Below are 57,671 nucleotides of genomic sequence, written 5' to 3' on the forward strand. Positions count from 1 at the left end.
TGGAGAACTGCATTTTTTGCTCCGCCGGATATGCCATCAGATTAGTTCGCTTTTACGCCTGAATTGCCGGTAACCAGCCCGCCGACATCGGCTTTAGAGGCATCCGCTTTCTGGCGGTCGGTTGGGGCTTGTTGTTTCTTCGGCTGATCCTTTGGCGGGAAGTAGAGCGGTCCTTTCAGACCACAACCTGCAAGGCTGATTACTGCCAGTGTCATGGCCAACAGGCTTATTACTTTCTTCATTCTTTATGCTCTTCATGTCCTTTACCTGGATGCTTATCATCGCAGTTGAAGGTGGAAAAGCAACAGGAAATGCCCGCAAATAGCGTGAAGCGGGTGACAAGCCGGGAAGATAGCGGCCACCTGCAGAGCGCAGGCAGCCCGTCAGCATCAGTGCACCTGATAGCGTGGCTGATAGTCGCTGTTGTCGTTGTCAGGCTGCGAGGTACACAGCTGCGTCAGCGTCTGGCTACGGAACGGAATCACCTGGAATCGCTCACCGGTGTTCACAATCTGGTAGAACTGCGGCAGGTTGAAGTTGATAAAGCTTGAACCATAGGTAAAGCGATCGTGCGATGAGGAGTAGAACCGGCTGACATCGCGCACCAGCTCCTCTTTACTGCCTTCACAGTGATGATAAACCTCAACCCGATTGGTCTCATCAAGGATGTAGATATTGAAGCCGCGCTCATCGGTGGTGTTTTCAAAGAAGAACTGAATAATGCCTTCGCTGGCATACCCATTGACCACCGGTGGCAGCGGCGTCTGATTCGTTTCGACTTTGATCGACAGTCCGTGCAGCTTGTTGTTGGAGATCGCGCCATAAAACTCAACCGCGTTTTCCAGCTTCTGCACCGAAACGCTCATGCGTTCAAAGAACAGGCCCCAGGTCTCGCCCGCCATACGCAGCGCTTTAAAGCGACCCGGCTCCTGACGTGTGCTGGAGAGGCGCAACTCAATGCATTCTGAGACCAGTTGCTGTACCCGCGTCCGAATCAGACCGCGCAGATGCTGGCTGTAGCAGAACACTTCCACCGTATCGGGCGGTGCAGCATCCTGATGCATCTTACCGAGGATGGTTTTCAGCCCTTCGATCATCGCCTGTTCGCCGCTGAAGTGCAGCGTACGCACCTCATTCCAGGAGTTGCGATAGAGCAGATCGATGCTGCCAATCAGGCACTGCTGCTGCTGACCAAAACTAAAGACATCCAGCTTACGGAAGTCGAAGTGCACCACCTGATTGCGGAAGGCCGCCGTCGGATCGTGTTCAAGGTTAACAATAATCGCAAGGTGCCGGATTTCGCATGGACTATAGAGCGCTTTTGGCGTCGGCGAGGGCAGACGCAGCGGGAAGTGGCTGGAAACATCGTTAACCAGCTCCTGCAGACGCGCCAGATCGCAAACCTCATTGCCTTTAATATGCAGCCGGGTTTTACGGGTCAGCAGTCCATTGAACCACGCCCACGCCACCAGCTTGTTCAGGTAACGGTTATATTCCAGCGGCTGATGGCTGATAATCGAATCCATGTCCGGCGCCTGGTTATAGAGATACCAGCCGGAACGGTTGGCGCGGCCAGGCGGCACATGAATAAAGGTCAGATTGGGTTCGGAGAGATCGGGCGAAATCTGCGGATTCACCAGCGTCACTTTGCCCGGCAGCGCTTCAAACGCAGCATACAGTTTACGGGTCAACACACCGATATCCTGCGGGCTGGCGCTGACGCTTAAGTTATTGCGACGGGCAAAGCGGATCAGATTGCGATAACTCTGCATCATCGCATCCAGCAATTCATTATGGGCTTCGCGCACCCGCTCGATTTTCCACTCAGCGCGATTATCCAGAATGGCAATCTTCTCTTCGTTCCAGCCCCACTCTTTGACCAGCTGCGATAAAATTTCGCGACGCCAGCCGGTGCGGTGCTGATGATCTTCGGTGCTGAGCTTTTCACACACTTTGAGGTAGAAACAGCGACGCACCAGGTCAAGACGCGGCTGATCGTCAACGCTGGTCAGATAGTGCGTAACGCGCTCCAGCATCATGCAGTAAGGATCAAGCCCGAAGCAGATGATTTCACCGTCATGCAGGCGCTGTTTGATATCCATCGCCAGTAGCTGCGTATTCGGGTATTCCCAGCTGTAGGCTTCCAGCAGCAGCGTTTTCAGTACGGCTTTATACGGGGAGTCGATGCTTTTATAAAGCTGCCACAGGCTGGCGCCGAAATACTCTTCCGCCGACAGCGTGCCGAGGCCGCCAAGATCGAGCCACTCATTAGGGGTCAGCACGCCTTTGGCGTAGAGCGACATTACGTAGTCGTCGTAATTGTGCTCTTCTTCGCCCGGCACCATATTCCACAGGATGCGTTTACCCGCCATACGAACCGCGGTACGGTAAAACTCATCCAGCAGTAAAATGTGTTGTGTTGAACCGCAATCTTCACCGCCCAGACTGCCGCTTTCGTTGTGGCGGAAGCGGTTCTCATCAATCAGAAAGAAACTCACCTCTACGCCCATTGAAACGCACCACTTCTGCAGCAGCGTACATTTGCGCTGCAGATTCAGACGCTCTTCATTATCAAGCCAGGATTGATGGCAGACCCAGATATCGAGATCCGAGACGCTGTTCTGGCCGACAGATGAGGTGCTGCCCATAGAATAGATCGCCGTGATCGGCATTTCGCCTTTCGGCGCATCGGCATGACGCAGATCGCTGTCGCCGGTGAGATCGGCCAGCAGCTGACGCTGATTTTCATCAGGCGTGAAGAAGCTGATGCCATGTGGAACGCTACCTTCAAGGTAACCTGGCATCTGCGGATGTTGATAATGTAATAAGGTTGGCAGCAGACTGTAGACGCGCTGAAAAGCGGGTCCCATAGCAGCCAGCGCACGATCAACGCGCAGCTGGTTGATTGCATCCAGTCTCTGTTTCAGTGTCTCAATGTAGAGGTACAAGACGTTTCGCCTGATTGTCCCAGTGTTTAAGCACCCTGTTTCCACACTCTGCCGCTTATAAAGTAAAAAAGTGGGCAGATAATTGCTGGAAACGTGATCAATCTAACACCCTGCAGATTGACCGTAAAGAAAGTTGCGCTACCTGACAGTTTAGCACGTTCTTACCAGCTTCCCGCCTTTTCAGCTCTGGTTCCCACGTTATGGCTTAATAAACCGGCCTGAAACCGCACGCAGGCCGTTTTCAATCCGTTGAAACTGACAGTCTTCACCCAGAGATGATAGGATATTCAGTGAACGATAAAAATGGTTAACAGCATGTTAGACAAAATTTTCAGAATTGCTACAAGACAAAGCCCGCTCGCATTATGGCAGGCACATTATGTACAGCAACGACTCATGAGTGCCCATCCGGGACTGCGCGTTGAGCTGGTGCCTATGGTCACGAAAGGTGACATCATCCTTGATACGCCGCTGGCAAAAGTGGGTGGCAAAGGGCTATTTGTCAAAGAGCTTGAGCTGGCGATGCAGGATGGCCGTGCCGATATGGCGGTGCACTCGATGAAGGATGTGCCGGTCAATTTCCCGGAAGGTCTGGGCCTGGTAACCATCTGCGAGCGCGACGATCCGCGCGATGCGTTCGTTTCTCATCATTATGACTCCATCGACGCGCTGCCACAGGGTGCCATTGTCGGCACGTCCAGCCTGCGCCGTCAGTGCCAGATTAGTGCGCGCCGTCCGGACCTGGTGATCCGCTCGCTGCGAGGCAATGTCGGCACCCGCCTCGGCAAGCTTGATGCCGGAGAGTATGACGCGATTATTCTTGCTGTCGCCGGGCTGAAACGCCTGGGACTGGAAGATCGCATTCGTCAGGCGATGCCTGCCGAAGTTTCCCTGCCCGCCGTGGGTCAGGGTGCGGTCGGCATTGAATGCCGTCTGGACGACACCACCTTAATCAGCCTGTTGCAGGCGCTGAATCACGATGATACCGAAGTCTGTGTCCGAGCGGAGCGCGCCATGAATACCCGTTTAGAGGGTGGCTGCCAGGTGCCAATCGGCAGTTTCGCGGTGCTGGAAGGCGATGACCTCTGGCTGCGCGGCATGGTCGGCGCACCGGATGGCCGGGTCATGGTCAGCGGCGAACGCCGGGGTCCCCGCGCTCAGGCTGAACAGATGGGCATTTCACTGGCCGATGAACTGCTCAATGGCGGCGCGCGTGAAATCCTGCAGGAAGTTTACCAGGGGCAGCCGCCGGCATGACCATTCTGGTGACGCGCCCGGAACCCGCAGCGGCAGAGCTGGTGTCACGCCTGCATGCCCTTGGCAAACAGGCGTGGAGCCTGCCGCTGATCGAATTTGCGCCGGGCGCTGATCTCACCTCTCTGCCACAAAAGCTCGCCGCACTTCGCCCTGGCGACCTGGTTTTTATCCTTTCTCAGCAGGTTATACATTACGCACAACACACCGTCACAGCATGGCCCGCTGAGCTGGACTATTATGCAATTGGTCGCAGCACCGCCCTGGCGTTTCATACCGCCAGCGGACAGCAGGTGACCTGGCCTCATGCGCATGAAACCAGTGAAGAATTGATCCAGCTGAATACTCTTCAGCAGGTTGCCGGTAAACGTGCGCTGATCCTGCGTGGCGATCCCGGACGCGAGTTGCTGGCTCAGACGTTAACCCGGCGAGGTGCTGAGGTGTCGTTTGCAGCCTGTTATCAGCGCTGCCAGAAGTATTATGATGGACCCGTTGAAGGACGCCGCTGGCGCGATCGCGGTGTCTCCGTGCTGGTGGTGACCAGCGGTGAAATGTTACAACAGCTTTTTTCGCTGTTCCCCGCAGTTGATCGCGAGGAATGGCTGCTCAACTGCCGACTGGTTGTCGTCAGTGAACGTTTGGCTACCCTGGCCGCAGGATTGGGTTGGCAGGATATTCAGGTAGCCGATGGTGCCGATAACGATGCGCTGCTGCGCGCGTTACGCTGAACTTTAACAATGGGATGTGCCACATATGACGGAACAAAAAAGACTCCTCCGCCATGGTTGAAGAAACCACCCCAGCGGTCGACCGCTCTCCTTCCAGCAACAGCACACCACCGCGTAATGCGAAAAATGGTGGCATGGTGCTGGGTGCAGTTGCGATTGTCATTGCGCTGGCGATTGGTGCGGGTTTATACCTTAACGGGAAACATCAGGCTGATTTACAGGCACAAACCAATCAGAAGCTGAGCGAACAATTAAGCGCGTTGCAACAGCAGGCCAGCAGCGACAAACAGCAGCTGACTCAGCAACTGAGCGGCGCCGAAACCGCGTTGCAGACAGCCCAGACACAGCAGAACGCGTCAGCAAAAGAGCTGGAAACCCTGCGTGAAAAAGTGGCCGTGATTTCTGGCAACGACGTGCGCAGCTGGTTGCTGGCACAGGCGGACTATCTGGTGAAACTGGCTGGCCGCAAACTCTGGAGCGACCAGGATGTCACCACCGCCGCTGCACTGCTGAAAAGCGCCGATGCCAGCCTGGCCGACATGAACGATCCCAGCGTCATGAATGTGCGTCGTGCGCTGACCCAGGATATCAGTAACCTCTCTTCGGTTACGCAGGTCGATTATGACGGCGTGATCCTCAAACTGAACCAGTTGTCGAACAACGTTGATAATCTGCGTCTGGCCGATAATGACAGCGATGATGCGCCGATGGACAGCGATGGCGGTGAACTGTCAGGTTCCGTGCGCGAATGGCGTCAGAATCTGGTGAAAAGCTGGCATAACTTTATGGATGATTTTATTACCATCCGCCGCCGCGATAACACCGCCCAGCCGCTGCTGGCACCTAATCAGGATGTTTACCTGCGTGAGAATATCCGCTCGCGTCTGCTGATTGCTGCTCAGGCGGTACCGCGTCATCAGGATGAGATTTATAAACAATCTATCGACACCGTGTCCGCGTGGGTTCGCGCCTGGTACGACACCAATGATGCCGCTACCAAAGCCTTCCTTGCCCAGCTGGATGAGCTGAGCCAGCAGAACATCAATATGGACCTGCCGGATAACCTGGAAAGTCAGCCGTTGCTGGAACAGCTGATGCAGACCCGCGTCCGGAACCTGTTAGCGCAACCTTCTGCCGCTGCTAATCAGCAGGGAGGCTAAGCATGCTTAAGGTATTTATCCTCTTTATCCTGCTGATTGCTGGCGTGGTGCTGGGACCGATGATTGCCGGTCATCAGGGTTACGTGCTGATTCAGACCGATAACTGGAACATCGAAACCAGCGTCACCGGCCTGGTCATTATCCTCATCCTCAGCCTGCTGGTGATTCTGGCCGTGGAATGGCTGCTGCGCCGCGTGCTGCACACCGGCGCGCGTACCCGTGGCTGGTTTACCGGACGTAAACGCCGTCGCGCCCAGCGTCATACTCAGTCGGCGCTGATGAAGCTGGCAGAAGGCGATCACCGTCAGGTAGAAAAACTGCTTTCTAAAGATGCCGATCACGCTGATGTGCCGGTGGCGAACTACCTGCTGGCAGCAGAAGCTGCGCAACAGCGTGGTGATGAAATCCGTGCCAATCAGCATCTTGAACGTGCTGCAGAGCTGTCGCAGAGCAACACCATTCCGGTAGAAATTGCCCGCGCACGTATTCAGCTGGCACGTAATGAAGATCATGCTGCGCGTCATAGCATTGACCGTCTGCTGGAAGTGGCACCGCGTCATCCTGAAGTGCTGCGCCTGGCCGAACAGGCGTATGTCCGTACTGGTGCCTGGAGTGCATTGCTGGATATTCTGCCCGCCATGCAGAAGGCGCAGGTTGGCGATGAGCTGCATCGCGATGCGTTACAGCAGCAGGCCTGGCTGGGTCTGATGAATCAGGCGATGGCCGACCAGGGCAGCGATGGGCTGAAGCGCTGGTGGAACAATCTGAGCCGCAAAACCCGTCAGGAAACGACGCTGCAGGTGGCCATGGCGGATCATTTGATTGAATGCAACGATCACGACACCGCGCAATCGATCGTGCTGGAGGGCCTCAAGCGTCATTATGACGATCGTCTGGTGCTGCTGATGCCTCGCATCAAAAGTGGTAATCCGGAAGCGCTGGAGAAAGTATTGCGCCAGCAAATCAAACAACACGGCGCAACACCGCTGCTGCACAGTACGCTGGGGCAGTTGCTGATGCGTCATGGGGAATGGCAGCAGGCTGCTGAGGCACTGCAGCAGGCGCTGGCACAGCGTCCTGACGCGTTTGATTATGCATGGCTGGCGGATGCTTATGATCGTCTGCGTCGCCCGGAAGAAGCGGCGAAGATGCGTCGTGAAGGGTTGTTGCTCACACTGAAGAACAATCCCAACGCCTGATCCTCTTTTCATACCTGATAAAGCCGGGCTTGCCCGGCTTTTTTTGTGCCCGCAATCTGCCAGCACGCTTTCGCAGGCAAAAAAAACACCTGCCAGTGGCAGGTGTAAGATCAGGTCGGTAAGACAACCGGGAGGTACCTGACTCAACGTGGTGTCTGTTAACCCTGTAAGGCTTTCGCGATACAGGCAGGCAGACAACAGGTACCTAAAATTGGCTCTGCATCATTCCCAGGTTTATGTAGCATCAGCAGACATAAGAGGTGGAATGAGCATCTACAGCAGAAGTATTGCACAAGCCGTGCCAGGTTTATGATTATTTTTAAAATCACTATAAATCAGCATGTTAAAGAATTAGCTCAAAGCTTCATTCAACAGGCCTGTCGGGAAATGTCGGTATCCAGCGACAGCTGGCATTTTCTCTGTCTCTGAATGGAGACAGCAAGGTCAATCTCTCTGTGAACTCAACAATAACAATGACTTATTTGTCGGCAATTCACGACGCTGTTGCTCCTGCTTATATTGCGAACGGAATCAAAGCATAGTAACTCTGGTTGCAACGGATAAGCTCACACGCTGCCCGCTCTCACCGCTGTGCGGGCTTCAGGGAGCATACGCCTTTCGCAAAGACGCAAAAGACGCCATCCCTGGCGGGCTCAGCGCGGGCGATTACGCACCTCATCCCTGAGGTGCGCCCGTAGCCGGGCCAACGCTTTGCGTTGTTCATAAACGCTCCCGGCGTTTTTATCCGGGCGGCGCGATGCTCTGACCACAGGCGTATGCTCCCTTCGCTTCACGTCTGGCACACGCATCAGGTACTTACATTAGCGCTTAAGACGGCTGATAGCCCAAGCCAGAGTCAATCTGGCCGCAATGCATAAGCTCAACGCGCAGGGAATACGGTCAGAGGAGGAAAGCGTCCCGCGCCAGGGACGGCGCGGGCCGAGCGGCCATGGATGGCATTAGCGCCTTTCCGATCTGACCGTATTTCCTTCGCAGGCTCGGATTTACAGCTACGCTGCCCCTCTGCACCCTACCCAAATCTCCCGCAGAAATTCTCATCCTCTTTTCTGCAGACGAAAAAAAAACCTGTCTTTTCAGACAGGTTTCTAAAATGGTCGGCGAGAGAGGATTCGAACCTCCGACCCACTGGTCCCAAACCAGTTGCGCTACCAAGCTGCGCTACTCGCCGATTTTTTTAACTGTTTTGCCTGGTGCGAAGAGAGGGACTTGAACCCTCACGTCCGTTAAGACACTAACACCTGAAGCTAGCGCGTCTACCAATTCCGCCACCTTCGCGTTTCCCAGCAAAATCTGGGGTGGCTAATGGGACTCGAACCCACGACAACTGGAATCACAATCCAGGGCTCTACCAACTGAGCTATAGCCACCACAATACTTAATGTCACAAGTTAAAAACCTGCAGCATTTAAATCTCTACTGCCAACCGCGGTAAATCAACCACCGAAGCTCATGCGCACAAACGATATGGCGCGCCCGACAGGATTCGAACCTGAGACCTCTGCCTCCGGAGGGCAGCGCTCTATCCAGCTGAGCTACGGGCGCGTAGCGCCGTTGCGGATGTGCATACTAGAGATAAGCGCCCATCGTGTCTAGTGCTTTTTAAATAAAAAGACGTGTTTGATTACGCTTTGTGCATTTTGTCGACAAATAGTGCATTTCCTCTCTCACAACGCGTAAAAATGCGGCATTTATCAGCAATATCAGAGATCGCCACGCCAGTGATAGCGCAAATATTTAAGCAGTTTTAATTGCCGGCGCAGGCGGCCAGGCTGCCGAATCAGACGATAGAGCCACTCCAGCCCCAGCCGCTGCCAGATCTCAGGCGCTCGCTTCACATGGCCGGTGAAAACATCGTACGTTCCACCCACGCCCATATAGAGCGCATCAGGCCAGTGCGCACGGCACGCCAGCATCAATAGCTCCTGACGGGGCGACCCCAGCGCTACAGTCACCAGCTTCGCGCCGCTGGCCGCAATCCGGGCAAACAGCGCATCCTGATCGGCTGGCGCAAAATAGCCATCCTGCGCCCCGACAATATTCACATTCCACTGACGACGTAGCTTATCGCAGGTTTCATCCAGCACCTGCTGACGACCGCCGATAAGAAATACAGGTGTCCCTTCCCGCCCGGCGCGTTCCATCAGCGCTTCCCATAAATCAGCACCCGCAATGCGCTGCACCGACGCGTGTGGATACTTTTTTACGAATCGAGCGCACAATGCTGATGCCATCGGCGTATGCATATTCCGCCTGCGCTAACAGCGTACGTAATCCCTCATCCCGCTCAGCGGTCAGGATCTTCTCCGCATTAATCGCCACTAAAATACCGCTGCGTACGCTGTGCGGCGGCATCAGAAAATTCACCGCCGACGGCATGTTTTCGAAGCCATACAACTCAACGCCGCGAATCCGGTACTGCGGCGTCTCAGTTAACTTTGTCATATCTTCCGTCAATCCCAGAGGCTACTCAGAGCGGGCTGTGCAACACCCGCCTGCTGCGGTCGCGAATCAAACCTGCGCGATCCAGTAACCAGAAAAGTAATTTAGCCATGCCCAGACAGGCAGCAAAAATGATGCAGAAAAACACCACGCGTGAACCGAACGCATCAAGGCCTTCGCGTGCCAGCACGATCATGTTAAAGACCGCGCCAAAACAGAAGCTTTGCAGGATGGCGCCGGTGTAACGGTTGGTCTCAAGACAGCCACGCTGATAGATTGCATCAAAGGCTTTTATAATCATCCCTACCGCGACCGCACCGATCGGAATCGCCCAGACGCCGCCCATCACCACCAGCGACCCTATCAGCGTGGGTGAAATCGCCAGGCCAGAATGGTTGTTCAGCACTTCCCAGGTGAAGTAGTTAGCACTGTTTAACACTGCCAGCGGCCGATCCGGCCAGAGCCAGGTCGGAATGAAAACGTAGAAATCACGCCACAGCGGTGCCAGCCCCTGAAACTCAATTCTGGCGTAGTTATCCAGCAGCAAGGCGAGATTCTCCCACGGCGAGAAGGTATCACGCGTCAGATAGAGGAAAGTATAAAACGCTTCATCGCCCATAACGTCGAGGTTATAGCGGCGCAGTGCCAGCCAGAACATTCCTGCAATCGCCAGCACGCCCGCCGTTGCCAGCATCCACAAAGTGATCCAGCCACGGGTAATCCCGATAAACAGGAACAGGGCAAACGCAATAATGATATTGGCTCGGGTACCGCCCACCAGCGCGTAGGTCAGTAAACCAAAGGCAACGGTCACCACCAGGAACAGCAGCCAGTTGCGGCGCGTCGGGCTCAAAAAAGTAGGGGATCAGCATCGCCGGAATAAAGAAATAGAAGAAGCGCTTAAGCGCTACACCCGACACTTCACTGGAGAAAATCTGGTTATAGGCGGTCAGGCGGAACAGCAGAAAACCGTTATGAATGAAGAACACCGTCACGGTACCCAGCGCCACCAGCGCCAGTATCACGCAGGTCAGATGGGTTTCGACGCGATTCATCTGCAGCCAGGGCTTCGCCGGAGACGCGCTGGCGGGTTTCAGTCGCACTTTATAGCTGACGTAATAAATGGCGTAAAACGCCGTGGCCGACAGCAGCGCCTCCAGCAGGTTCTCAACCGGCACCACTTCGACATTAAAGCGAAACACCAGCACGGAGGTCAGCGGGAAGCCGAAGTAAAAGGTCAGTAAGAACAGCAGCGTGAAGAACAGATGAAAGTTAAAACGGACGCGCTTAAACTCCCGCCAGGTCAGGGTCAGAATAAAAACCAGCGACAGCAAATAGACCACCAGCAGGCCGCCAAACTGCATAAGACTCATGACAACTCCCCCTTCGCTGAGCTGTAACGCGGCCCGCCAGCCCGCCAGATAACCCGGCGCAAAAAAGGCGATAGCCTGTTTATCACAGCTCATCAGCTGACGACGTGCCTCGGCGATCACCGCAGGCGACAGCGTATCTTCGCTGAACAATACCGGAAGCTGCTGCTCTGCCACATCACGCCAGAATGGATTTTTGCGGGTCAGGACAAACGGCACATTGGCCTGAATCAGCAGGCAGAGTGTTCCCACCCCTTGCTGACGTTCAAACATAAAATAGCCGACATGGCAGCGCGCCAGCAGGGCTAAGTAATCATCAAACGCCAGGTTTTCACGCATCAGATTCACCTGACCGTTTGGGAACAGCGGATCGGCAGCGGCCTGAATCTGGCTGATATAAGCCTCATTACCTGGCGGATAGCCCAAAGGGACCTCGATACGCACCTGCTCGCCAAACTGCGCGTGAATCGCTTTTAAACCTTCGATATGCCGGTTACTCGGATCGCCCGAGTTGCCCAGCAACAGCGTAAAAGGCTCCGACGGGACAGATTCAACGGCTGCGGCGGGCATTCTGGTGGGAAAATAGAGCAGTGAACCGGGTACGCGCCGATGGCGCTGCTGATAGTGATGCAGGTCGCCCCGGGTGGCAAAAACCTGTGCAACCCGCCCCTGCGCTATCCGGCGGACCAGATAGAACAGACGGAACTTCAGGCTGCGCGAATCTTCATAAAGATCGGCGCCCCAGATGTGCCAGAACAGCTGTGAACGACGCAGCTTACCGCTGAGTAACGCCAGCCAGATCCACGGGTTAAACTGTCCGTGGCAGAAAAAACGCTGCTGACGATTTCTGGCGCGCTGCAGTACCGCCTGCGCCAGCGCTTTCTTGCTGGTAAAGCACTCGATCTGCAACGCACTGAACGGCGCCAGGCTCTCGGGCTGCTGCGTCACCACCATAAAATGGCGTGGCGCAGCCGCAGGCTGCTCAACGCTGAGTACGTCGTTGAAAAAGCGCAGCACCGTAAGATTGTGGTGGGGAATGTCCGATCCCAAAACGTGAATTAAAGTCATTTTTTCCGGCAGTAAACAATAAAAGCGCCACAACACAGGGCAAAGTAAGCCATATAGGTAAACATATAGGCCTGCGCCGCACCCGTCGCGCCATGTAACGGGATCAACCAGCGTGAAAACAGGGTCAGCAACAGGAACTGGCTGATCTCAGTCAGAACATAAAAGCGCAGCGAGGCTTTGGCGATAACCAGATATCCGAAAACATAGGCGCCGACCTTAAAAACATCGCCGCACAGCTGCCAGACAAAGAGATCGCGCATCCCGCGAAACGCTTCAGAGAACAGCAGGCTGATGGCGAAATCGCGCAGTACCCAGACACCCAGGCTGGCAACCGCCACGGCGGGCAGGACAAAGCGCAGTGCACGGCCAATCTCGCGCGCGATGTCGCGTTTGTTATCCAGCCGCGCCAGCGTCGGCAGCAGCCAGACGCTAAACGTCGCGGTAATAAATTGCAGATAGGCATCGGAAATGCTGGTGACGCCCTGCCATAATCCGACCTGTGCCCAGCCCTGCTGCTCCGCCAGCAGATTACGCATCAACACCCAGGCGACCGGCAGGGTCACGGCGGTGATCAGCGCCATCAGCGTATATTTTGCCAGATTACGGGCCAGCTCAGGATGCCATTGCGGTCGCAGCCAGCTAAGCGGCAGCGGCGCACGGCGTTTCAGCATCAGGAGTGCAGGCAGCAGCAGCAAAGCCGGCACCAGCGCCAGCCCCGTCAGCGCGCCCTGATAGCCGCCCAGCCACCAGCAGAGCAGATAGCCCGCTACACCAATCAGGCTGCCGAGAATCAGCGCCAGCGCATTACCGAGCGCGTCGCGATAGCCCTTCAGCAGCGCCAGGGTAAAGTTGGCCCAGGCGATGCCGAGCTGAAGAAAGGCCACCACGCGGATGACGCCCTGATAGCGGTCGTGACCAAACAGCGCGATACTGATGGGTGCCGCCGCCAGCAGAAACAGCAGCGCCAGCACACCGGAAAAGCCCAGCACCATGGTTGATGCCGTGCCCACCATCGCCCGCAACTGTTCGGGCTGCTGCTGATACTGCGCCACATAGGTGGTAACGCCATTAAAGATGCCTGCGCCCGCCAGCACGCCCAGCACGGTGATCAACTGACGGAAGTTCCCCGCCTGGCCGACACCCTCGGGTCCGAAGCTGACCGCCAGCAGTTTGACGACCAGCAGGCCGGCCACAATTTTTACCAGCGTGGACGATGCGGTCCACACTGAGGCTCTGGCTAATGACATCAGGAAAAGAAGCTCAGCAGTGAGCTGATAACCGTGCTCTGATTATTATCCGACAGGTTATAAAACAGCGGCAGACGCAGCAAGCGTTCACTTTCCCGCGTGGTAAAGCGATCGTCGCCGACAAACTGCGAGAACCGCTCACCGGCGGGCGAACTGTGCAGCGGAATATAGTGAAACACCGTCAGTATCTCGGCTTCTTTCATCCAGTTTATCAGCGCCTGACGATCGTCCTGATCGCGCAGTTTGATGTAGAACATGTGCGCATTGTGTTCACAGCTGGCGGGCATCACCGGCAGACTGATGCGTCCCTGAGCCGCCAGCGGCTGCAGCGCATCGTAATAACGCTGCCAGATGCGTAACCGCTGCTGGTTGATACCTTCAGCGGCTTCCAGCTGCGCCCAGAGATAGGCTGCCTGCAGATCGGCCATCAGATAGCTCGATCCCATATCGCGCCACGTGTATTTATCGACCTGACCCCGGAAGAACTGGCTGCGGTTGGTGCCTTTTTCCCGCACGATCTCGGCGCGCTCGACCAGGCTGGCGTCGTTAATGAGCGTCGCGCCACCTTCGCCGCCGGCGGTGTAGTTCTTGGTTTCGTGGAAACTGAAGCAGCCAATATGACCGATGGTGCCGAGCGCACGACCTTTGTAGCGTGACATCACGCCCTGCGCCGCATCTTCAATCACAAACAGCTTATGCTTTGCCGCCAGCGCCATAATGGTGTCCATTTCACAGGCCACGCCTGCGTAATGGACCGGCACAATGGCGCGGGTTTTTTCAGTGATGGCCGCTTCGATCAGCGTTTCATCAATGTTCATGGTGTCCGGGCGCACATCGACAAACACAATGCGGGCGCCGCGCAGCACAAAGGCGTTGGCGGTAGAGACAAAGGTGTAGCTCGGCATAATCACTTCATCGCCGGGCTGCAGATCGATTAACAGCGCCGCCATCTCCAGCGAAGCGGTACAGGAGGGGGTCAGCAGCACTTTTTTGCTGCCAAACCGCTGCTCCATCCACTGCTGACAGCGACGGGTAAATCCACCATCGCCGCACAGCTTGCCGCTGTTCATCGCCGACTGCATATACTCAATTTCTGTGCCCACAATCGGGGGGCGCATTAAATGGAATCATGACCTTTCCTGTAAAACCAGTACGCGGTGCTGTCGAGCCGGGCACCGCTGCGTAAATAGAGGCGCATCGCCGTGAGATTGCTGAGCTGGGTAGCAACCCGAAGCTGAGCCAGCTGTCGTACCCGCGCCCAGTCTGCCGCCGCCAGCATCAGTCGTTGACCCAGCCCCTGGCCCTGCGCGTCGGGCAGTACGCCCAGCAGGCCAATGCGGGCATAGCCATCCACCGCGCGCAGCGAAACAAATCCCTGCAGCTGACCCGCGGCATCGCTTGCCACCAGACACTGATCGTCAAACGCCCCGCGTACCGCATTTTCAATCCACTGCGCATAGAAGCGTCCGCTGGCGTCCGGCGCATACCAGGGCGCGCGAAAACGACTCTGGCTGAAGAGCTGTGAGGCAGCATCGCGCAGTAGCGGAATCTGGGCTTCGCGCGCGATGCGAATTCCCGCCTGCCGTTCAGTCTGTTTCACCGCCAGCGTCAGATCTGCCTCGCCTTCTGCCAGCCGGAACTGGTGCTGCTGCAGCGTATCAATCAGCGCCGTCTCGCTGGCAGCGACTTTTATCTGCATCAGCGCACAGGGATGACGCAGCGCCTGTTCCAGCGGAATGTCACCTTGCGGCTCCAGCCGCACGGTATCAACACCGAAGAATGCGCTCTCCCAGCTAAGGGGATTAATATTGACGTGGACGGGCATGTAATAAATCCAGCAGGTATTGGCCGTAGCCGGTTTTTGTCAGCGCTTCACCCGCGGCCCGCAGCTGGTCATCACTCAGCCAGCTGTTGCGCCAGGCACCCACACATGTAAGCCGTTTATACGGTAAAGCGCACCAGTGCAGAACCGATAAACCCGGCACCGCCCGTGATCAGAAAACGCCTCATCGCCACACACCTTTGGTGTCGACAATCCAGTTCTGCTGAACGCTGGCACCATCAATGGCGCGGAAGGCGCGGTGATCGACCAGCATCACCAGAATATCGGCCTGTTCCAGCGCCTGCCCGGCAGAGACCAGCACGGCTTTGTCGGCCAGTGCGTCAGCAAGCTGCTCAATATGAGGTTCAACCACCCAGGTGGTGCCGCTGTGCCACTCTGCAATTTTCTGTGCCACGCCCACCGCCGGGCTTTCGCGCAGGTCGTCAATATTGGGTTTAAAGGCCAGGCCAAAGCAGGCGATGGTGATATCGCTGGCGCGCTTGCCGGTCTGTGTCAGGCAGTCCGCCAGCGCGGTTTTCACCTGGTCCAGCACCCACTGCGGCTTGGCGTCATTGACCTCGCGCGCGGTGCGGATCAGCCGGGCTAATTCAGGATTCTGCGCCACGATGAACCAGGGATCGACGGCGATACAGTGACCGCCGACGCCTGGACCCGGCTGCAGAATGTTGACGCGCGGATGGCGATTCGCCAGCGCAATCAGCTCCCAGACGTTAATCCCCTGATCGGCACAAATCAGCGACAGCTCATTGGCAAAGGCGATATTCACGTCACGGAAGCTGTTTTCTGTCAGCTTACACATCTCGGCGGTTCGGGCGTTGGTTTCAACGCATTCGCCTTTTAAAAACAGCCGATAAAGCTCGCTGGCGCGGGCGGAACAGGCTGGCGTCATGCCGCCAATCACCCGGTCGTTGTTAATCAGCTCAACCATCACCTGACCAGGCAGCACGCGCTCCGGACAGTAGGCAACAAAAATATCGGGCGTATCGCCGTGCTGAGGAAAGCGCAGGTCGGGACGCGCCGCCGCCAGCCAGTCGGCCATCTGTTCGGTGCTGCCCACCGGTGAGGTCGACTCCAGAATCACCAGGTCGCCCTTTTTCAGTACCGGCGCAATCGACTCCGCCGCGGCTTTCACAAAGCGCAGATCGGGCTGATGCTCATCTTTAAAAGGGGTCGGTACGGCGATAAGAAAAGCGTCGGCGGCTTCCGGCTGCGTGGTGGCGCGCAGATCGCCACGCGTAACAGCCGCATGCACCACCTGATCTAAATCGGGTTCCACGATATGGATCGCGCCACGATTGATGGTTTCAACGGCGCGCGCATTGATATCCACGCCCACCACTTTTTTCCCTTTGAGGCAAAAACGGCTGCCGTCGGCAGCCCAATGTATCCCAGTCCAATCACGGAGATGGTTTCAAAACTCATAATTCGGCTCGGTTATCTTTTAAGGCTTGTAAAATACGACCACAGGCTTTGCCATCGCCATACGGATTATGGGCGTGGCTCATCGCCTGCCAGGCAGCGTCGTCAGTCAGCAAGGTACTGACCTCCGCCACGATTCGGGCGATATCGGTCCCCACCAGTTTGACGGTGCCGGCGTCGACCGCTTCAGGCCGCTCGGTGGTGTCACGCATCACCAGCACCGGTTTACCCAGCGAAGGCGCTTCCTCCTGAATGCCACCGGAGTCAGTGAGGATGAGCCAGGCGCGGTTCATCAGCCAGACAAAAGGCAGATACTCCTGTGGTTCAATCAGAATGATATTCTCAATGCCGCTGAGAATCCGGTTTACCGGCTCGCTGACATTGGGATTAAGGTGCACCGGATAGACAATCTGCGCCTCGGGATGCTGGCGGGCAATCTGCGCCAGCGCGCTGCAGATACGTTCAAAGCCGCCACCAAAGCTTTCGCGACGATGTCCGGTGACCAGCACCAGTTTCTTATCCGGGTCGAGAAACGGATAGCGCGCCGCCAGTTGTGCATTCAGATTGCTGTCATCCAGCACCCTGTCGCGAACCCACAGCAGCGCATCAATGACCGTATTGCCGGTCACGATAATGCGCGCATCGGGCAGATTTTCCTGCAACAGATTCTGACGCGATCGGGAGGTGGGGGTGAAATGCAGATGGGCAAGATGACCGGTAAGTTTACGGTTACCCTCTTCCGGCCATGGCGAGGCGAGATCGCCGGTACGCAGACCGGCCTCCACATGCCCGACCGGAATCTGATGATAAAATGCCGCCAGGCTCGCCGCCAGTGTGGTGGTGGTGTCACCATGCACCAGCACGATGTCCGGTTTGAAGTCGAGCAGGACGGTTTTCATGCCCTCTAAAATGCGGCAGGTGATCTCGGTCAGCCCCTGCTCGGGACGCATAATATTGAGATCATAGTCCGGCTGCAGCTTGAACAGGCGCAGCACCTGATCGAGCATTTCGCGATGCTGTGCGGTGACGCACAGTCGCGATTCGAAAGCGGGATCCTGCGCCAGCGCCTGAACCAGCGGTGCCATTTTGATCGCTTCGGGACGAGTACCAAATACCGTCAGAACTTTCACACTGTTTCTCTCACTCATGCGTGTCTGACATCAGACGCGGACGACGTGCCAGCGCCACTCCCGCGCCTGTTAATGCCCCAATGGCACCCCACATAATCATCATGAACAGACGTCGCGGACTGTCACGTGATACCGGCTCTTCCGGCGTACGCAGATAACGGTAGGTCTGGAACTGGCTGTTCAGTTTTGGCCCGGTCTGCAGCGTGGTCAGCATTGCTCTGTTCTGATCATAGCTGATATCAAACTCCGGACCGGTAGCGCGCAGCGTATCCAGCTGTCCCTGTAAAACGGGCTGGCCCAGCAGGAACAGGTCGCTGTCTGCCAGATTTTCACCCGCTTCACGCGTCTGTTTCTCATTGATGCCCTGCTGGCTGGCGATCTTCAGCGCCTGCTCCAGTCGATGCTGCTGGCGCTGAAACACCGCATTAGCCACATCTTCCTGACGTTTCACCTGCGCCTGCAACTGGTCGGTACGCGCCCGCCAGGCACCTTTTAGCTCATCATTCAGATGACGCGCGGCGCGCTCACTGGCATAAGCGATGTACTGACGCAGCAGATTATTGGCGTCGCCAGCGGTTTCCGCTTTCAGTTTGACGTTATCGGGCAGGTTATGTGCCGCGTCAGCGGGCGTGAACAGGATATTGCCGATCATATCGTCGAGCAGCGCGGCATCATTATGCGCATTGCCGGTTTTACGACTCTTGTAATAATCCGTTTGCTGCCAGAACTCACGACGCGTATCCCAGGAGGCAAGTTGCATGGTGAACTCCTGATAAACCTGATCCATCACCGTAGGTGAAGGTGCGGCCAGGGTTAAGGCGTTGTTGCGCACATCCAGATTGGTCAGGAATTGCTGCTGCGCATAGTAAGAACCCAGCATGTTCACCGTCGGACGATCGGTGATCGCCGTGGTGCTCCAGACCTGTTTCAGCAGCAGCGTGGCCAGCCAGGCGACCAGAGCAAACAGCAGCGCCAGCCCGATAATCCAGCGCTTGCCACGCCATAAACGGCAGCAAAAGCTGCGAATATCCAGTTCGTTGTCCACAACGTCAGAAGGCATGGCAGAGGTATCCTTTATCAGCTCTTTTCAGGGTAATTTGTTTTTTGCTTCGCGATGATGGCTCAGACGGCGCTTAATGCGGCGGACACGTCGCGCCACGCGCCATGCATGTTTGAGGCAGTAGCCGTAAACCATAAACGCGCCCAGGAACAGCAGCAGCATCACCCACTCCGGGATAAATGCCAGATATTCACCCAGCACACCGATACCGGCGAGAATGGCCGCCGCAACGGTAATCAGTACAAAGGCCTGACGGGAGGTAAAGCCGGCACGCATAATCAGATGGTGGATGTGCTGACGGTCAGCCGAGAACGGACTCATGCCTTTACGCAGGCGACGATACATAATCGCCACCATATCCATCAGAGGAATGGCAATAAGCCACAGTGCGGTAACGGGCGTGATGGGATGGCTCAGACCCTGCGTCGTTTCCAGCAGAATCCAGATAATGGTGAACCCGATCATGGTGCTGCCGGCATCGCCCATAAAGACTTTGAAGCGACGGCCAAGGAAGCCGAGGTTAAGCAGGATATAGGGCAGCGTGGCGGCAATCATCGCAAAACACCACATCGCGAGGCTGGTCTGGCCGTCGAAGTAGAGGATGATCCCCATGGCGGCAAAAGTGACCGAGGAGAGCCCACCCAGCAGACCGTCGATCCCATCCACCATATTAAAGGCGTTGATCGCGGCCCAGACGGCAAACAGCGTCAGCACATAGCCGAAGGGCCCCACGATAAGCTCGAACGGGCCGACGATAAAGCCCAGGCTAAGCAGATAGAGTTTTGCGCCAAACATCATCACCAGCGCGACAATCGCCTGCACCACCGCGCGGATCTTGACGCTGATATCGAAACGGTCATCCAGTGCGCCAACCAGCACCAGAACACCGGCGCAGCCCAGATAGAGCAGCGCGTGAGGCAGATAGTAGTTGGTAATGGCAAACGTAAAGCAGATACCTGCGAACACAGAAATGCCGCCCACCAACGGAATCGCGCCATGATGGCGTTTACGTGAGTTAGGCTTATCAACTAAACCAATTTTTTTAGCTGCTTTTCGAGCAAAAAAAGAGGAAAGCCAGGGAAAAGAGAAAAATTAAACCAAGCTCAGTACTCATAGTGAGTAAATTCACGTTAAACGCTCTCAGCTAACATCCCGCACAACAATACGCGAAAAAACGCGCCTATCGCTGTGTCGGATTCCGAATTCTGCATAAAGAGACAGACGAACGGTCAAAAGTTCGCCATCGCTACCACAGTCATTATAAATGCTCCTGCCAGTGTTCAATCCTATAGCTCACAAATGAAAAACGCCACGTTGAGACGTGGCGTGAGGTCGATTTTCTGCGCATCTGGACTAAAAAAGCCGAATCTGTGGTTCGGCCAGGCAGTATCGGATTAAGAACGCTTCATCATATCGAAGAATTCATCATTAGTTTTGGTCATCGCCAGCTTGTTGATGAGGAATTCCATTGCGTCGATTTCGCCCATCGGGTGAATAATCTTACGCAGGATCCACATCTTCTGCAGCTCTTCCTGAGAGGTGAGCAGCTCTTCTTTACGCGTACCAGAGCGGTTGTAATCAATCGCCGGGAAGACGCGTTTTTCAGCGATTTTACGGGCGAGATGCAGTTCCATGTTACCGGTACCTTTAAACTCTTCGTAAATCACTTCATCCATCTTCGAACCGGTATCAACCAGCGCAGTCGCGATGATGGTCAGGCTGCCGCCCTCTTCCACGTTACGTGCAGCACCAAAGAAACGCTTTGGACGATGCAGGGCGTTGGCATCCACACCACCGGTCAGGACTTTACCTGAAGCAGGAACCACGGTGTTGTAAGCACGTGCCAGACGTGTAATGGAGTCGAGCAGGATGATGACATCTTTCTTGTGTTCAACCAGACGCTTGGCCTTCTCGATCACCATTTCAGCAACCTGAACGTGGCGTGAAGTTGGCTCATCGAAGGTTGAGGCGATAACTTCGCCTTTCACCAGACGCTGCATCTCGGTGACTTCTTCCGGGCGCTCATCGATCAGCAGTACCATCAGGGTACAGTCCGGATAGTTGTGCGCCAGGCTCTGCGCGATGTTCTGCAGCAGCATGGTTTTACCGGCTTTCGGTGGTGCAACAATCAGACCACGCTGGCCACGACCAATTGGCGATGCCAGATCCAGTACGCGAGCGGTTAAATCTTCCGTTGAGCCATTACCCCGCTCCATACGCAGACGTTTATTTGCGTGCAGCGGCGTGAGGTTTTCGAACAGAATCTTATTACGCGCATTTTCCGGCTTGTCGTAGTTAACTTCGTTAACTTTCAGCAGCGCAAAATAACGTTCACCCTCTTTCGGTGGACGGATTTTGCCAGAGATGGTGTCACCAGTGCGGAGGTTGAAGCGGCGGATTTGACTAGGGGAAACGTAGATATCATCAGGGCCGGCGAGGTAGGAGCTGTCTCCGGAACGGAGGAATCCAAATCCATCCTGAAGGATCTCCAGCACGCCATCACCGAAGATGTCTTCGCCGCTTTTCGCGTGCTGCTTCAGGATTGAAAAGATAATGTCCTGCTTGCGCATACGAGCCTGGTTTTCCAGTCCCATATTTTCGCCGAGAGTAACCAGCTCAGCAACCGGCGTATTCTTTAATTCGGTAAGATTCATAGTGATGGGTTCTTAAACTCGGGGTAATACTCGGAATGTTTGTCGTGAATGGTATGGCAACTAATCCATGCCGTTAATGGCTCTTTTCGGCTCTTCCTGACGATCATCGTATGGAATGGCGATCGGTATGCAGGGAGATGTCCGAATGTGATGCCAGAGTTGGAGCTAACCGTAAGATTGCTGAACCGTTCTATCTTTATAAGGTACAGGGCGACAGGGTTCAACAAGGGAAAACTTTTAGATGCTAACTACAAGGTAAGTTCGTAATGCAGTGCTGGTAAATTAGCACGCCTGAAAGCGAACGTCCAGCAGCAGGAGATAAATTCACCACTGCCGGACATTCAGCCCTGAATTACGCCAGATTGGCGTTCAGGAACTCTTTCAGCTGGCCTTTAGACAGCGCGCCCACTTTGGTCGCGGCGACTTCGCCATTTTTAAACAGCAGCAGCGTCGGGATACCACGAATGCCATACTTCGGTGCCGTGCCTGGGTTATCATCAATATTCAGCTTAGCGATGGTCAGCTTGCCATCATACTCTTCTGCAACTTCATCAAGGATTGGCGCGATCATTTTGCAAGGACCGCACCATTCAGCCCAGAAATCTACCAGTGTAACGCCGTCGGCTTTCAGCACGTCGGTGTCGAAACTGTCATCAGTCAGATGAACGATTTTATCGCTGCTCATGTTTTACTCCACAAGATTATGCCTGGCGAATTGGCGTAAAATATACCAATGTTGGTTGACTTTATTTCATCGGATACGCTTTCGTAAAGCGATAGTAAGCTGATATTCTACCACACTATGAGCAAAACACACTTAACTGAACAGAAGTTTTCCGACTTCGCCCTGCACCCAAAAGTGGTGGAAGCCCTTGATACTAAAGGCTTTCAATACTGCACGCCGATTCAGGCGTTAGCTCTGCCTTTTACGCTTTCAGGGCGTGATGTTGCAGGCCAGGCGCAAACCGGTACCGGCAAAACGATGGCGTTTCTGACGTCAACGTTTCATCATCTTCTCTCTCATCCTGCGGCGGAAGGTCGTCAGGTTAACCAGCCACGGGCATTAATTCTTGCGCCGACGCGTGAACTTGCTGTGCAGATTCATGCAGATGCAGAACCCCTTACCGCCTCAACCGGCCTGAAACTGGGTCTCGCCTATGGCGGAGACGGTTATGACAAACAGCTGAAAGTGCTGGAGCAGGGCGTTGATATTCTGGTGGCTACCACCGGTCGCCTGATCGACTACGCGAAACAGAATCACGTCAACCTCGGTGCTATTCAGGTCATGGTGCTGGACGAAGCCGATCGCATGTTTGATCTCGGCTTTATTAAAGATATTCGCTGGCTGTTCCGTCGCATGCCGCCGGCGACTCAGCGTCTGAGCATGCTGTTCTCGGCGACCCTCTCCTACCGCGTCCGTGAACTGGCGTTCGAGCACATGAACAGTGCTGAATATGTGGAAGTGGAACCGGAACAGAAAACCGGCCATCGCATTCAGGAAGAGCTTTTCTATCCGTCTAACGAAGAGAAAATGCGCCTGTTGCAGACCCTGCTGGAAGAAGAGTGGCCCGATCGCGCCATTATTTTCGCCAACACCAAGCACCGCTGTGAAGATATCTGGGGCCACCTGGCTGCCGATGGACATCGTGTCGGCCTGCTGACCGGCGACGTTGCTCAGAAGAAGCGCCTGCGCATTCTGGATGACTTCACCAAAGGTGATGTGGATATTCTGGTCGCCACTGACGTGGCTGCTCGCGGTCTGCACATCCCGGCTGTTACCCACGTCTTTAACTACGATCTGCCAGATGACTGTGAAGATTACGTTCACCGTATTGGCCGTACCGGTCGTGCAGGCGCCAGCGGTCATTCAATCAGCCTGGCCTGTGAAGAATACGCGCTGAATCTGCCTTCGATTGAAGAGTACATCGGCCACAGCATCCCGGTCAGCAAGTACAGCAGCGAAGCGTTGTTAACGGATTTACCGCCGCCTAAGCGTCTGCAACGCAGCCGTTCCGGCAATGGCCCACGTCGCGGAGGGAATAACGCCAATCGTCGCGGTGCTCCACGCAACAACAACCGTAAACGTTCAGGTTAAGGCCACCATGCTAAGCGCATCGTCACTTTATGCAGCGATTGATTTAGGGTCTAACAGCTTTCATATGTTGGTGGTGCGCGAGGTCTCTGGCAGTATCCAGACCGTTGCAAAAATTAAGCGCAAGGTTCGCCTTGCTGCCGGTCTGGATAAAAATAACCTGTTGTCAGCCGACGCGATGTCGCGAGGCTGGCAATGCCTCAGACTGTTCTCTGAACAACTGCAGGATATTCCCCCCCGATCAGATCCGCGTGGTGGCGACCGCCACGCTGCGTCTGGCTGCCAATGCGCAGACCTTCCTCGACACCGCCCAACAGATCCTTGGCTGTACTATCAACGTCATCAGCGGTGAAGAAGAGGCGCGCCTGATTTATCAGGGCGTGGCCCACACTACTGGCGGTTCCGACCAGCGTTTAGTGGTCGATATCGGCGGCGGCAGCACCGAGCTGGCTACCGGCGATGGATCGCACGCGTCGGTGTTGTTCAGTCTGTCGATGGGCTGTGTGACGTGGCTGGAGCGCTTCTTCAGCGATCGTCATCTGGCAAAAGAGAACTTTGACCAGGCCGAGCTGGCGGCGCGTGAAATGATCCAGCCTATTGCAGCGCAACTGCGTGAGCAGGGCTGGCAGGCCTGTGTTGGTGCCTCTGGCACGGTTCAGGCGCTGCAGGAGATCATGGTGGCGCAGGGCATGGATGAGCGCATCACGCTGAATAAGCTGCAGCAGCTGAAGCAGCGCGCCATTCAGTGCGGCAAACTGGAAGAGCTGGAAATCGAAGGGCTGACGCTGGAGCGGGCGCTGGTGTTTCCCAGCGGCCTGTCGATTCTGATCGCCATCTTCCAGGAGCTCAGTATCGATAGCATGACGCTGGCGGGCGGCGCACTGCGTGAAGGACTGGTCTACGGCATGCTGCATCTGCCCATCGACCGGGATATCCGAACCCGTACGCTGCATAACGTCCAGCGCCGTTTCAGCATTGATGTCGAGCAGGCGGATCGCGTGCGTCAGCTGGCGGAGAGCTTTTTCCGTCAGGTTTCCACGTTGTGGAAGCTGGATCAGCGCTGTCGTGAGTTGCTGCTCAGCGCCTGCGCGATCCACGAAATCGGCCTGAGCGTTGACTTCCGTCATGCGCCGCAGCATGCGGCGTATCTGGTGCGTCACCTCGATCTTCCTGGTTTCACACCGGCACAGAAGAAGCTACTGGCCTGTTTACTGCAAAACCAGAGCGGCAGCATCGATCTGGCTTTGCTGACTCAGCAGAATGCCCTGCCGCCGCGGCTGGCGGAACGGATGTGCCGTCTGCTGCGGCTGGCGATTATTTTCTCCACCCGCCGTCGCGATGACACCCTGCCTGCGGTGCGGCTACAGGCAGACGATGATGCCCTGCATCTGACCCTGCCCGCGGGCTGGCTGGAGGCCCATCCGTTGCGCAGTGAGCTGCTGGAGCAGGAAAGCCATTATCAGTCTTACGTCCACTGGTTATTAACCCTGTCGTAATTGCCGTCGCGTGAGGCGAATCTCTTTCGCCTCCTGCACTGGTTTAACTCTTTTTCGCCTTATCCAGCATCGCTCTCAGACCGGCCACCCGGCTCTGACCGGTTTTCATCCGCTCCTCCGCACTGACCACTTTGCGCTCGGTCTCCCATTGCAGATCGTCCTGCGGCAGTTCCAGCAGAAAACGGCTCGGCTCCGGCCGGATTAATTCGCCATATTGCCGGCGTTCGCGACACAGGGTAAAGGTCAGCTCTTTCTGCGCCCGTGTGATCCCCACATAGGCCAGGCGACGCTCCTCTTCGATATTATTCTCATCGATGCTGCTCTGATGCGGTAACAGCCCCTCCTCCATGCCCACCAGGAATACATAGGGGAACTCCAGCCCTTTGGAGGCGTGCAGCGTCATCAGCTGCACCTGATCCAGCTCTTCATCGCTTTCACCGCGCTCCATCATGTCGCGCAGGGTAAAGCGCGTCACCACCTGCGCCAGCGTCATCGGCTCATCAATATCGCTGCCCTCCAGCATTTCTGTCATCCACTGAAACAGCGTGTTGACGTTCTTCATCCGCATCTCTGCGGCTTTCGGGCTGCCGGAGGTTTCGAACAGCCAGCTTTCGTAGTCGATGCCGCGAATCAAATCACGCACTGCGTTTACCGGCTCACGTTCGGTCAGCTGGATAATCTCATTCAGCCAGTGGGTGAAGCGCTGCAGATGCTCCAGACCACGGCCACTCAGCGTCTGCCCCAGACCGACATCAAAACTGGCGTTAAACAGGCTCTTGCTGCGCAGGTTGGCCCACTCACCGAGCTTCTGCAGCGTGGCCGGGCCAATCTCACGGCGCGGCGTATTGACGATGCGCAGAAACGCGCTGTCATCCTCAGGATTGGTCAGCACGCGCAGATAGGCGAGCAGATCTTTGATCTCGGGCCGTGAGAAGAACGAAGTACCGCCAGAGATGCGATAAGGGATGCGGTTCTGCATCAGAAACTTTTCAAAGGTTCGGGACTGATGGTTGCCACGATAAAGAATCGCGTAATCTTTGTACTGCGTCCGGTTGATAAAGTGATGCGCAATGAGCTCGCCAGTGACCCGCTCCGCTTCATGCTCTTCGCTGTTGGCAGTAAGCACCTTCAGCTCGCTGCCCTGCCCCAGCTCCGAAAAGAGCCGCTTCTCAAAGACGTGCGGGTTATTGGCAATCAGGATATTTGCCGCTTTCAGTATGCGCTGCGAAGAGCGGTAGTTCTGCTCCAGCTTCACCACCTCCAGCGCCGGGAAATCCTGATTCAGCAGCACCAGATTCTGCGGGCGTGCGCCGCGCCAGGAGTAGATAGACTGATCATCATCGCCCACCACCGTGAAGCGCGCCCGAGCGCCCACCAGCAGCTTAACCAGTTCATACTGGCTGGTGTTGGTATCCTGATACTCATCCACCAGCAGATAGCGGATACGCTGCTGCCAGCGTTCACGCACCTCCTGATTACGCTGCAGCAGCAGCGTCGGCAGCAGAATCAAATCGTCGAAATCGAGCACGTTGCACGACTTAAGATGCTGGCTGTAGAGGGCGTAGCAGTGAGCAAAAATATTATCCTGCTGCGATCGCGCCAGCGCGGCGGCGCCCTGCGGATCGATCAGATCATTTTTCCAGTTCGAGATGGTGGAGATGAGCTGCTGTAGCAGCGTCTTATCCTCTTCCAGCCACTCTTTTGTCAGCTCTTTCAGCAGGGCGAGCTGATCCTGATCGTCGAACAGCGAGAAGTTTGACTTCATGCCCAGCGCCGCGGTTTCGCGTTTGATGATCTCCAGCCCCAGCGTATGGAAGGTGGAGATCAGCAGGCCGCGCGCCTCTTTGCGGCCCAGCGTCTGCGCCACACGCTCTTTCATTTCGCGCGAGGCTTTATTGGTAAAGGTCACTGCGGCGATGTGGCGCGCCTGATAGCCGCATTCACGGATCAGATGGGCGATTTTATTGGTAATCACGCGGGTTTTGCCCGATCCCGCGCCCGCCAGCACCAGACAGGGACCGGTAACAAATTCGACGGCACGTTGTTGGCTGGGGTTTAAACGCATAGGAGAAATCGCCTGATTGAATCAAAAGAAAGGGGTTTATACTGGGCGGCAATTATACACAACCGAGATACCAACATGGCGAAAACCGCGGCGGCTTTACACATCCTGGTCAAAGAGGAAGCGCTGGCAAAAGAGATTCTGGCGAAACTGGCGAAGGGTGGCAATTTCCAGCAGCTGGCAAAGAAGCACTCAACCTGTCCTTCCGGCCGGAATGGCGGCGATCTGGGCGAGTTCCGGCAGGGACAGATGGTGCCGGCCTTTGATAAAGCGGTCTTTACCTGCCCGCTGCTGACGCCTTACGGGCCGGTAAAGACCGGCTTTGGTTATCACATTATCAAAGTACTCTATCGCAACTAGTTATTTCTTCTGCTTCATCTGCTGCAGGACGGTGCTGCACTGGTTGTCTTCGTTATCACTAGGAGAGATCAGTGCCAGCAGCGCCGCCGCCGGGCCGACTACTGCGCCCAGAGCCACTGCAGCGGCACCACGTGCCAGCAGTGGTCCCGTTTTCACGCCCGCATCAGGATTTTTAAAGGTGCCACGCACATAGAGCGGGGAGCGCAGCGTTACGATGCGGACGCCCTTACTCTCCGGATTCACCGACAGATCCAGCCGCTCACTGGCGAAGTTCGCGTTGCCTGACACATTGATAATCGCGTTCTCGGTATCAAACACAAACAGGTTAGGCGTCGCCACACCGTTCTGCAGTTTGAGATCGGTGGCGGCGCAGTTGATGCGCACCTGGTCATCGCCAAACAGTTTGCCCACCACGTAGTTACCGACGTTGAGTCCGGCAATCTCCATCAGGCTGCGGCTGATCAGACCATCATTCATCAGCAGCTTAAGTTGCCCGTTGCTGGTCGCCAGCAGATCGGCTACGGAGTTACCGGTGCCGGTAAAGCTGGCATCGCCATTGAGCTGGCCACGGCTGTTCTTCATCGCCTCCACATTCGGGAAGAGCTGACGCAGCTGCAGCTTACGGACATGAAGATCAACCCGACCACGCATCGGCGAGTGATCGCCCTCCAGCCGGATAGTGCTGTTGAGATTGCCGCCCGCCACACCAAAGCGCAGCGGGTCCAGCAGCAGATCACCGTTTTTCAGCTGTAAATGGGTATAGAGATCGCTTAACGGCAGTGAATTGCTATGTTCGATCCGTTTGCCGCTGAACTTCACGTCGGCATCCATCACGTCCCAGTTTTTGGTTTCGAATTTATCGTGTGGCAGCACGCGGTCTGCGGGCTGATTCGATTTCTCCCCGCGCCGGGCTTTGGCCTGCGCCGTTTTTTCACTACCTTTGCCAGAGTCGACGCCAATCAGCGGCCCCAGATCGGCCATGCGCAGTTGCTCAGAGGTCAGCTCGCCGCTGAGTGTCGGGCGGGGTTTAACCTGACTGTAGATCAGCGACCCATGAATATCGCTGTCGCCAATATGTCCGTTGAATTTCTCATAGCGGTAGACCGCGCCCTTTTCGCCGCTGAATTTAGCAATCAGATGGCCGTCGGTTTCATAAGGTGGCGTGTCAGGCAGCAGGACGCCGGTCAGGCCATAGAGATTGGCCAGCGTATCGCCCGAGAAGCGCAGTCGCACGTTAAGCCCGCCGAGGTTCATTGGATCCTGCAGACCGCCGGTCACCTGAACGCGGGTGGTGCCGTTGCGCAGATCGGCCTGAATCGGGAACGGGGTGTTCTGACTACGCAGTGACAGCATGCCGCCAATCTTACCGTCGCCGCTGAGTGACTCATTGTTATAAGTGCCCTTCGCCTGCCAGCCAAAGACGAAGTCGCCTGCGCCCCTCTGCTGGTCATTGCCTCCGGCAATCTGCGTATACGGCACCGGTTTACCCAGCGGATTAACCTGCACCGTGACATCTGCGCGGTTAATGGCGTCGCGATAACGAATCTGGCCCTGATCGAACAGAATATTATCCAGACGGAATGACCAGGCCGATGGCGTAGCACTCTTCTCATCCTTGCCGCTATCAGCAAGGGTAAAGGTCCAGTTGTTCTTTTTATCCGCGGTCTGGATCAGACGCGCATCCGGCCGCTGCAATTTAATCCACGGGATGAACAGTTCTTTGTGCAGCAGCGACAGCGGTGACAATGTGGCATCGACCCGCTGCAGATGTACCATGGTGACGTCGGCAATGTCAGGCGGATTCCCCAGCATGATATCTTCCGCATGGATCTGCGGCCACGGCACCCAGCGCCGCCAGCCTGCTTCGTCGCGATTTCGTGCCCAGTCGATACCCAGATCCCCGCGTATCGCAAAGGGACGGTTTAACTCGGTTGAAACTTTTTGATTGATGGTGGGCTTCAGGCGATTCCAGTCAAAGGTCGCGATGACGACGATAATCACCACGATCAACAACACCAGAATTCCTGCTACCCAGCTGACTATTTTCCCGGTACGCGACATTACGCTTTCTCCTTGCACATTCACGGTCTGCGTTAAAGATAGTCGAGACCGCGGGCAACAGCATCAGGGAAGCGGGATAGTAAGATGATTCAATTCAGAAAAAGGGGTTTCTCAGCCATTTCGTTAGCATAAGCGGTAAAAAAAAGCCGCCATTCCCGACGTTTATCCCCGAGACCAGGGCTAATGGCCACCTTTAAATGTAAATTAAAACACTGTTTTAAAACCATTGACGTCTGCCATACCAGACGCGAGACTAAGGCGATATTTCACTACAGGTCTGAAACCATGACGCAGAAAAAAATCGCCATCATCGGCGAATGCATGATTGAGCTGTCCGAAAAGGGTGAGAACATTAAACGTGGCTTTGGCGGCGATACGCTCAATACGGCCGTTTATCTCGCCCGCCAGGTTGATGAGCAGCAGTTACGGGTCGATTATGTCACTGCGCTGGGTACGGATTCGTTCAGCGATCAAATGATCGCGGCCTGGCAGCAGGAGAAGGTCAATACCGACCTGATTCAGCGGCTCGATAATAAAATGCCGGGCCTGTATTTCATTGAAACCGATGCCGACGGTGAGCGCACCTTCTGGTACTGGCGCAGTGATGCCGCCGCGCGTTACTGGCTCGACAGTCCGCAATCAGCAGAGATAGCTGAACAGCTGTCGCACTACGATTATCTCTACCTCAGCGGCATCAGCCTGGCGATTCTGACGCCTGCCAGTCGTGAAAAGCTGATGGTGCTGCTGGCGCGCTGCCGGGCTAATGGCGGCAAAGTGATTTTTGATAACAACTACCGCCCGCGTTTATGGGCCGATCGGGCCAGCACACAGGCCGCTTATCGCGCCATGCTCAACTGCACCGATATCGCCTTCCTGACACTGGACGATGAACATCTGCTCTGGGGCGAAGAGCCGCTGGATGACGTTATCGCGCGTACCCGTCAGGCGGGTGCCAGCGAAATCGTGATTAAGCGCGGTGCAGACTCCTGCCTGGTGGTCACCGGCGACGCACCGCTGATTGATGTACCTGCGGTACGTCTGGCGAAAGAGAAAGTGATCGATACCACCGCAGCCGGTGATTCGTTCAGTGCCGGTTATCTGGCTCGCCGTCTGACCGGCGCCTCTGCAGAGGTCGCCGCGCAGCGCGGACACCTGACTGCCAGCACCGTGATTCAGCATCGCGGCGCGATTATTCCGGCAGAGGCGATGCCTGACTGACAGAGCGGCAGCCAGCGTCGTTGATACAGGCACTGATCGTGCCGATGCCAGAAAATGCGCCCTCGGGCGCATTTTTTTAGGCTGCTGGTAACGTCTGGCTGCGTGACTGTAACCGATGCTATCCGTTCCCAGATGAGACTGGCACGTTAGCCCCTGCAGCGTTGCGGTGTGATCCTGACGCTAAAATCATTATGTCGCCTTAAGAACGCACAGCGTGATATCCGGTAAATTGCGGCTAATAAAGCGGGCCGTGCCAGCTATTTACCTTAAGCGGAAAAATTGTGGTTAATAACAGATCCCCTGCGGTCGCCCCCTTCAATCTATCTTATAATTTATTGATTAAAATTAATAAGTTAAACAAACAGATCCACCACCAGGCATAGTCCGAATCTGGTCAGATCCCCCCCTTTTCGGATGGACGACTGCCTGAAAAAAGACCATCTTTTAATCAAAAGACAGCAGGACGCTGTTCTCTCCGGCCGCGAACAAAACAATTAAAATATTCCCCGCATCAGGATCTATTTATGCACACAGAAATTATTAATATCTGGCCACACGGTGATGCGCCAGGCGCCAGCGATTCGCGCGCACAGCCGCAGATTGTCGACATGGCAAAAGAGTATGAGCCTTACGATCGGGCCGCTACCGGCGTACGTTGCCCGGAGATGGCGATCTGGCATCCGGTCGAATCAAACGGGATTACCCTGCTGGTCGCACCGGGCGGTGGCTATCAGCGCGTGATGATCGATCGTGAAGGCAGCGCCCTGGCGACATTCTTTACCTCAATGGGTTACACCCTGGCGGTGATGACCTATCGTCTGCCCTATGATGGACATCACGAAGGCCCCGACGCGCCGCTGGCCGATGCTCAGCGCGCGGTACGCGTCCTGCGTGAACGGGCGCAGCGCGGCCTGAATGGTAAATATATCGTCATGATGGGCTTTTCGGCGGGTGGTCACGTGGCTGCCAGTCTGGGTACGCGTTTCGCAGAGAAACTCTATCCGGTGCAGGATGGCGCAGAAAACTTCTCGCCGCGTCCGGATGCGATGGTCCTGGTCTATCCGGTAATCAGCATGCGGGACGGCATCGCCCATGAAGGAGCCAGAACCCGCCTGCTGGGTGCCTGGCCCGATCAGAAAACCATTGACGCTTATTCAATGGAAACCCGGGTTCATCCGCTGGTGCCGCCAACGCTGTTGATCCACGCAGCCGACGATGATGATGTATCAGTGAATCACAGCATGGCGTTTTTTGGCGCACTGCGTGAGCATAAGGTCCCGGCAGAGGTGCATTTCTATCAGAAAGGCGGGCACGGATTTGGGATCCGCGGCGTGGCAGATTTGCCCCTCGCCAGCTGGCCGATGTTAGTGACCGAGTGGCTCAGGGCAAAAACCTGACTTTATGCGGCTGGCGGAACGTCTTTGACGTTGCTATCCGGCGGACTGGCTTCATTGCTGGTCGCCGGTGCCGCTGGCGGTGCCATCACTTTGTCCCAGTTGTTTTGCAGGCTCTTCACGTTGGTTTCCGCTTCGCCTTCCGGCTGAATCAGTACCATCATCAGTTCCTGCGTCAGCTGCTGACGCAGCTCCTGGTTTAACTGTTCGCGGGTCAGGCCGGCCAGGAAAGTCTGACGCAGCTTCTGATACTGCTCAGGTGCGATATCAACTACGGCGTTCTGCTGGGAGCGCAGGCGCTGGCTCATCAGCACATCCGTATCGGTGCGGGCATAGGTGGTAAACAGCTTGTTCAGCTCCAGCAGCTTCTGCGCCATCAGCGCATCAAACTCCTCCTGCGGCAAGCCTTTGTCACGCACGTTTGCCAGCTCACGCGCCACCAGATTCATATTCTGCGCCAGATTTTCGTTGCGTCCATCCAGGTTGATGGAGCACTGCGCACGCTGATAAAGCACACGGCAATCAAATCCCACCTGGATGCCCTGTGCCTTGCTGTCACTGAGCGCACGCTGGACATGCCAGAACAGCGCTTCACGCGCCAGATCGCCCTGCCAGTAACGCTGCAGATTCTGGGAGTCACGAATCGGTTGCCACGGCGTATCCCATACCAGCGAGAGGCGATCCTGCGTCATGTTGCTGCTGACCAGATTTACCGGCTCGTGCGGCAGCGGCGACAGGGTGGGCAGTGGCGCAGGCGTTTCACGTTTGCCGGTTAACGCCGAGAAGGTTTTATTGATCTGCTCAGAGAGGTTGCGGCTGTCGACATTCCCCACCACGTAGAGCGTCATCGCATCCGGGGTGTACCACTGATGATAAAAATCATTGAGCTGGGTTAAATCAACCGGCGCGCGTGGTTGCGCTGCGGGGTCATGCGCCAGCAGCGCGGAGCCTTTCAGGCGGTAGCGCCACCAGACATCCTGGGTATCTTTCGGCCAGGTCGCCACCGGATCCGATGCCGCCAGCGCGGTATTAACCACCTGTTCGGTGATCGCCATATTGCCCGCCGTGGCCGCCAGCCAGTTCAGCGCTTCTTTCAGCAACTCGGGGCGGTTATTCGGCAGGCTCAGATTATATTGGGTGGAGTCATAGGAGGTGATCACAGGTGGCAGCGGATGCTGAGGATCCATCGCCTGTTGCCATAGCGCGCGCTGCTGATGGTTATCAAGCGCGGTGTTGTGCACCATCGCCAGACGCGGCAGCAGATGACTGAAGCCGGCCTGTTGCGCACTCTCTACCAGCGAGCCGGTATTCACCACCAGCCGCAGTTCAATACGGTCACTGGGGCGTTGCGGTGTGGCCAGTAACTGCCAGTTAAATCCATTATCCAGCTTGCCTTCCTGCCAGGCCGGATCCGGTTGCAGCGTTTCTGCCTGGAGACCAAAGCTGCTTGCCAGCACTAATCCACCAACCAAAAGCCGAATTCTGGTGCCCTGCATGTGAACCCCTACTCAAATAATTCAAATATCGTTATCACTGGCGCATATTGCCGCTGTTATTAACGAATCGGCTGGCGCCGAATCGCGCTGTTATCCAACAACAAAGTGTTTGACCACAGGAAGCTCAGGATGTCGCGTAACGAAGTGAAAAACGTCAAAAAAAACAAGTGGGGTTTATTATGCAAATGCCCGCTGTCAGGGCAAGCGACAGCGGGCATTTGTGGGGATTTAAGTGAAATTCAATGATTAAATTGAAGATTCAGACGCTTTATTCTCCTTATTCCGGCCTGCCAGCGTGTCGGTCAGCTGTTTATGATCCAGCTGATCGACCCACTTCGCCACCACCACAGTCGCCACACCGTTACCGATCAGGTTGGTCAGCGCACGGGCTTCGGACATAAAGCGGTCGATACCAAGAATCAGCGCCAGACCCGCCACCGGCAGATGTCCCACCGCAGAGAGCGTCGCCGCCAGCACGATAAATCCGCTCCCGGTTACCCCCGCCGCGCCTTTGGAGGAGAGCAGCAGCACCACCAGCAGCGTAATCTGATGGAAAATGTCCATGTGCGCATTGGTCGCCTGAGCGATAAATACTGCCGCCATGGTCAGGTAAATCGAGGTGCCGTCCAGGTTAAAGGAGTAACCGGTGGGGATCACCAGCCCTACCACCGATTTCTTACAGCCCAGCTTCTCCATCTTATCCAGCATGCGCGGCAGCGCAGACTCGGAAGAGGAAGTGCCCAGCACAATCAGCAGCTCTTCTTTGATATAGGCGATGAACTTAAAGATGCTGAATCCGGCGAACAGGCGTGCAATCAGCCCCAGCACGATCACCACAAACAGAATACAGGTGATGTAGAAGCAGATAATCAGCTGGCCGAGCTGCACCAGTGAGCCCACGCCATACTTGCCGATAGTGAACGCCATCGCGCCAAATGCCCCTATCGGTGCCAGACGCATGATCATGTTGATGATGCCGAAAATCACTTTTGAGAAGCTTTCAATCACGTTGAAAATCAGCGTGCCAGTGTTACCCAGACGATGCAGGGCAAAACCAAACAGAATGGCAAACAGCAGCACCTGCAGAATATTGCCGCTGGCAAAGGCGCCAATCACGCTGTTGGGGATGACATCCAGCAGGAAAGCGACGATGCCCTGCTGTTCTGCCTGCTGCGCGTAAATCGCCACGGCTTTGGCATCCAGCGTGGCAGGATCAACGTTCATCCCGGCACCTGGCTGCACCACGTTAACCACGATCAGGCCGATAATCAGCGCGATGGTGCTGACAATTTCAAAATAGAGCAGTGCAACCGCGCCGGTCCGTCCTACCGCTTTCATGCTTTCCATGCCAGCGATGCCAGTCACCACGGTACAGAAAATCACCGGGGCGATAATCATCTTGATTAACTTAACAAAGCCATCTCCCAGCGGCTTCATCTGGGTCCCTAACTCCGGGTAAAAATGGCCTAACAAAACGCCGATGCCAATCGCCATCAGCACCTGGAAATAAAGGCTTTTAAAAAGTGAGGTTTTCATAAACAGGTGTCCACTAACGCCGTGAGGTGATGTTGTCGGATTCGTTATTGTGACTGGCGGGCAACAGAGGTGGCGCCTGACAGTAACCCGAAAATAACACTCTGTTTACGTGATTAATACAGGGTGACAAACGCCCAGGAAACCCGGGGATCGTAATTCTGAACTGAAACGCTTCAGCAGGGGGGTTTTGTAACTAAAATTCTCGCAAAATCAATGAATCAGGCAATTATTGCGGTAGTGAGGAGTTTTCGATCCATGCCTGATTGAATCGGGTCAGAGGCAGCGCTTCAGCATACAGATAGCCCTGTCCGATAGAGATGCCGCGCGCCAGCAGCCAGTCACGTTGTTCCGCTGTCTCCACGCCTTCGGCAATCACCTCCAGATGGATAATCTCGGCGATGGCCGCCACGATGCAGACCATGGTGTCGTCATGCGGCAGCGCCGCCACGAAGCTGCGATCCATCTTCAGCTTGTTAACCGGCAACGCTTTCAGCTGATGGAGGTAGTTAAGGTTGGAGTAGCCCATGCCGAAATCGTCCAGAGCCACGGCCACGCCAGTCTGCTGCAACATCCGCAGCATCGATATCGCCTGTTCAGCATCATCAAGCTGAGCCGTTTCTGTCACTTCCAGCACGAAGGTGCCAGGTGCGATGCGGTGGCGCGTCAGCAGGGATTGCAGATGAGAGACCATGCCCGTGTCACGCAGTTGCACAGCGGAAATATTCACACTCAGCGGCAACATAATGCCCTGTCGCTGCCAGCCTGCCAGAATGCGGCACGCCTCTTCAAACACCCAGCGGCCAATCGCGCTAATCACGCCAATCTCTTCGGCACTGGCAATAAACTCTTCGGTCAGACCGTAGCTGCCGTCTGGCTGGCGCATACGCAGCAGCGCTTCCGCGCCGACTAACGTGCCGGTGCGCATATCGACCTGAGGTTGCAGATAGAGGGCGAACTGCTCATTGTGCAGCCCCTGCAGAATGTCATGCTCCTGGGTCAGACGTTTTTGCGCGCGCTCGGTTAACGCGGCGTCAAAGAACAGGATCTGATTTTTGCCCTGATGACGGGCCGACATCATCGCTGAGGTCGCGCGGCCAAGCAGATCACTGGCGCTCAGCGGCTGATCATCGCGCAGCGCCAGACCAATGCTGACGTTAGGACGCAGCTGCAGCTGATAAAGGTTGACCGGCTGATTAAGGCGAATCATCAGGTTACGGGCCAGACGCAGGGCGCGGAACGGATTGCTGGCACGCTTCATTAACAGAACAAAGTCGCTGGTCCCGGTCTGCGCCAGCAGAGTATGGTCATCCAGCGTATTACGGATCTTCTCCACCAGCGTCAGCATCAGCGTATCGCGCTGCTCATCGCTCAATACGCCGTTGGCTTCCTGCAGGGTTTCAATGCGGATCACCATCAGCCCCAGCGGCTGTTCCGGGCTGCTCATGAACTGCTCGACCAGCGCCAGAAACAGGGTACGGTTGGGCAGATCGGTCACGGGAAAATGGGTGGTCAGCCGGCTCATCTCATCATGTATCGACTCCAGCACCTGCTGATTGCGGTTGTAGCTGCGGATCAGCATGCCGATTTCATCATCGCGGTGGCTCTGCGGCAGTGACAGCTTATGCGTCAGAATCGACTGCGGCGGCAGCTCCTGCAGCTCCCGCGAGAGATTGCGCAGCGGATGCACCACCAGCCGGTTGATACACCAGCTGATCGCCACTGACAGGATCAGTGCCAGCAGCAGATAGGTAATAATCATGGTCGAGAGCGTGCTGAGAATAAACTGGTAGACGCGCGTCGAGTTAGCCTGCAGCACCAGATAGGCCAGCGGTTTCGGCATCCCGGTATTTTCCACTGAGTAGAGCGGCAGGGTAATCTGCACCGGCAGCTCAAACAGTCGCGCCACCAGACGCGGCACCGGTTTCTCCGTTTCGAAGTCGGCATGCAGAGCCTGAAACGCATTCGGCAGCACCACATCGGCGCGCGATAAAATACCGGCAGGTTTCAGTGAATGGAGAATGCGTTCGGCCTGAGAAATATCGGCGCGCAGTACCGCTTCCGACAGCGGCTGGCGGACGGTGTGTGCGATATTCTCCATCTGCTGGGCGTAGTCAATCCTGCGCTGCTGCACAAAATGAAACAGTTGGATGACGATAAAGATGCTGATGGTGATAACCGCAACCAGCGAAACTGTCGCCATCTGCTTTATCGTAAGTGACCGGCTTACGCGCAAAAATATTCTCCTGACGATGAAAAAAGCCCAGATAGCAGACAGTACAATGCCCGCCAGTATATCCCATAAACTGACTTTTTTTACCGTCTGAAAAGTCCGGCTTTTTCCCGGCCGGGATTATTTGAAATCTGCGTAAGGGGTCAGCGGCTGTGGCGGCATATCCAGATCCCCTTCCCAGCCTGCGGCAGAGTAACGCACGTAGATAAGCCCGTGACTTGGGGTATAGTCTTTCGCCTGTTGAATATCGACGCCCACCCCGATAAACCAGTCGGGCGTGATACGACGTTCAACCACGCCCTGCAGCGTATACCCCGTGCCGCTACCGGTGCTGCTGGCGGAAACGGGATTGCTGGCCAGGGTAAAGCCGGGATTGACCGGATAGCGCTGCTGCGCATCGGTTTTCGAATGTGACCAGGAAACCGAGCCGCCCAGGTCGAACGACCAGTTTTCTGTCCGCTGTCGCCAGGTGACCGGCACGGAAAAGGAGAGATACTGCTGCGGACTGTAGTAGCCACCCTGACCGAAGGTGTAATCGCTGAGATCCTTCTGATAGTGCCAGAGCATGCTGTTCAGCCCGACGGTGGCACGGCGATTATCGCTATTAATGAGCTTGTAGTAGTAGCCGGCCATTAAGCGCTCGCGACTGTTATCCGCAACGTTTTTACCGGTGATCTGATGCGCGCTGATGTCGCCCCAGACACCGTGTGCGCCGCCCTGATCGTAACTCAGCCCGATGCTGCCACCCGTTGCCACTACGCCGCCCCAGCTTTTTCCACCGTTGGCTGATGGATCGCGCGCGCCCGCGTAGGAAAGCAGCGAACTGGCGATCGGCCGTCGCGAGGCGGTCAGCGTCACGCCAAGATCCCTGACGTCAGTTTTCCAGCTCAGGCCGCCGGTCCAGTTGGTCACCTCAAAGCCCAGCGGCGTGGTACCCAGATCCGCTGACCAGCGGTCATTATGCCAGCCGACGCCCAGCGCAGTGCCCTCGGCGCGCTGACTGGCATCGCGGCTGCATCCGCCGGAACTGGCGTCGTCGCAGCTACCAAACTGCTCGTCGAAGCTGCCGTTGCGGGTGGTAAAACTTCCTGCCGAGACGTCCACCTGGTCGAGACGGAAAAAGCCGCGTCCGTCGGCAAACGGACTTTCCGCCTGCAGCATGGTGGTATGGGCAGTAAAGTCGGAGACCCCAGCCGTACCCTTATTACGTGAATAGTCCTGCTGCACCGTCAGCGTGGTCTCACGCTGACGATAGAGATCTGCGGTGTCGCTGCGAATACTGCGCTTCAGCCAGTCATCCTGTTCCTGAGAACGTGTCGCGCGGCTGATACTTTCGCCGCTGCCGATACCGCTGGCCGTCATCGCCTGACGATAATCCGCCAGCGCGATCTCTGGCTGCTGCTGTGCGCGCTCCAGCCGTGCCGCATCACGAAACACCAGTGCCTTATCCTGCGAAGGCGGCAGTGACGCAGCGCGCTGCTTCAGGCTGGCAAAGCGCACGGCAGCCTGCGTGGTTTCGCCCACCGCCTGCCATGCCAGCGCGGCGCGGCGATCGGCATTAAGAGTGTTGGGCTGGGCTGGCTGCTGCTCAAGTGCCTGTCGTGCTTCGCTGTTGCGCTGGAGGGCAACCAGCGCTTCGATTCGTCCCAGCGCTGCGTCGCTGTTGTCAGCTTCACCTGACAGCACCTGCTGATAGATCTCCAGTGCCTGCTGCGCGTCCCCGCGAGCCAGCGCCCAGTCGGCCAGCGTCAGGTCGCGTCGGCTGGAAACCGGCTGCTGGTAAAGCAGCGTCACCGCTGCCCGCTCCTGCCCTGCCGCACGAAGCGCTTCGGCGCTGGCAAAAATTTTATCCTGCCCGAGCCGGTCAGCCAGCTCATGCATATTGCTGTTCCACTGCGTTTCAGGCAGGCGATGCAGCGTTGCCAGTGCGGCGTCATCATTATCCCGGCTGGAAAGGTAGAGCGCGGCGGCGTAGAGCGCGGTCGCATCTCCGGGATGCTGCTGTTGCAGCGTCGCGATCTGCGCATCCGCCTGTTGGATGGCCCCACCGTCGCGTAGCGCGCTCGCCAGCCGATAACTGAGCCAGACGTCATCCGGCTGCAGCGCCAGCGCCGCCCGATACTTCTCTGCCGCCTGCGGCCATTTATTCTGCCGGGCGAGCGCATCGGCCTCGGCGCGCAGGCTGTCACTGCGCAGCGCGCGCAACGTTCCCGCCATCTCGCGCTGCTGCCCGGCGGGTAGCGTACTGATAAACTGCATGACGCGGGCAGGCGACTCGGCCTGATAAAGCCCGGCCAGGCGACGTACGGTGGTGGTGTTGGTCGCGTCCAGCCGCAGCGCATGCTGCCAGAACAGTTCGGCACCTGCCGCATCTTTGCGCGCCATCGCCACATCGCCCAGGCCAATCAGGGCATAGCTGTCGGTGCTATCAATTTTCTGTGCGGCGCGGTAGGCGCGTTCGGCTCCCTCAACGTCATGCTGCGCCAGCGCCTTGTCGCCCTGTTCGACCGCCAGCCAGTAACGGTTAGTCTGCAGCAGTGACTGCCATTTGCCGATCAGCGTGCTCTGCTTGCCCGCCTCAACGGCGCGTTCCAGCCAGAGCACCGCCGCGTCACGATGGCCGGCGCGTGCCTGAGTCTGCCCCATTGCACCCATCAATTCGGCGTCGTTGGGGTTATCCTTCAGTGCCCGGCTAAGCGCTGCCATCGCATTATTCACATCGCCCGCCTCGACCAGCGCCAGGCCACGCATCCGCTCGCGATAGGCGGGATCGGCGAGCTGCGCCTGCTGCTTCGCCAGCACTTCCGCGCCCTGCTGGTGCGCGTCGCCGTCGGTAAAAACAGCCAGATAATCCTTTAACTGCGCCACGCTGCTGTCGCTGACCGGCTGATCGTTGATCTGCTGCAGCCAGAGATCGGCGGCGGCGGCGCGTCCGCCGTTGCTGTTTGCCAGCTTTTTCAACTGCGCTATCGCCTGCTCCGGCTGCTGTTGATCAAATGCCATGCGTGCAATTTGCAGTTCAATCCCGATATTGCCCGGGTAGCGCTGCTCCAGCGCCTGCAGCTGCTGGTAAGCGACGCTCTCCTGACCGGGAGTGCGTGCCAGCAGCCGCCAGTATTCCAGCGCCGTGTTCGCATCCGGAAAAACCCCTCCGAACAGCGCATCGTAAGCACTTTTCGCCTCCGACAGGCGCCCCGAGGTGGCGAGCAGGCGCGCCTGCTGCAACTGCTGACGCCCATCCGACGACATCAGCGTCAGGCCGACGGCGGATTCACGCGTCGCGGCGGAGTCGGGCGCAACCTTTTTTCAGCTGCTCCAGCAGCATCTGCGCTTTAGGGATATCGCCCTGACGCAGCGCCAGCCGCAGGCGAGCCGCCAGCACCTGCGGATTATCGGGATCGATCTTCTCAAGCCGGTAGAGCGATTGCTGCACCAGATCATATTTGTTGGTCGACTCGCCGGTGCGTACCTGTGACAGCAACCATTCAACCGGCGACACCTCCGATCCGTCGACCGGTGCAGCCAGCCCCGGCAGCGCACTCAGTGCGCCGAGCAGCATGCCTGCCCGCAGCACCTGTGCGTTATTCATCTTCATCCAGTAAACGACGACGGGTAATAATTCGCATCAGACGCCAGGTCATCAGCGCAAACAGCACCACTACAAAGAGTGCGCAGAGTGCCAGCCAGAAGGGATGGACGGAGAGTAGCGACCAGAGACGCTCCCACCACGGCAGATGACCAACGTAGTAGCTCTCTCCCACGCGCAGACTGTTAACCCCTGACTCGCGGATCACCACGGTGGAGCCAGACATCGTGCCACGCTTGCCGCTGTCACCCATCGCCTCGTTGAGCAACTGCCAGCTGCGCGGCGTGCCATCGGCGAGCAACGCGACAACGCTGCGCTGATCGTAAAAAGGTGACTGGAAGCCAATCACCGTTGCCAGCGGGCCGCGGGAGCTGATAGTCGTCGTGCTTTCTGCCGCCTGCTCGCGCTGACTTTGCGGGTTCACTTCCGGAGTGATTTGTCGCACAGGCTCTTTCAGCCAGCTGGCGGTGGCGTCGACCAGCGCCGGGATCCGCTGGTCATCCTGAAGATCTTTGGGGATGACACCGATCATCAGCAGATCCACATCCTGCTTCTTCGCCGTGGCCCAGTCATCGGTCAACTGAACGCGCAGCGCCGGATAGCCGGTTTGCGCACCCATATTGCCCAACGTGTTCAGCAGCGTGCTGACCTGCTCTGCATCGGGTTTTGGCGGCATCAGTACCAGGGTTTGCGCCAGATCGGCGTAGCGGCTGAACGGAAAGCCCGCATTCGCCCAGGCGCGCAGCGACGGCATTTCGATGTAGTGGCGATAGCCGGAAAAATCGATGCTGGAATTGTCGTCCACCACCACATGATGCGTTATCGGCGTTACAGTTTCGCAGCGTCCATCCGCGTTGCCGCTGATGGTGATGTTGGCGTAATCAAAATCGAAGCGCAGCTGATTCACCACCCCGAGGCGCAGCGCCGGAATCAGCAGCTCATGGCTCTTGTCCAGCATTCCCTGAATCAGTGGAATATGCAGCAGCTGCTGACCCGTCGTATTTTTAGGCGGCAGCGGATAATCCTGAATGAACTGATTATTCAGGTTGACCGCCAGCCGTGAGCCATCCGACTGGAAAGGCGCGGTATAGCGATAGCTCAGATCCATGTCGATACCGCGCGCGCGAACCAGGAAGAGATCGGGCGGCAGATTGAGGGTCAGGCTGACGGGATTAGGCTGCACCCCATCAGACTGCAACTGATTCTCATATTGCGTCAGTTCGGCGAAAGTGGTGCGGCGATCGGTCCGCACCCAGTTAGGGGCGTCATAAGCCTGGCGCGGGGAGAGCAGCTTAACGCTGTCGATGGTTGAGGTATCGCCGCGCAGCAGCAGCTCACCCTGGGCGATACCCTGAACCGCCGTCAGCAGGTCCTCATTGTTGCGTCCCAGAATCAGCAGCATTTTTTCATACGGATTATCGGGCTGGCTGACAATCTCTACTGTGGGTTTTGTCACCGGCGGCAGATCTTTCAGGAAATCCGGGCGCGCTTCGTTGGTGGCAAACACCACCGCATGCTGCTGTTGCGGCAGCTGGTTATACAGCACCGGGAAACGCTGCCCGCGCCAGCCCGTTTTGCTGCCAAACCAGGAAGCAAGAATGGCGGCAGCCCGCTGCTGCGTGACATCCGGCTGGGCGCTGAACACCATCGGCAGGGTCAGCGGTCGCGTATCCCGCGAATCAAAAAAGGGTTCCGGGAAGTGGGAGAGGTCATTTTTCAGCGGCAGTTTTTGCAGCGTCAGATCGATGCCGCTCTGTTTGCCGATATCCAGCCAGATTGCGCTATTGGCAGGATTTTCACAGACGTTGGCGTAGTGGCCCACCAGCTCGAAACGCACGCGGTTAAAGTCGGCAATGTAACGCGGATCGATCGACAGCTGCGTCTGGATCTCTTTACCCAGCTGTTCCGGCGTCAGAGTGATCAGACCGACCAGCTCATCATTGAGATAAATCTTCAGCTGCGACAGCGTCGGCAGCAGTGCGGGCGAAGGCCGAAAGCTGAGGTTCAGCAACGCGCGCGTCACCACCTCATCGCTGCGCACACCGAACTCAATCTGTCCGGTAGTGCGGGTGCCACGCAGCGTCATGCTGCCAGGCGGCGGTGCCAGCTGGGCAAAGCTCAGCTGGCTGTTCCGCAGCGGTGCGCCGTTATCCTGCGGTAAAAATTGCACAGGTGTTACACCATTGATGTTTGCGGGCGCGTCCTCCTGCGCGGCGGCACAGCTTAACGTTGCACTGCCCAGAAGCAGAGCGGCAAACCACCTGTTTACTCTCGGTATCGTCATATCATCAACTCAATGCGTTTTTTGAAGCTGGCACACGTCCGATGCCTTGCGGCAACAGCGAAGCCAGCCAGCTCACCCCAACGGTAAGCAGGTTAAACAGCCGACGTAACTGCGGCGGGCCATATTCCGCCAGGCGCAGGTAACCTTTGAAACCGAGGATCATGATATCGGCGAGGCTCTGGACCGGTTTATCTTCCGGAAAACCGTCCTGCCACAGCGCCCAGGTATCGGCGCGGGCGAAGGTACACTGGATAAATTCAATATGCTGCTGAGTGGTCAGTTGATGGAGACGCACGCCAGCCCGGTGGCCAAAGACACGCTGCACCTGGCACGGGAAGCTGAACTCCTGCTGTCCACGACGCAGCAGCAGCCACACTTTTTCATTCTCCCGCAGCGCATCCGGCTCGCGCATCTCCAGCCCGACGCCGCCGTCAGAGTAGTCACGCAGCGTACAGGGCAGCATATGACCATCTTCGCGTGCAATGGCGGCCGGCATGGCGATCTCCACCCGGTGCGCCTCACGGATCTGCCGTGCTTCAACCGAAACCGCTACCGCACCGCCAAGAATAATCATGTTGTAGAGCACCCAAATCAGGCTCACCCATACCGTCAGTACCTCATTGGCCGGACCGTGCTGCATGCGCCAGAACGCCATCAAAACCCCTGCGAGGTTGAGCAGCACCAGCAGCATATAGGGCTTGGTTATCACCCAGTCCAGATGCTCCTCCTCCACCAGCCCGCCTTTTGCGGTGACGTTAAACTTCCCTTTATGAGGATTGAACAGCGCCACAGTGGTAGGCCGGGCGATATACCAGGCCAGCACCGTCTCGTAGACCTCGCTCCAGAAAGAGTGTCGCCAGCGTCCCTGAATACGCGAGTTGGTGAGGCTGGTATGCAGCATATGGGGCAAAACATAAATGGCGATCGCCAGCGCAGGCGCGTAGATGATGTAGGCATGACAGAGCAGAAACGCCAGCGGCGCCAGCAGGAAGACCAGCCGCGGAATGCCAGAGAGAAAGTGCAGCATGGCGTTGGCATAACAGAGCCGCTGTACCCACTTCAGCCCCTTACCAAACAGCGGATTATCAAGGCGGAAGATCTGCACCATACCGCGTGCCCAGCGGATGCGCTGTCCGATATGCGCTGACAGACTTTCGGTCGCCAGTCCGGCCGCCTGAGGAATGCGGATGTAGGCCGAGGTGTAGCCGCGCCGGTGCAGCCGCAGCGAGGTATGGGCATCTTCGGTAACGGTTTCCACCGCAATACCGCCAATTTCATCCAGCGCGCTGCGGCGCAGCACGGCGCAGGAGCCGCAGAAAAAGGTGGCATCCCAGGTATCATTACCGTCCTGCACCAGCCCATAAAAGAGCGAACCCTCATTGGGCGTACGACGAAACCGCCCGAGATTGCGCTCAAACGGATCAGGCGAGAAGAAGTGATGCGGCGTCTGCATCATCGCCAGCCGGGGATCTTTAATAAACCAGCCCATGGTCATCTGCAAAAAGGCGCGCGTCGGCACATGGTCACAGTCGAAAATCACCACAAATTCGCTGCGGCAGTACTTTTTCAGCGCGTGATTAATATTGCCGGCCTTGGCGTGCTCATGGGTGGGACGGACGACATAGTTGATACCCACGCTGGCGGCAAAGTCGCGGAATTCCGGCCGGTCGCCGTCGTCGAGCAGATAGATATTCAGGCGGTCTTTCGGCCAGTCGATGCCCATGGCAGCGTAGATGGTGGGTCTGACCACGCTGAGCGGTTCGTTGTAGGTTGGCACCAGCAGATCGATGCCTGGCCACTGATCCCGATCGACAGGCATCGACACTGGCTGACGGTTAAGCGGCCAGAGCGTCTGAAAATAGCCCAGCACCAGCACCACCCAGGCGTAGGTCTCTGCCGCAATAAGCAGCAGACCAAACACCAGACTCAGCGGATCGTCCCAGTTCAGCGTCGAGGTATAGCGCCACCAGAGGTAGCGGCACGATACGGTCAGCGACAGCACAATCAGCATCATGGTCGGGAAACGCCCCGGGATGCGTCGTACCAGCATCGCCAGACTCCAGAGCAGTACCACAAAGATAAACTGCGTCATCAGTCCAAACGGCTGGCTGATACAGAGCAGCGCCAGCAACGTGGCAAACAGGGCAGTGACGGCGAAGAGGCTGCGTCGCACCAGCGGCGACAGCCGCTTCAGCCAGTGTTCGATGCGCACATCAATTCCCTGGGTCTGTGAGTGGGCAACGGCCTTGTCCAGCCAGCGGTAGCCATGGTGGCGCCAGCCAGACAGCGCACCGAGGCCACACAAACCGCCACGAGCGCGATCGCTCTGCGGCAGGATCACCAAAAGCCACAGCGTCTGGATCAGATAACGCAGGATATCCAGCGGTCGCGGCCGCTCCGGCGAAATGTGCGGATAGAGCCGGCGGCGCTGCTGAATAATCCGCTGCCAGCCCGGCGTTTCGAAGCGAAGCAGCATCAGGCCCAGCACCGACCAGAACAGATGGAGCGCACTGGCGAAGCGGGACGCGCCATTGCCTCGCGCTGTGGTATAGCCCCTGTGCAGCGATTGCCAGGCGGGCGCTGTTAACAGCCAGCACAACGGATTCAAGAGCTCACTCCATTCAGATTGAGCAGCAGCCAGCTTGCCAGCGTGATGATCTCTTCACTGACCAACGCATGTGGCCGGTATTTACCGACCGGCTGCTTCATCATCAGCGCTTCTGCCAGCGCCTCATCCCGGTGGATCAGCAGCGGTATCAGCGGATTCAGCGAGGCCATCCAGAGCTGATGCAGATCCTGCTGCAGACGACTGTTGGCATTAAACTGATTGATAATAAACCGGGTGCGCGCCGGAAACTGGCGCTGGCTAAGCCGTAAATGGCAATTCGCGTCTGGCTGAGTGACGCACAACAGGCTGTCCAGCGTCGGATAGAGCGTTTCATGCCAGGGCAGGGTATCGGCAGGCAGATCGAAAATAATCCACTGATAGCGCGCCCGCAGGTCCGGTAATGCCTGGAGCAGCGGCGCGGCGATCGCCTCATTCTGTCTGGCAATAGTCAAAGCATGCTGATGGGACAGCACCCCGTGAGGCAGCAAATCAGGACCATCGGGATAGCGAAGCCCGCTGTGCTGCCAGTCACCGCCCTCACACAGTGCTTTCATCCAGCCATTATCCTGCTGAGCGGGCAGATTAAAATGCACGCCGAGCTGGCTGACCGGGGAGCCATCGATCAACAATACTCGTTCGCCGAGTGCCGCCAGCGCCCAGCCTAATCCGGCACAAAGAGAAGTCGTGCCGACGCCGCCCCGTACGCCCTGAAGCGCGATCTGCGGCATCAGCGATCGGTCTCAGACTGGCTGGCAAGGGTTTCCGCTAACAGCGGCCAGCGCGACACGATCGCTTTCAGACGCTCTTCCCGCGCAATGTCGACATAGCGGAAAGAGTGCAAAGAAAACGCATCACGTAACGCACTAATATCATCCTGACGATCGCCATCAGCGGCAACAGGGTTATAGAGATTGTGGTTTTTCATTACTGTTCGCCAAAAATAAAACAACGTCACACTCAGGATGACCGACTGCGCGTACGCGTAAAGGAAAGTTGAAAAATATTTCCAGAAACGCGGCAATTGCAGAACAATGTGAGCCGGCCTGTGATTAGCAATGTTTAAATTTCTCAGGTTACATCCCGGCCTGTCTATAATAAGCTAGCCTGGACTGGAAAAATAACGAATTCAATATGAAAAATTCTTTTTCGCTGGGGCTGTTGCATGTTCAGCCTGAATTAACGGCATTGCAAACGCCTGGCTGTTATTGGGTGACCTGTGCGCGGCAGGATGACGCCCGCACTTTTATTCGACAGGTAATTTCACATCAGCAGGCCGTAACGCTGATCAGCGCTGACCAGCCGCCGCGTGATTTGCTGACGCCCGACCCACCTGGCGGACCCGATCGTATTCCGCTGTTTTCTCTTTCCAAAAGCAAAGGCAGTTTGTTGCAGCTGGAAAGTGATTTTCTGCGCACGCTCGGCAGTAAAAATGGGTTGGTGATATTTAATAGCAGCGCAGCGCAATGGGATAAGCTTGATGACGCAGAATTATCCCGCTGGATAAAGGGCATGCGTCAGACGCTGCATAAAAGAAAGCTCACCCTTTTAATCGTGACCTCCGGCACCACAATAATAAATCTGAGTAATCATCTTCAGCGTTATTTTCGTCAGCTGGATGGCGTTGCGCATTTGAGCTTTCAGCAGGATAGCTGGCAGTATCGAATTAACTGGTGGTATGCCGCGGAACGCCTGCTTGCCGATCGGGCAATACGTCTGGGCTGTGAAAATGAGCGATTTTTTACCTTAAATGAAAAGCAGGAACCACTGAGCCTCAACGATGAGCAGCATTATCTTGCGGACAACATCGTGCTCGAGGGCGCGCCGCCGCTTTCACGCCAGTGGCAACTGTTCGAGGATAATGAGCAGGTCTGGTTGCGGGCGCAGCAGGCCAATGCCGCAACGGTGATTTTCAGCCTGACCCGCAGCGAATATATCAACGAACTGGCGAAGATGGTGCACAGCCTGCGTCGTACACGCGGCAACGGATTGAAAATTGTGGTGCGCGAGATGGGTGCCAGCCTGCGTTATAGCGACGAACGTCTGCTGCTGGCCTGCGGTGTAAACGCCATCGTCCAGACCAACGCCACACTGTCGCGCTTTCTGACCACGCTGGAGGGCCTTCAGGGACAGGTGTTTAACCGTCGCGTTCCCGCCAGTCTTGAGGCGTTAACCGCTTCGTTGCAGCCTCTGCATGAGAAAGGCTACCTGCGTCTCGATGCCTTCTGTCAGTCAGTCGGCCAGTTGATCAGCAATACCCTGCTGCCGGAAAATGATAAGGGCCTGCTGGTCGCGTTGCGGCCTGTGCCACAGCTTAAGCCTCAGCAAATCCTGACGCTCTGTAAACCGCGCCGCTTTGGCGACCTGGTCACGGTACTGGAAGATCGTGTCATCCTTTTCCTCTCTTCCTGCCGCTATAACGACCTTGATAAGGCATTGAAATATATCTTTTCTCTGCCTCACGACGAGCTGTTTGCTAACCGGATGGTCTGGTTTGAAGATAATCAGATCCTCGCGGAAGTCAGCAATATTAAGAAACTGACGCCGATGGCAATTCAGGATCTGGCTCCGGTATCAGAGACGGCCCGCGCCGCCGTTGAGAGCCGGCCTGAAACACATGAACGCTCTGCACCGCAGCCCATCACTTTACTGCCGGAGAACAAAGCCTGATGAATCTGATGGACTGGGTACAAATTGCGCTACTTATTCTGGTTATCTTGCTGTTTTTAAAGCCATTATATCAAAAATGGCTACCCCGTCGCTGGAACGGCATCATGAATCGTTTGTTGCCAGCGCGCGCGCTTAAATCGGAAGGTCACTGGCAGCGTCAATCCTCTGAAACGGATAGAAAAAATTAATGAATACTGATCAACCCGCGGCGGCCTCCTCTTCCCGCTTCTGGTCCTCCTGGCGCGGACTGGGCGGCTGGAATTTCTACTTTTTACTGAAGTTCGGCCTGCTGTGGTATGGCTATCTCAATTTTCACGCCCTGAGCAATCTGGTGTTTCTCGCCTGGCTGCTTTTTCCGTTACCCTCGGCGCGCCTGCATCGCATCCGCCAGTTGATCTCGATTCCGGTTGGCATCGCGCTGTTCTGGCACGACACCTGGCTGCCAGGGCTCAGCAGCATACTCAGCCAGGGCGATCAGCTGGCGGGCTTCTCTGCGGCCTATCTGCTCGACCTGGCCGATCGCTTTATTAACTGGCAAATGGTGGGGGCCGCCTTTGTGCTGCTGGTTCTCTATCTGTTTGTTTCACAATGGGTTCGCATCACAGTGCTGGTTTCACTGATGCTGATCTGGCTTAACGTGCTGACGATTGCTGGCCCGGCGATGTCGCTGCTGCCGACCCGGACGGCCACGCCACAGGTCGTATTGAATCAGACACCCAGCGGCGGCCAGCCAGCCGCCACGCCGGATGGACTGGAGCAGTCTGCGCCGCCGACCAGCGCGAATCTCACCGCCTGGCTGAACCGCTTTCATGAAAGTGAACGCCAGCGCGTGACGCATTTTCCCGACAATCTGCCTGCCGATTCGCAGCCTTTCGACATCCTGGTGATCAATATCTGTTCGCTCGCCTGGTCTGATATGGATGCTTCTCAGCTGCGTAACCATCCGCTGTGGCAGCATTTCGACATCATGCTGAGCAATTACAACGCCGCAACCAGCTACAGCGGACCGGCGGGTATCCGACTGCTGCGTGCCAGTTGTGGCCAGACCTCGCATAGCGATCTCTATAAACCTGCCGATCCGCGTTGCTATCTGTTCGACAATCTGGCGAAGCTGGGCTTTAAAGAGCAGTTGATGATGGATCACACTGGGGTATTCGGTAACTACCTGAAGGAGGTGCGCGAGGGCGGCGATATTCAGGCACCGCTGATGTCACAGGCGGGTATCGCACCAGAACTGACATCATTCGACGGCTCGCCGGTATTCAACGATGCGCAACTGATGCAGCGCTGGCTGGACGACCGCAGCAAAAGCAGCGATGCACGCAGCGCCACCTTCTACAATCTGATCCCGCTGCACGACGGCACCCGTGAACTCGGCAGCACCAAAACGGCACCGTGGAAACCGCGCGCGCAACTACTATTCGATCAGCTTGATGCCTTTATGACGCAGCTGGAGAAGTCGGGCCGCCGCGTCATGGTACTGGTAGTGCCCGAGCACGGTGCCGCGCTGCAGGGAGACAAAATGCAGATGTCCGGCCTGCGCGATATTCCCAGCCCGGATATTACTCACGTACCGGTGGGCATTAAGTTCGTCGGAATGAAGGCGCCGCATCAGGCTCAGCCATTGAACATTGATGCGCCGACCAGCCTGCTGGCCTTGTCAGAGATTGTGTCGCGCGTCGTAGATGGGCAGGTATTTAATGCCCCGAATGTGAATATGTCGGTGCTGACTGACAAGCTGCCGCAGACGCCGGTGGTGTCGGAAAATGACGGTGCAGTGGTGATAATGTATCAGGGCAAACCCTGGATCAGGCTGAACGGCGGCGACTGGGTCGCCTATCCGCAGTAACGCGTAACCGCCGGGTTGCAGAGCCGTGACCCGGCAGTTAAAGGCGGGTCAGGCGCGGCGCCTGCTCCCTGTTGAGCGCGTGGCTGTCGATGGCAGAATAGCGGCCAGTGCCGCCATTCTGCCAGTTATTAGCGCTTCTCCTGAAACGCCTGCCAGGTCAGCAACTGCAGACTGGCAGAAAAGTAGTTCTGATCCGCAGCCAGCTTATCGCTCAGATAGCCGGTTTCATTCAGCGTCAGGTCACGTACCGCCAGCAGCCCGCCCTCAAGATGGTAAGGTGCTGGGGCATTCGCCAGCACGTCGAACCAGGCGGGTGTCAGCATGCGGCTGTAACCCTGCCAGACGCGCTGAAACGGCACCAGTGCCAGACTGTGCGGGTCATACCACCAGATGTTCAGCGGCACGCGAATCGCATCGTAACTGAAGCGGTTCGAGTAGCCGACGGCCGGGGCAACCGAACCGTCGGCATTCAGTGCGACCCAGTCCATTGGCAGCCCGGTTTTGCCAAAGCTCAGCTTACCCAGCAGATCAAAGCCATCGTTAATCAGCTTATCCCAGACCTGAAGATGGCTGTGTTCACCAAACTCGCGCCATGCCTGAAACAGGAAGTAAGAGGGATTGAGCACCACATAACTGACTTTGTTAAAGCCCTGCGCACCCGGCAGCATCACGGTGTGGCCGCCAAAGCTCGTGACATCCAGCCTGATAATGGCGCGCTGAATACGGTCAGATTCCTGCTGGTAGCTCTCCACCTGCCATTTCTGTGCAGCACGCTGTAGTGCCCAGGCCAGCAACACATCGCCATCCGCGGCGTTATTCTTGTCGGCGACCGGGTTGTCACTGCCCGGCACGTAGCGCCAGTAAAAAAGCTCGGTCTGCGGATTACGCAGCTGGCTGCGCGTCCACTGCCACAGCCGATCGAAGGTGGCGCGATCGTCGTTGGCCACCGCCAGCAACATGCCATAACCCTGGCCTTCGGTATGACTGACGTTGTTATTGGCGGTGTCAGTGATCCGCCCTTCTGAGGTCACAAAGCGACTTTTAAAAGTCTCCCAGCCGCTGGCACTCGCCTGCGCGCTGCAGGCCAGCAGTAAAACAGAGCAGAGCCAGACCCGCCAGAGTGGATTACGTTTCATTTCCGATCCTATTGATATCGATAGTGCAGCGTGCTGCCATCGTTGAGTTCAAGCGTAACCGGCACAATGCTGCTGCCGCCCTGGCCCTGCAACCAGCCCGAAAAAAGTCCGGCCATCACCGCACCAAACGCCGCCTGCCAGTCAGCTGGAGAGTGGATGTTGTCGCCTGCCGGTAAGGCGTGACAGGCAATCAGCAGCGCCTTCTCTTCCGGCTGAAGCTGCACAAAGCCCCAGTTAAACCGCGCCAGTTGCAGATTGCACTCGCGCTCCAGATCCTGCACGGTACGCGACTCTGGCAAAGGATAGCGGGTCGCCAGCGATTCCCCCCATCTTATAGAGAAAGGTTTCCGCCTCCTGCTGACCGGCGTTGGCGATCATCCCGTCAATCAGCACGCTGACCAGGTCAAACCAGCCTGGCTGATAAGGATGCGATACCCCCGAATGCTCACTCATTACTTCTCTCCGAACAGGTAACGGACATAGAGCTGTGCGCTGCTTTCGTTGTAGTCACCAAAGGTGTCATAACCCAGCTGGCCGCCAATCGTCACATCTTTATTAAGTTTGTAGTCCGCCCCGGCGTGCAGGTTGTAGCCGATGCCGTTTTTGCTGCCGCCGGAGTAGTAAGCGTCTTTCACGCTGCCGCTGGCGGCAAGGGATTCCAGCTCTGACTGCAGGCTGGCATCCGACGGGAAGTACGCGCTCTTATCCTGACTGTAGGTCTGATAACCGGCTGCACCGCCAATATTCACTTTCAGATCGTCAAACTTGCGTGAGAACTCTATCGGGAACGAGACCGACGCATAGTTCTGCGGGCTGAAGTAGCCGCCCTGACCGTAGCTGAAGTAGCTGAGGTTCTTTGAGAAGTCCATCCACGACAGGCTCATGCCGACTTTCAGCTCGCGATCCTCAGTGTGGAACGGACGGACGTAGGCGCCGGCTGTTGCCTGCAGGTTGTTGTTGCTGGCGACATTCTCGCCGAGATAGCTGTACGCGCCCGCACCAGCATAGAAGCCGGCATCGCCATTGTCGTAGCTTAACAGGGCGTTAGCGCCGTTTTTGGTGACGCGTCCCCAGCGTTTGCCACTGGTTTTATCTTCTGCGCCGACGTAAGAGAGCAGGCTGTCGGTAATCGCGCGGCGCTCACCGGTCAGGATCAGCGTCAGGAAGTCGGTGAGTTTCGGTGACCACTGTACGCCCCCGACCAGAGTACTGAGATCCTGGCCCAGCGGCGTACTGCCGATATCCACTTTATAGCTGTCGCCCTTCAGCGCCAGATTCAGCTCCACGCCCGAAGCGGTTTGCGAATCGGTGGTGGCGTTCGGCAGGTCATTCACCGTTGCACCGCCTGCAGCCACCACCCTGCCCTGACTCAGCGCATTAGTGCCGAAACGGCGCCAGGCATCGGCTGCGCCACTGCCCGCCGTAAGTGAGACCGGCGTGGCGGTAAAGTCGAGGCGCGCCGTTTCAAACGGCACGGTAGAGAAGGTCAGCGGCGCTTTGGCTTCCGTCAGCTTGCTCAGGCCCGACTCGCCATCACGCCCGCGCACCTGCACCATGCCCTGACTCCAGCTGCCGGTTTTTTCCTGCAGCGAATCCATCATGGTGTCGACGTCGTGCAGAATCTGTGACTGTTGAGCAACGGTTTCGCTGCCCGCGGCCGGTTCGCCCTGCGTCTTCACGCCAGCGGCAACGCCCGCCGGTGCCGCCTGCCAAGGCAGCACGGTGCCGTAGCTGGATGGTGAACGTCCCACCGGCGAAGTATCACGGTTGATAAACGGATTATCCGCCAGCGCCAGTCCGCCCACGGTCGGCACGCTGCCAGGCTGCGCGCCCTGCAGGCCAATCAGCTGACCGCGCGCTGAACGCAGATAAGCCATCGCCTGAGAATGCTCGCCATTGGCTTCCGCGACCCGCGCCAGCAGCAGCAGACGATCCGGTGTCTGAGTCGTACTGTTAAGGCCGCGACTCAGCTCATTAGCGCGCTGCACATTGTTCTGCGCCAGCGCGACGTTGATGGCCCCGACGCGCGCATCCTGCGTCGGCGTATCCTGGGTCATCAGGTAGTCATAGACCACGCCCGCATCCCGGTTCATCTTGCCGTCCTGGTAGAGACGGGCCATCGCGAACATCAGATCGCGGTTCTGCGGATCCTGCTGCAGTGCACCAATCAGCTTGTCATACGCCACCGCGTACTGACGCTGCTGCCGCAGACGATCCACTTCGTTTATCAGATAGCCATTGCGAATACCGGCCAGTTGCGTTGGCGTACTGCGCGCCTGCAGTTCCGGATTGCTGAGGAAGCGCTGCGCCTCACTGCCGAGGCCCGCCTGATTCAGTACCGTCATCTGCGCGGCATAATCGCCCGCATTGCCCTGCACGCCACGCTGCAGGTTAGTCCGCACCACCGAAACGGCGCTGGTGAGATCGCCCGCCTGCGCCAGCTTCTGCGCCAGGTTTCCGGCATCAACCGGGTTGGTGGGTGGATTAACCGTGAGCGCCTTCAGGGTATTGGCGGCGGCAGCCGTCGCGCCCTGCGCCAGATACTGGTCGGCCGTGCTCATCTGCAGATTGAAATTAACCCGCTGCGCCAGTTCACGCATCGCCGCCGTCTTCGCGTTAGCGGGAATACGCGACAGCAACGTGCTGGCCTGCTGCCAGCCGCCGCTTTCGCTGGCGTTAAGCGCACCGGCATACAGTTCGCTGGTGCTGGCCCCGTTGCGCATCACCGGCTGCATCACGTTGGCCGCCAGCAGCGTGTCGCCCTGCTGACGATAGAGCCGGGCTAAATCGAGCCGCAGCCAGCCATCCGTGGGATAACGCTGAATACCCTGCTGCAGCGTCGCGATGGCAGCGGCATTGTTACCGGCCGCCAGTTGACGCTTCGCCTGCTGACGCAGCGCATCGGCTTCATTGGCCCGTGGCGTGACGCTCTGGCGTACGCTGTCCGGCAATGCACCCAGCAGCGTGTTAGCTTCGGTGCCCCGATTCTGCTGACGCAGAACGTAGAACAGTCCCTCTTTGGCGCTGCGGTTATCCGCATCGCTTTGCAGAATAGTGCGATAGAGTTGCTCCGCCTGCTGTGGCTGATTGGTGCGGCGCAGCACGTCGGCGCGGAACAGTCTGGCGGCCAGCCCTTTTTCGCCGTCAGCCTGCACCAGCGGTTCGCTTAATGTCAGCGCCTGCGCCGTGTCTCCGCTTTTCAGTGCCTGCTGGGCGCTGGCCAGCTGTGCATAAAAACGCGCATCGTCAGCCTGCTGCTGACGCGATGAACCCTGATCGCCGCCGAGCTGAGCAGACCGCTGCAGATAATCCGCCGCTTCCTGATAACGTCCGGCTCGCTGGGCCACATAGCCCATGCCCGCTAACGCATCGGCATCCTGCGGATTCGCACCCAGTACTTTTTCAAAGCTGGACTGCGCACCGCCGACGTCACCGCTGTTCAGCGCGCTGAATCCGGCCCCTTTTTCTGCGCCGCCGACGTTTTTACGGTAGTAGTCGATGACGGCGGAGTCCTGCGGATGACGTTGCTGCCAGGTCTGATAGAGCGCCGCATCTGACGGCTGCGGACCGAGCCACAGCAGCGCCTGACGCAGTGAGCGGTCGGCATCCTGATTACCGCTCGCCAGCGAACTCAGCACCTCAATGCCTTCGCGACGGGTTGTTTCCTGATAGGTCAGCGCTTTACCCAGCGCCAGCCGTGCGCCGGTGTCCTGCGGATGCTGAGCCGCAAACTGGCGCAGTGCCTCAACCGCCTGCGGCAGCAGCGTACGGTCGCCCGCCATAGTGAGATAATATTCTGCCGCGACGCTGGGTGGTGGCGCATTGCCGCTGAAGGTGTTGCGCCAGGTCTGTAACGCCGCCGGAATATTGCCGCTGCGCGCCTGCTGACGCGCCAGCGCAAGCTGCGCCTGCGGAATGGTCTGCATCTGGCGCGCGTTATCCAGCTCGCCAAGATGCGGATCGTTGGGGGAGACCTGACTCAGACGGGCGCGATACTGCGCCGCCGCCGCAGTGTCGCCACCCTGCTGTGAATAGAGCGCCAGCAGGTAGAGCGCCTGAGTGTTGTTGGGTTCAACCATCAGCACCTTTTGCAGTGAGGCTGTCGCCAGGTCGTCATGCGCTTTCTGATGCCAGTAAGAGGCCTGATCGAACAGCGCCTGCAACGCCGGGTTGGCGCTTTCCGCCGCCAGCAGCGGCTGTGACAGGGCCAGCGCACTGCCCAGCAGCAACGCCTTACGGATACCGGCACTTAACAGATTTTTTTTCATTATTATTATCCTTACTTCCTGCCGGAATCACGGTCCTGCTTAGGGTTCAGACGTCGCCAGGCGTGACGCTTCAGCATCACCCAGGCCGCACTGCCCATCAGCGCGGAGAGCAGCATCGCCGCCACCGCCAGCAGCACCGAGTGCTGGTTGGCATACCACACCACCATCATGTACCAGGGCAACTCACCGCTGGGGAACTGCGCGCCGACGCGGAAACTGCGAATGCCGTTTTCATCGGTAATAATCGCGGTATCGCCACGAATGCCGGCGTTAATCTGCGCTGAACTCAAATCGTTATGCAGTCGCAACAGCTGATCGTCGCTGGTTGCCACCGTCATCACCACCAGCCGATCGCGGTTCCATGGCGATCGATAGCTGAGGAAGCCTCGCCACGCTTCGTTGGAGGAGAAATAACGATCGGCATCCAGCTGCTGACGACTCCAGTCACCGGTCAGCCAGCCGCGTAATTTTTCCAGCGTATCGGGCTCTTTCACCCCAAAGGTGCTGCCAGTCGCGTCATAAGGGGAAGCCGCCAGCATCGCCTGGTTAAAGGCGCTGTTGCCGGTGGTGCTCACCGCCAGCAGATCGCTCTGCTGTATGCGCGCCAGATGGGTGCCGCCAGTCGGCAGGCCAAACAGTACCTGATTCTGTGTCAGCGCCAGACCGGTGGCTTTACCAGCCCGCGCCGCCAGATCCAGCAGCGTTGACAGTTCAGCATCGCTGGGCGTTTCCGGCAGCAGCAGCGTGGTCTGGCTGAAATCGGCCAGACGTGAGAACGGGAAAGAGGCACCCACAAAGTAAGAGAGGTTCGGCAGCATGCTGAAGTGACGGGTATGGCTCAGATCGATCCATGAATCCTCTTCAATCCGGCTCTTGATGTTGTTGTTCAGTAACACACCGCAGGGCGCATCAGCCCGCGGTTTGATATTGAAGTAGAGCGCCAGCTGGTTATCGCCATAGATCAGGTAGGGTTCGAGATTAAGCTGATACTGCTCCTGACGCGCATCACCGCCCAGACGGTGCCAGGCGTTCTCCAGCAGGCCGACTTTGTTCACCGTCAGATTGCGCAGAAAAGTACCGTTGAGCATGACGTTAAGGAAGGAATTATCCTCATCGATCCAGCTTTCAGACGGGAAGCGGTAGTGCAGATTGACCGGCACTGTGTCGCCATCCCACAGGAACAAATCAGGCGCGGCGCGGAAGTTAACACGCAGCGCATCATGCCAGATGCCGCTACTGGTCAGACTCTGATCTTTACGCAGCAGTTCGCTCAGTCGTACCGGACGGTCAGTGTTAATCCAGCGCGGGGCATCGTAAGGTTTGCGGTTTGCAATAGTCTGTGCGGGGACCTGCAGATGACTCTCATCCGTCGTCAGTGGCTGCGTCGTCAGACGGTTCGCCGCCTGACGCAACTGCTCCTCATTGTTGCCACTGACCAGCAGCAATTTGTAAACCGGATTATTGGGATTATCCACCACCTGCAACATCGGACCGTTACTGGCCGGGAAAGTCAGGGTGCCGATCCGGTCACCAGGATGACCAAACAGGATGCCGTTGTGTTCCGGCAGTTCGCCGCGCACCACCGGGAAACGGATGCCGCGATAATCACTCTGAATGCCGAGCCAGGATGTCACCAGTGCCGCCGCGCTGACAGCATCGGCTGAAACATGACTGGCAAAGCCCACCGTCACGGTGGACGCCGTCATCCGCTGAGGATCCAGGAAGGGGCGCGGGAAATTACGCAGGCTGGTGCCGATATTGAGCTTCTGACCCTCAAGGTGCAGCGAT

32 protein-coding genes, 4 tRNA genes and 9 pseudogenes (2 of these 45 cut by a window edge) are annotated in these 57,671 nt (G+C 57.0%); 12 read left to right on the plus strand and 33 right to left on the minus strand.

All coding sequences use genetic code 11. The annotated features are described in order from the left end of the window. The 3 genes from dapF to JNO11_RS18815 all read right to left on the minus strand — a co-directional run. Positions 1-13: the 5' portion of a diaminopimelate epimerase gene (dapF, locus tag JNO11_RS18805; RefSeq protein ID WP_031292612.1), read on the minus strand. It extends 812 nt beyond the left edge of the window; the window shows 13 of its 825 coding nt (coding positions 1-13); the start codon lies at positions 11-13; the stop codon falls past the left edge of the window. A 28-nt stretch (positions 14-41) separates the two neighbouring features. After that, positions 42-242: a lipoprotein gene (locus JNO11_RS18810; protein WP_010257328.1), complete on the minus strand. Its 201-nt coding sequence runs from the start codon at positions 240-242 to the stop codon at positions 42-44. Positions 243-389: 147 nt separating this feature from the next. Continuing rightward, positions 390-2,948 carry a class I adenylate cyclase gene (locus JNO11_RS18815; protein WP_010257330.1) on the minus strand — a complete coding sequence of 853 codons (2,559 nt, stop codon included), beginning with the start codon at positions 2,946-2,948 and terminating at the stop codon, positions 390-392. A 315-nt stretch (positions 2,949-3,263) separates the two neighbouring features. Here JNO11_RS18815 and hemC point away from each other — a divergent pair, with 315 nt between their 5' ends. Genes hemC through hemY form a run of 4 tightly spaced genes read left to right on the plus strand, consistent with a single transcriptional unit; the run spans position 3,264 to position 7,289 of the window. Continuing rightward, complete coding sequence (gene hemC / locus JNO11_RS18820; protein WP_050680561.1) at positions 3,264-4,205, plus strand: hydroxymethylbilane synthase; 942 nt, start codon at positions 3,264-3,266, stop codon at positions 4,203-4,205. Continuing rightward, positions 4,202-4,930, plus strand: coding sequence for a uroporphyrinogen-III synthase (hemD, locus tag JNO11_RS18825; protein ID WP_010671672.1), 729 nt, complete (start codon positions 4,202-4,204; stop codon positions 4,928-4,930). Before hemC ends, hemD begins: the two co-directional genes overlap by 4 nt. 53 nt (positions 4,931-4,983) lie before the next feature. Beyond that, positions 4,984-6,090 carry a uroporphyrinogen-III C-methyltransferase gene (gene hemX / locus JNO11_RS18830; RefSeq protein ID WP_325177585.1) on the plus strand — a complete coding sequence of 369 codons (1,107 nt, stop codon included), beginning with the start codon at positions 4,984-4,986 and terminating at the stop codon, positions 6,088-6,090. Positions 6,091-6,092: 2 nt separating this feature from the next. Further along, complete coding sequence (hemY, locus tag JNO11_RS18835; protein ID WP_325177586.1) at positions 6,093-7,289, plus strand: protoheme IX biogenesis protein HemY; 1,197 nt, start codon at positions 6,093-6,095, stop codon at positions 7,287-7,289. Positions 7,290-8,401: 1,112 nt separating this feature from the next. Here hemY and JNO11_RS18840 read toward each other — a convergent pair. The 16 genes and pseudogenes from JNO11_RS18840 to trxA all read right to left on the minus strand — a co-directional run bounded on the left by JNO11_RS18840 (position 8,402) and on the right by trxA (position 22,225). After that, positions 8,402-8,478: transfer RNA gene (locus tag JNO11_RS18840), tRNA-Pro, on the minus strand. Positions 8,479-8,498: 20 nt separating this feature from the next. Continuing rightward, positions 8,499-8,585: transfer RNA gene (locus JNO11_RS18845), tRNA-Leu, on the minus strand. 16 nt (positions 8,586-8,601) lie between these two features. Continuing rightward, positions 8,602-8,677: transfer RNA gene (locus tag JNO11_RS18850), tRNA-His, on the minus strand. 98 nt (positions 8,678-8,775) lie between these two features. Then, positions 8,776-8,852, minus strand: a tRNA-Arg gene (locus JNO11_RS18855). A 158-nt stretch (positions 8,853-9,010) separates the two neighbouring features. Further along, positions 9,011-9,752 (minus strand): annotated as a pseudogene (gene wecG, locus JNO11_RS18860) (lipopolysaccharide N-acetylmannosaminouronosyltransferase). 25 nt (positions 9,753-9,777) lie between these two features. Further along, a pseudogene (gene wzyE, locus JNO11_RS18865) lies at positions 9,778-11,122 on the minus strand (ECA oligosaccharide polymerase). A 9-nt stretch (positions 11,123-11,131) separates the two neighbouring features. Further along, positions 11,132-12,187 (minus strand): annotated as a pseudogene (locus JNO11_RS18870) (TDP-N-acetylfucosamine:lipid II N-acetylfucosaminyltransferase); the annotation flags it as partial. Next, positions 12,184-13,434 (minus strand): lipid III flippase WzxE, encoded by a 1,251-nt coding sequence (gene wzxE, locus JNO11_RS18875; protein WP_325177587.1) that lies wholly within the window; start codon positions 13,432-13,434, stop codon positions 12,184-12,186. The gene wzxE and the pseudogene JNO11_RS18870, both read right to left, overlap by 4 nt. Then, a pseudogene (rffA, locus tag JNO11_RS18880) lies at positions 13,434-14,565 on the minus strand (dTDP-4-amino-4,6-dideoxygalactose transaminase). Before rffA ends, wzxE begins: the two are co-directional and overlap by 1 nt. Continuing rightward, positions 14,552-15,259: a dTDP-4-amino-4,6-dideoxy-D-galactose acyltransferase gene (rffC, locus tag JNO11_RS18885; RefSeq protein ID WP_325177588.1), complete on the minus strand. Its 708-nt coding sequence runs from the start codon at positions 15,257-15,259 to the stop codon at positions 14,552-14,554. Before rffC ends, rffA begins: the two are co-directional and overlap by 14 nt. A gap of 181 nt (positions 15,260-15,440) precedes the next feature. Continuing rightward, positions 15,441-16,699, minus strand: a pseudogene (wecC, locus tag JNO11_RS18890) (UDP-N-acetyl-D-mannosamine dehydrogenase). Next, positions 16,696-17,826 (minus strand): UDP-N-acetylglucosamine 2-epimerase (non-hydrolyzing), encoded by a 1,131-nt coding sequence (gene wecB, locus JNO11_RS18895; protein ID WP_033759719.1) that lies wholly within the window; start codon positions 17,824-17,826, stop codon positions 16,696-16,698. Before wecB ends, wecC begins: the two are co-directional and overlap by 4 nt. 10 nt (positions 17,827-17,836) lie before the next feature. After that, entirely contained in the window at positions 17,837-18,886 is a 1,050-nt protein-coding gene (wzzE, locus tag JNO11_RS18900; protein WP_010257365.1) for an ECA polysaccharide chain length modulation protein, read from the minus strand. 27 nt (positions 18,887-18,913) lie between these two features. Further along, positions 18,914-20,015 (minus strand): annotated as a pseudogene (wecA, locus tag JNO11_RS18905) (UDP-N-acetylglucosamine--undecaprenyl-phosphate N-acetylglucosaminephosphotransferase). A 265-nt stretch (positions 20,016-20,280) separates the two neighbouring features. Next, positions 20,281-21,540, minus strand: a complete 1,260-nt coding sequence (gene rho / locus JNO11_RS18910; RefSeq protein WP_325177589.1) for a transcription termination factor Rho — start codon at positions 21,538-21,540, stop codon at positions 20,281-20,283. Positions 21,541-21,892: 352 nt separating this feature from the next. After that, positions 21,893-22,225: a thioredoxin TrxA gene (gene trxA, locus JNO11_RS18915; protein WP_003851963.1), complete on the minus strand. Its 333-nt coding sequence runs from the start codon at positions 22,223-22,225 to the stop codon at positions 21,893-21,895. Positions 22,226-22,342: 117 nt separating this feature from the next. Between trxA and rhlB the strand changes: the two genes are divergently transcribed. Then, positions 22,343-23,635: an ATP-dependent RNA helicase RhlB gene (gene rhlB / locus JNO11_RS18920; RefSeq protein WP_022624852.1), complete on the plus strand. Its 1,293-nt coding sequence runs from the start codon at positions 22,343-22,345 to the stop codon at positions 23,633-23,635. Positions 23,636-23,642: 7 nt separating this feature from the next. Then, positions 23,643-25,128: pseudogene (gene gppA, locus JNO11_RS18925) on the plus strand (guanosine-5'-triphosphate,3'-diphosphate diphosphatase). Positions 25,129-25,171: 43 nt separating this feature from the next. On the opposite strand, the gene rep reads toward gppA, so the two are convergent. Then, entirely contained in the window at positions 25,172-27,193 is a 2,022-nt protein-coding gene (gene rep, locus JNO11_RS18930) for a DNA helicase Rep (RefSeq protein ID WP_010257384.1), read from the minus strand. Between the two features lie 75 nt (positions 27,194-27,268). Here rep and ppiC point away from each other — a divergent pair, with 75 nt between their 5' ends. Further along, a complete protein-coding gene (ppiC, locus tag JNO11_RS18935; RefSeq protein ID WP_010257386.1) occupies positions 27,269-27,550 on the plus strand; it encodes a peptidylprolyl isomerase PpiC in 282 nt (93 codons plus the stop codon). On the opposite strand, the gene JNO11_RS18940 is transcribed toward ppiC, so the two are convergent. Beyond that, positions 27,551-29,611 (minus strand): AsmA family protein, encoded by a 2,061-nt coding sequence (locus JNO11_RS18940; RefSeq protein ID WP_325177590.1) that lies wholly within the window; start codon positions 29,609-29,611, stop codon positions 27,551-27,553. Between the two features lie 285 nt (positions 29,612-29,896). On the opposite strand from JNO11_RS18940, the gene JNO11_RS18945 reads away from it, so the two are divergent. Beyond that, positions 29,897-30,829, plus strand: coding sequence for a sugar kinase (locus JNO11_RS18945; RefSeq protein WP_325177591.1), 933 nt, complete (start codon positions 29,897-29,899; stop codon positions 30,827-30,829). 524 nt (positions 30,830-31,353) lie between these two features. Then, positions 31,354-32,226, plus strand: a complete 873-nt coding sequence (locus tag JNO11_RS18950; protein ID WP_010671660.1) for an alpha/beta hydrolase — start codon at positions 31,354-31,356, stop codon at positions 32,224-32,226. A 2-nt stretch (positions 32,227-32,228) separates the two neighbouring features. Here JNO11_RS18950 and JNO11_RS18955 read toward each other — a convergent pair whose 3' ends face one another. The 8 genes and pseudogenes from JNO11_RS18955 to bcsR form a co-directional block, all read right to left on the minus strand. After that, positions 32,229-33,719 carry a pitrilysin family protein gene (locus JNO11_RS18955; RefSeq protein WP_010257399.1) on the minus strand — a complete coding sequence of 497 codons (1,491 nt, stop codon included), beginning with the start codon at positions 33,717-33,719 and terminating at the stop codon, positions 32,229-32,231. A 246-nt stretch (positions 33,720-33,965) separates the two neighbouring features. Next, positions 33,966-35,255, minus strand: a complete 1,290-nt coding sequence (locus tag JNO11_RS18960; protein ID WP_010257403.1) for a dicarboxylate/amino acid:cation symporter — start codon at positions 35,253-35,255, stop codon at positions 33,966-33,968. Positions 35,256-35,481: 226 nt separating this feature from the next. Continuing rightward, positions 35,482-37,488: a biofilm formation regulator HmsP gene (gene hmsP / locus JNO11_RS18965; protein WP_325177592.1), complete on the minus strand. Its 2,007-nt coding sequence runs from the start codon at positions 37,486-37,488 to the stop codon at positions 35,482-35,484. A gap of 117 nt (positions 37,489-37,605) precedes the next feature. After that, positions 37,606-41,074: pseudogene (gene bcsC, locus JNO11_RS18970) on the minus strand (cellulose synthase complex outer membrane protein BcsC). After that, positions 41,067-43,355 (minus strand): cellulose biosynthesis cyclic di-GMP-binding regulatory protein BcsB, encoded by a 2,289-nt coding sequence (bcsB, locus tag JNO11_RS18975; protein WP_325177593.1) that lies wholly within the window; start codon positions 43,353-43,355, stop codon positions 41,067-41,069. The pseudogene bcsC and the gene bcsB (JNO11_RS18975) overlap by 8 nt, the downstream one beginning before the upstream one ends. Positions 43,356-43,359: 4 nt before the next feature. Beyond that, the gene (gene bcsA, locus JNO11_RS18980; RefSeq protein WP_325177594.1) at positions 43,360-45,963 is read right to left on the minus strand and encodes a UDP-forming cellulose synthase catalytic subunit; all 2,604 of its coding nucleotides are present in this window, start codon (positions 45,961-45,963) and stop codon (positions 43,360-43,362) included. Continuing rightward, the gene (gene bcsQ, locus JNO11_RS18985; protein ID WP_187508279.1) at positions 45,960-46,691 is read right to left on the minus strand and encodes a cellulose biosynthesis protein BcsQ; all 732 of its coding nucleotides are present in this window, start codon (positions 46,689-46,691) and stop codon (positions 45,960-45,962) included. Before bcsQ ends, bcsA begins: the two co-directional genes overlap by 4 nt. Further along, positions 46,691-46,888, minus strand: coding sequence for a cellulose biosynthesis protein BcsR (bcsR, locus tag JNO11_RS18990; RefSeq protein WP_010257416.1), 198 nt, complete (start codon positions 46,886-46,888; stop codon positions 46,691-46,693). Before bcsR ends, bcsQ begins: the two co-directional genes overlap by 1 nt. Positions 46,889-47,094: 206 nt before the next feature. Between bcsR and bcsE the strand changes: the two genes are divergently transcribed. The 3 genes from bcsE to bcsG are packed head-to-tail and all read left to right on the plus strand — an operon-like array spanning position 47,095 to position 50,479. Then, a complete protein-coding gene (gene bcsE / locus JNO11_RS18995; protein WP_325177595.1) occupies positions 47,095-48,630 on the plus strand; it encodes a cellulose biosynthesis protein BcsE in 1,536 nt (511 codons plus the stop codon). Further along, on the plus strand, positions 48,630-48,818 hold the full coding sequence (bcsF, locus tag JNO11_RS19000) for a cellulose biosynthesis protein BcsF (RefSeq protein ID WP_010257418.1): 189 nt from the start codon (positions 48,630-48,632) through the stop codon (positions 48,816-48,818). The genes bcsE and bcsF overlap by 1 nt, the downstream gene beginning before the upstream one ends. Then, positions 48,818-50,479 carry a cellulose biosynthesis protein BcsG gene (gene bcsG, locus JNO11_RS19005; protein WP_031590333.1) on the plus strand — a complete coding sequence of 554 codons (1,662 nt, stop codon included), beginning with the start codon at positions 48,818-48,820 and terminating at the stop codon, positions 50,477-50,479. Before bcsF ends, bcsG begins: the two co-directional genes overlap by 1 nt. Before the next feature lie 128 nt (positions 50,480-50,607). On the opposite strand, the gene JNO11_RS19010 is transcribed toward bcsG, so the two are convergent. The 4 genes and pseudogenes from JNO11_RS19010 to bcsB (JNO11_RS19025) form a co-directional block, all read right to left on the minus strand. Beyond that, positions 50,608-51,615: a glycosyl hydrolase family 8 gene (locus JNO11_RS19010; protein ID WP_031590334.1), complete on the minus strand. Its 1,008-nt coding sequence runs from the start codon at positions 51,613-51,615 to the stop codon at positions 50,608-50,610. 8 nt (positions 51,616-51,623) lie between these two features. Next, a pseudogene (bcsD, locus tag JNO11_RS19015) lies at positions 51,624-52,068 on the minus strand (cellulose biosynthesis protein BcsD). Next, positions 52,068-55,883 (minus strand): cellulose synthase subunit BcsC-related outer membrane protein, encoded by a 3,816-nt coding sequence (locus JNO11_RS19020; protein WP_325177596.1) that lies wholly within the window; start codon positions 55,881-55,883, stop codon positions 52,068-52,070. Before JNO11_RS19020 ends, bcsD begins: the two are co-directional and overlap by 1 nt. Before the next feature lie 11 nt (positions 55,884-55,894). Beyond that, positions 55,895-57,671 carry the 3' portion of a cellulose biosynthesis cyclic di-GMP-binding regulatory protein BcsB gene (gene bcsB, locus JNO11_RS19025; protein ID WP_325177597.1) on the minus strand. The gene runs 1,238 nt beyond the window's last position, so only the last 1,777 of its 3,015 coding nucleotides appear in the window; its start codon lies beyond the right edge, outside the window; the stop codon is at positions 55,895-55,897.

This window comes from Pantoea sp. 1B4, assembly GCF_016925765.1.
GTDB lineage: Bacteria > Pseudomonadota > Gammaproteobacteria > Enterobacterales > Enterobacteriaceae > Pantoea > Pantoea agglomerans.

What these genes read in the sequence shown, in the direction of transcription:
- bcsB (WP_325177593.1), bottom strand. Translation starts at nt 43,355, where the DNA reads ATGACGATACCGAGAGTAAACAGGTGGTTTGCCGCTCTGCTTCTGGGC.
- JNO11_RS19010 (WP_031590334.1), bottom strand. Translation starts at nt 51,615, where the DNA reads ATGAAACGTAATCCACTCTGGCGGGTCTGGCTCTGCTCTGTTTTACTG.
- trxA (WP_003851963.1), bottom strand. Translation starts at nt 22,225, where the DNA reads ATGAGCAGCGATAAAATCGTTCATCTGACTGATGACAGTTTCGACACC.
- JNO11_RS18955 (WP_010257399.1), bottom strand. Translation starts at nt 33,719, where the DNA reads ATGCAGGGCACCAGAATTCGGCTTTTGGTTGGTGGATTAGTGCTGGCA.
- JNO11_RS18810 (WP_010257328.1), bottom strand. Translation starts at nt 242, where the DNA reads ATGAAGAAAGTAATAAGCCTGTTGGCCATGACACTGGCAGTAATCAGC.
- hemC (WP_050680561.1), top strand. Translation starts at nt 3,264, where the DNA reads ATGTTAGACAAAATTTTCAGAATTGCTACAAGACAAAGCCCGCTCGCA.
- rffC (WP_325177588.1), bottom strand. Translation starts at nt 15,259, where the DNA reads ATGCCCGTCCACGTCAATATTAATCCCCTTAGCTGGGAGAGCGCATTC.
- bcsQ (WP_187508279.1), bottom strand. Translation starts at nt 46,691, where the DNA reads ATGCCGCAGATCGCGCTTCAGGGCGTACGGGGCGGCGTCGGCACGACT.
- wzzE (WP_010257365.1), bottom strand. Translation starts at nt 18,886, where the DNA reads ATGCCTTCTGACGTTGTGGACAACGAACTGGATATTCGCAGCTTTTGC.
- bcsR (WP_010257416.1), bottom strand. Translation starts at nt 46,888, where the DNA reads ATGAAAAACCACAATCTCTATAACCCTGTTGCCGCTGATGGCGATCGT.
- JNO11_RS18945 (WP_325177591.1), top strand. Translation starts at nt 29,897, where the DNA reads ATGACGCAGAAAAAAATCGCCATCATCGGCGAATGCATGATTGAGCTG.
- bcsE (WP_325177595.1), top strand. Translation starts at nt 47,095, where the DNA reads ATGAAAAATTCTTTTTCGCTGGGGCTGTTGCATGTTCAGCCTGAATTA.
- JNO11_RS18940 (WP_325177590.1), bottom strand. Translation starts at nt 29,611, where the DNA reads ATGTCGCGTACCGGGAAAATAGTCAGCTGGGTAGCAGGAATTCTGGTG.
- rhlB (WP_022624852.1), top strand. Translation starts at nt 22,343, where the DNA reads ATGAGCAAAACACACTTAACTGAACAGAAGTTTTCCGACTTCGCCCTG.
- rep (WP_010257384.1), bottom strand. Translation starts at nt 27,193, where the DNA reads ATGCGTTTAAACCCCAGCCAACAACGTGCCGTCGAATTTGTTACCGGT.
- wzxE (WP_325177587.1), bottom strand. Translation starts at nt 13,434, where the DNA reads ATGTCATTAGCCAGAGCCTCAGTGTGGACCGCATCGTCCACGCTGGTA.
- ppiC (WP_010257386.1), top strand. Translation starts at nt 27,269, where the DNA reads ATGGCGAAAACCGCGGCGGCTTTACACATCCTGGTCAAAGAGGAAGCG.
- JNO11_RS18960 (WP_010257403.1), bottom strand. Translation starts at nt 35,255, where the DNA reads ATGAAAACCTCACTTTTTAAAAGCCTTTATTTCCAGGTGCTGATGGCG.
- bcsF (WP_010257418.1), top strand. Translation starts at nt 48,630, where the DNA reads ATGAATCTGATGGACTGGGTACAAATTGCGCTACTTATTCTGGTTATC.
- JNO11_RS18950 (WP_010671660.1), top strand. Translation starts at nt 31,354, where the DNA reads ATGCACACAGAAATTATTAATATCTGGCCACACGGTGATGCGCCAGGC.
- hemX (WP_325177585.1), top strand. Translation starts at nt 4,984, where the DNA reads ATGGTTGAAGAAACCACCCCAGCGGTCGACCGCTCTCCTTCCAGCAAC.
- hemY (WP_325177586.1), top strand. Translation starts at nt 6,093, where the DNA reads ATGCTTAAGGTATTTATCCTCTTTATCCTGCTGATTGCTGGCGTGGTG.
- rho (WP_325177589.1), bottom strand. Translation starts at nt 21,540, where the DNA reads ATGAATCTTACCGAATTAAAGAATACGCCGGTTGCTGAGCTGGTTACT.
- JNO11_RS19020 (WP_325177596.1), bottom strand. Translation starts at nt 55,883, where the DNA reads ATGAAAAAAAATCTGTTAAGTGCCGGTATCCGTAAGGCGTTGCTGCTG.
- bcsG (WP_031590333.1), top strand. Translation starts at nt 48,818, where the DNA reads ATGAATACTGATCAACCCGCGGCGGCCTCCTCTTCCCGCTTCTGGTCC.
- hemD (WP_010671672.1), top strand. Translation starts at nt 4,202, where the DNA reads ATGACCATTCTGGTGACGCGCCCGGAACCCGCAGCGGCAGAGCTGGTG.